The organism is Edaphobacter aggregans DSM 19364 (assembly GCF_000745965.1).
GTDB classification, from domain to species: Bacteria; Acidobacteriota; Terriglobia; order Terriglobales; family Acidobacteriaceae; genus Edaphobacter; species Edaphobacter aggregans.
On the sequence record NZ_JQKI01000036.1, the window covers coordinates 1 to 57,671 of the forward strand.

General features: G+C 56.6%; 52 protein-coding genes, 2 pseudogenes and 1 riboswitch (1 of these 55 running past the window's edge). Of the genes and pseudogenes, 15 read left to right on the top strand and 39 right to left on the bottom strand.

From position 1 onward, the window contains the following. Positions 1-128: 128 nt before the first annotated feature. On the bottom strand, positions 129-401 hold the full coding sequence (locus tag Q363_RS15500) for a tetratricopeptide repeat protein (protein WP_342667419.1): 273 nt from the start codon (positions 399-401) through the stop codon (positions 129-131). Positions 402-505: 104 nt separating this feature from the next. On the opposite strand from Q363_RS15500, the pseudogene Q363_RS37490 reads away from it, so the two are divergent. Beyond that, positions 506-1,541 (top strand): annotated as a pseudogene (locus Q363_RS37490) (IS110 family RNA-guided transposase). 400 nt (positions 1,542-1,941) lie between these two features. Here Q363_RS37490 and Q363_RS15515 read toward each other — a convergent pair. From Q363_RS15515 to Q363_RS15650, 27 genes are all read right to left on the bottom strand, one after another. Next, positions 1,942-2,541: a hypothetical protein gene (locus Q363_RS15515; protein WP_035351840.1), complete on the bottom strand. Its 600-nt coding sequence runs from the start codon at positions 2,539-2,541 to the stop codon at positions 1,942-1,944. 121 nt (positions 2,542-2,662) lie between these two features. Continuing rightward, entirely contained in the window at positions 2,663-3,241 is a 579-nt protein-coding gene (locus tag Q363_RS40560; protein WP_157466939.1) for a hypothetical protein, read from the bottom strand. 177 nt (positions 3,242-3,418) lie between these two features. Further along, on the bottom strand, positions 3,419-3,898 hold the full coding sequence (locus tag Q363_RS15525) for an FHA domain-containing protein (RefSeq protein WP_035351845.1): 480 nt from the start codon (positions 3,896-3,898) through the stop codon (positions 3,419-3,421). A 146-nt stretch (positions 3,899-4,044) separates the two neighbouring features. Beyond that, a complete protein-coding gene (locus tag Q363_RS15530; protein ID WP_035351848.1) occupies positions 4,045-4,452 on the bottom strand; it encodes a tetratricopeptide repeat protein in 408 nt (135 codons plus the stop codon). Between the two features lie 9 nt (positions 4,453-4,461). After that, the gene (locus Q363_RS15535) at positions 4,462-4,815 is read right to left on the bottom strand and encodes a hypothetical protein (RefSeq protein WP_157466941.1); all 354 of its coding nucleotides are present in this window, start codon (positions 4,813-4,815) and stop codon (positions 4,462-4,464) included. Between the two features lie 66 nt (positions 4,816-4,881). After that, positions 4,882-5,187, bottom strand: a complete 306-nt coding sequence (locus tag Q363_RS15540) for a hypothetical protein (protein WP_157466944.1) — start codon at positions 5,185-5,187, stop codon at positions 4,882-4,884. Between the two features lie 21 nt (positions 5,188-5,208). Further along, positions 5,209-7,335: a type III secretion system export apparatus subunit SctV gene (gene sctV / locus Q363_RS15545; protein WP_051978822.1), complete on the bottom strand. Its 2,127-nt coding sequence runs from the start codon at positions 7,333-7,335 to the stop codon at positions 5,209-5,211. Between the two features lie 175 nt (positions 7,336-7,510). Next, the gene (locus Q363_RS15550; protein WP_157466947.1) at positions 7,511-7,837 is read right to left on the bottom strand and encodes a hypothetical protein; all 327 of its coding nucleotides are present in this window, start codon (positions 7,835-7,837) and stop codon (positions 7,511-7,513) included. Between the two features lie 201 nt (positions 7,838-8,038). Beyond that, positions 8,039-8,461, bottom strand: a complete 423-nt coding sequence (locus tag Q363_RS15555; RefSeq protein WP_035351860.1) for a tetratricopeptide repeat protein — start codon at positions 8,459-8,461, stop codon at positions 8,039-8,041. Between the two features lie 405 nt (positions 8,462-8,866). Beyond that, positions 8,867-9,925, bottom strand: coding sequence for an EscU/YscU/HrcU family type III secretion system export apparatus switch protein (locus Q363_RS15560; RefSeq protein WP_035351862.1), 1,059 nt, complete (start codon positions 9,923-9,925; stop codon positions 8,867-8,869). A gap of 51 nt (positions 9,926-9,976) precedes the next feature. Then, positions 9,977-10,807, bottom strand: a complete 831-nt coding sequence (locus Q363_RS15565) for a flagellar biosynthetic protein FliR (RefSeq protein ID WP_035351864.1) — start codon at positions 10,805-10,807, stop codon at positions 9,977-9,979. Further along, on the bottom strand, positions 10,807-11,073 hold the full coding sequence (gene fliQ / locus Q363_RS15570; protein ID WP_035351866.1) for a flagellar biosynthesis protein FliQ: 267 nt from the start codon (positions 11,071-11,073) through the stop codon (positions 10,807-10,809). Before fliQ ends, Q363_RS15565 begins: the two co-directional genes overlap by 1 nt. A 22-nt stretch (positions 11,074-11,095) precedes the next feature. Next, complete coding sequence (locus Q363_RS15575; RefSeq protein ID WP_157466950.1) at positions 11,096-11,905, bottom strand: flagellar type III secretion system pore protein FliP; 810 nt, start codon at positions 11,903-11,905, stop codon at positions 11,096-11,098. Then, positions 11,902-12,309, bottom strand: coding sequence for a flagellar biosynthetic protein FliO (locus Q363_RS15580; protein ID WP_035351871.1), 408 nt, complete (start codon positions 12,307-12,309; stop codon positions 11,902-11,904). Before Q363_RS15580 ends, Q363_RS15575 begins: the two co-directional genes overlap by 4 nt. Next, positions 12,310-13,761 carry a type III secretion system cytoplasmic ring protein SctQ gene (sctQ, locus tag Q363_RS15585; protein WP_035351873.1) on the bottom strand — a complete coding sequence of 484 codons (1,452 nt, stop codon included), beginning with the start codon at positions 13,759-13,761 and terminating at the stop codon, positions 12,310-12,312. After that, the gene (locus Q363_RS15590; RefSeq protein WP_084080395.1) at positions 13,748-14,356 is read right to left on the bottom strand and encodes a flagellar hook-length control protein FliK; all 609 of its coding nucleotides are present in this window, start codon (positions 14,354-14,356) and stop codon (positions 13,748-13,750) included. Before Q363_RS15590 ends, sctQ begins: the two co-directional genes overlap by 14 nt. Beyond that, on the bottom strand, positions 14,353-14,841 hold the full coding sequence (locus Q363_RS15595) for a hypothetical protein (protein ID WP_035351876.1): 489 nt from the start codon (positions 14,839-14,841) through the stop codon (positions 14,353-14,355). The genes Q363_RS15590 and Q363_RS15595 overlap by 4 nt, the downstream gene beginning before the upstream one ends. Before the next feature lies 1 nt (position 14,842). Then, a complete protein-coding gene (fliI, locus tag Q363_RS15600; protein ID WP_051978824.1) occupies positions 14,843-16,174 on the bottom strand; it encodes a flagellar protein export ATPase FliI in 1,332 nt (443 codons plus the stop codon). Next, positions 16,161-16,790 (bottom strand): FliH/SctL family protein, encoded by a 630-nt coding sequence (locus Q363_RS15605; protein WP_084080396.1) that lies wholly within the window; start codon positions 16,788-16,790, stop codon positions 16,161-16,163. Before Q363_RS15605 ends, fliI begins: the two co-directional genes overlap by 14 nt. A gap of 286 nt (positions 16,791-17,076) precedes the next feature. Next, positions 17,077-17,877 (bottom strand): hypothetical protein, encoded by an 801-nt coding sequence (locus Q363_RS15615; protein WP_051978825.1) that lies wholly within the window; start codon positions 17,875-17,877, stop codon positions 17,077-17,079. Positions 17,878-17,889: 12 nt separating this feature from the next. Then, the gene (locus Q363_RS15620; RefSeq protein WP_035351883.1) at positions 17,890-18,102 is read right to left on the bottom strand and encodes a hypothetical protein; all 213 of its coding nucleotides are present in this window, start codon (positions 18,100-18,102) and stop codon (positions 17,890-17,892) included. A 397-nt stretch (positions 18,103-18,499) separates the two neighbouring features. Next, positions 18,500-19,144: a sigma-70 family RNA polymerase sigma factor gene (locus Q363_RS15625; protein ID WP_035351886.1), complete on the bottom strand. Its 645-nt coding sequence runs from the start codon at positions 19,142-19,144 to the stop codon at positions 18,500-18,502. A 142-nt stretch (positions 19,145-19,286) separates the two neighbouring features. Next, entirely contained in the window at positions 19,287-19,787 is a 501-nt protein-coding gene (locus tag Q363_RS40565; protein WP_157466953.1) for a hypothetical protein, read from the bottom strand. 475 nt (positions 19,788-20,262) lie between these two features. Then, positions 20,263-21,069, bottom strand: coding sequence for a PP2C family protein-serine/threonine phosphatase (locus Q363_RS15635; RefSeq protein ID WP_051978826.1), 807 nt, complete (start codon positions 21,067-21,069; stop codon positions 20,263-20,265). Beyond that, the gene (locus tag Q363_RS15640; protein ID WP_035351892.1) at positions 21,069-22,316 is read right to left on the bottom strand and encodes a hypothetical protein; all 1,248 of its coding nucleotides are present in this window, start codon (positions 22,314-22,316) and stop codon (positions 21,069-21,071) included. Before Q363_RS15640 ends, Q363_RS15635 begins: the two co-directional genes overlap by 1 nt. After that, positions 22,313-24,916 (bottom strand): serine/threonine-protein kinase, encoded by a 2,604-nt coding sequence (locus Q363_RS36145; protein WP_051978827.1) that lies wholly within the window; start codon positions 24,914-24,916, stop codon positions 22,313-22,315. Before Q363_RS36145 ends, Q363_RS15640 begins: the two co-directional genes overlap by 4 nt. A gap of 150 nt (positions 24,917-25,066) precedes the next feature. Further along, positions 25,067-26,476 carry a hypothetical protein gene (locus Q363_RS15650; protein ID WP_157466960.1) on the bottom strand — a complete coding sequence of 470 codons (1,410 nt, stop codon included), beginning with the start codon at positions 26,474-26,476 and terminating at the stop codon, positions 25,067-25,069. 335 nt (positions 26,477-26,811) lie between these two features. Here Q363_RS15650 and Q363_RS15655 point away from each other — a divergent pair, with 335 nt between their 5' ends. Further along, a complete protein-coding gene (locus Q363_RS15655; RefSeq protein WP_051978828.1) occupies positions 26,812-27,435 on the top strand; it encodes a DUF3455 domain-containing protein in 624 nt (207 codons plus the stop codon). 155 nt (positions 27,436-27,590) lie between these two features. Here the strand turns inward: Q363_RS15655 and Q363_RS15660 are convergent, their stop codons facing one another. Next, on the bottom strand, positions 27,591-28,481 hold the full coding sequence (locus Q363_RS15660) for an anti-sigma factor family protein (protein ID WP_035351898.1): 891 nt from the start codon (positions 28,479-28,481) through the stop codon (positions 27,591-27,593). Then, a complete protein-coding gene (locus Q363_RS15665; protein ID WP_035351901.1) occupies positions 28,478-29,044 on the bottom strand; it encodes a sigma-70 family RNA polymerase sigma factor in 567 nt (188 codons plus the stop codon). Before Q363_RS15665 ends, Q363_RS15660 begins: the two co-directional genes overlap by 4 nt. 799 nt (positions 29,045-29,843) lie before the next feature. On the opposite strand from Q363_RS15665, the gene Q363_RS38215 reads away from it, so the two are divergent. The 3 genes from Q363_RS38215 to Q363_RS15680 all read left to right on the top strand — a co-directional run bounded on the left by Q363_RS38215 (position 29,844) and on the right by Q363_RS15680 (position 32,649). After that, on the top strand, positions 29,844-30,455 hold the full coding sequence (locus Q363_RS38215) for a class I SAM-dependent methyltransferase (protein WP_084080397.1): 612 nt from the start codon (positions 29,844-29,846) through the stop codon (positions 30,453-30,455). Between the two features lie 450 nt (positions 30,456-30,905). After that, a complete protein-coding gene (locus tag Q363_RS15675) occupies positions 30,906-32,192 on the top strand; it encodes a phthiocerol/phthiodiolone dimycocerosyl transferase family protein (RefSeq protein ID WP_035351906.1) in 1,287 nt (428 codons plus the stop codon). Between the two features lie 220 nt (positions 32,193-32,412). Continuing rightward, entirely contained in the window at positions 32,413-32,649 is a 237-nt protein-coding gene (locus Q363_RS15680; RefSeq protein WP_035351908.1) for an IS66 family transposase, read from the top strand. A gap of 225 nt (positions 32,650-32,874) precedes the next feature. On the opposite strand, the gene Q363_RS15685 is transcribed toward Q363_RS15680, so the two are convergent. Then, the gene (locus tag Q363_RS15685; protein ID WP_425387685.1) at positions 32,875-36,483 is read right to left on the bottom strand and encodes a carboxypeptidase-like regulatory domain-containing protein; all 3,609 of its coding nucleotides are present in this window, start codon (positions 36,481-36,483) and stop codon (positions 32,875-32,877) included. Then, positions 36,476-36,675: riboswitch (cobalamin riboswitch) on the bottom strand. It overlaps the preceding gene by 8 nt. 263 nt (positions 36,676-36,938) lie before the next feature. On the opposite strand from Q363_RS15685, the gene Q363_RS45485 reads away from it, so the two are divergent. Then, positions 36,939-37,061 (top strand): hypothetical protein, encoded by a 123-nt coding sequence (locus Q363_RS45485; RefSeq protein WP_281176004.1) that lies wholly within the window; start codon positions 36,939-36,941, stop codon positions 37,059-37,061. Between the two features lie 388 nt (positions 37,062-37,449). Here Q363_RS45485 and Q363_RS15695 read toward each other — a convergent pair whose 3' ends face one another. The 3 genes and pseudogenes from Q363_RS15695 to Q363_RS46280 all read right to left on the bottom strand — a co-directional run. Continuing rightward, the gene (locus Q363_RS15695) at positions 37,450-37,809 is read right to left on the bottom strand and encodes a hypothetical protein (RefSeq protein WP_035351914.1); all 360 of its coding nucleotides are present in this window, start codon (positions 37,807-37,809) and stop codon (positions 37,450-37,452) included. 87 nt (positions 37,810-37,896) lie between these two features. Next, on the bottom strand, positions 37,897-40,443 hold the full coding sequence (locus Q363_RS15700; protein WP_035351916.1) for a YVTN family beta-propeller repeat protein: 2,547 nt from the start codon (positions 40,441-40,443) through the stop codon (positions 37,897-37,899). 973 nt (positions 40,444-41,416) lie between these two features. After that, positions 41,417-41,890 (bottom strand): annotated as a pseudogene (locus tag Q363_RS46280) (ATP-dependent DNA ligase); the annotation flags it as partial. Between the two features lie 219 nt (positions 41,891-42,109). Between Q363_RS46280 and Q363_RS15705 the strand changes: the two are divergent. Continuing rightward, positions 42,110-42,565 (top strand): cupin domain-containing protein, encoded by a 456-nt coding sequence (locus tag Q363_RS15705; RefSeq protein WP_035351965.1) that lies wholly within the window; start codon positions 42,110-42,112, stop codon positions 42,563-42,565. 369 nt (positions 42,566-42,934) lie between these two features. Here Q363_RS15705 and Q363_RS15710 read toward each other — a convergent pair whose 3' ends face one another. The 5 genes from Q363_RS15710 to Q363_RS15730 all read right to left on the bottom strand — a co-directional run bounded on the left by Q363_RS15710 (position 42,935) and on the right by Q363_RS15730 (position 51,292). Next, on the bottom strand, positions 42,935-43,945 hold the full coding sequence (locus Q363_RS15710) for a zinc-dependent alcohol dehydrogenase family protein (RefSeq protein ID WP_035351918.1): 1,011 nt from the start codon (positions 43,943-43,945) through the stop codon (positions 42,935-42,937). Positions 43,946-44,024: 79 nt separating this feature from the next. Beyond that, entirely contained in the window at positions 44,025-46,382 is a 2,358-nt protein-coding gene (metG, locus tag Q363_RS15715) for a methionine--tRNA ligase subunit beta (RefSeq protein WP_035351921.1), read from the bottom strand. A 264-nt stretch (positions 46,383-46,646) separates the two neighbouring features. Beyond that, positions 46,647-47,435: a FadR/GntR family transcriptional regulator gene (locus Q363_RS15720; protein WP_051978829.1), complete on the bottom strand. Its 789-nt coding sequence runs from the start codon at positions 47,433-47,435 to the stop codon at positions 46,647-46,649. A 151-nt stretch (positions 47,436-47,586) separates the two neighbouring features. Further along, on the bottom strand, positions 47,587-48,915 hold the full coding sequence (locus tag Q363_RS15725) for an MFS transporter (RefSeq protein WP_051978830.1): 1,329 nt from the start codon (positions 48,913-48,915) through the stop codon (positions 47,587-47,589). A 934-nt stretch (positions 48,916-49,849) separates the two neighbouring features. Then, on the bottom strand, positions 49,850-51,292 hold the full coding sequence (locus Q363_RS15730; protein ID WP_051978831.1) for an alpha-L-fucosidase: 1,443 nt from the start codon (positions 51,290-51,292) through the stop codon (positions 49,850-49,852). Positions 51,293-51,413: 121 nt separating this feature from the next. Here Q363_RS15730 and meaB point away from each other — a divergent pair, with 121 nt between their 5' ends. The 8 genes from meaB to mak all read left to right on the top strand — a co-directional run. After that, positions 51,414-52,616 (top strand): methylmalonyl Co-A mutase-associated GTPase MeaB, encoded by a 1,203-nt coding sequence (gene meaB / locus Q363_RS15735; protein WP_051978839.1) that lies wholly within the window; start codon positions 51,414-51,416, stop codon positions 52,614-52,616. Beyond that, positions 52,616-53,272 (top strand): tRNA (adenosine(37)-N6)-threonylcarbamoyltransferase complex dimerization subunit type 1 TsaB, encoded by a 657-nt coding sequence (gene tsaB / locus Q363_RS15740; protein WP_051978832.1) that lies wholly within the window; start codon positions 52,616-52,618, stop codon positions 53,270-53,272. Before meaB ends, tsaB begins: the two co-directional genes overlap by 1 nt. Then, entirely contained in the window at positions 53,269-53,751 is a 483-nt protein-coding gene (locus Q363_RS15745; protein WP_035351927.1) for a GNAT family N-acetyltransferase, read from the top strand. Before tsaB ends, Q363_RS15745 begins: the two co-directional genes overlap by 4 nt. Positions 53,752-53,955: 204 nt before the next feature. After that, the gene (locus Q363_RS15750; protein ID WP_035351929.1) at positions 53,956-54,186 is read left to right on the top strand and encodes a DUF465 domain-containing protein; all 231 of its coding nucleotides are present in this window, start codon (positions 53,956-53,958) and stop codon (positions 54,184-54,186) included. A gap of 84 nt (positions 54,187-54,270) precedes the next feature. After that, positions 54,271-54,930, top strand: a complete 660-nt coding sequence (locus Q363_RS15755) for a phosphatidylserine decarboxylase (RefSeq protein WP_051978833.1) — start codon at positions 54,271-54,273, stop codon at positions 54,928-54,930. Then, positions 54,927-55,793 carry a CDP-diacylglycerol--serine O-phosphatidyltransferase gene (gene pssA, locus Q363_RS15760; protein WP_051978834.1) on the top strand — a complete coding sequence of 289 codons (867 nt, stop codon included), beginning with the start codon at positions 54,927-54,929 and terminating at the stop codon, positions 55,791-55,793. Before Q363_RS15755 ends, pssA begins: the two co-directional genes overlap by 4 nt. A gap of 69 nt (positions 55,794-55,862) precedes the next feature. Beyond that, positions 55,863-56,915 carry an Asd/ArgC dimerization domain-containing protein gene (locus Q363_RS15765; RefSeq protein WP_035351983.1) on the top strand — a complete coding sequence of 351 codons (1,053 nt, stop codon included), beginning with the start codon at positions 55,863-55,865 and terminating at the stop codon, positions 56,913-56,915. 94 nt (positions 56,916-57,009) lie between these two features. After that, a protein-coding gene (mak, locus tag Q363_RS15770) for a fructokinase (protein ID WP_245632249.1) crosses the window boundary here: on the top strand, positions 57,010-57,671 show its 5' portion. 268 nt of this gene lie beyond the right edge of the window; only the first 662 of its 930 coding nucleotides appear in the window; its start codon is at positions 57,010-57,012; its stop codon lies beyond the right edge, outside the window.

Below are 57,671 nucleotides of genomic sequence, written 5' to 3' on the forward strand. Positions count from 1 at the left end.
GCCTGCAACTGCTCCCGCTGCTCCGCGCCGAGAGTGAATGGAACTAAGGGACGACCCGCTGCCATCGGACTTACTCCTCACTCTATCCGATGACAGACCCATCCTTAGTTATTCAAAGTATTTTAGACTCAGAACACTAGGGCCTTCTGGTAGGCCGCAGTCGCTTCGGTCAGACGCTGCATCTCATCGAGCACGTTGCAGAGGTCGAAGAATGCGAGCGCATACTCGGGGTCAGCAAGGGTCGCCCTCCGGTAGTGCTGTTCGGCCTGCTCGTAGCGGTGCCGGTTGTAAAGAATCGTCCCAAGTTTGATCAGAGCATCTGCGTGCTCCGGTCGCATCGCAAGGATCGCGTGGTAGATCGCACGCCTGCTGAGTTCGCAGCCGTATGCAGCGGTGGAAATGACGGCGGTAAGACCGCCTTGGAAAACGCTTCGCGTTTCCCACTATTGGATGGTCCGCCGCCTGGACATCCGGACGATTATCTTAGCTGGCAGGAGGTTTCACCATGGAGATTTCGACCATCGGCATCGACCTGAGCAAGACCACCTTTCACCTGATTGGCCTCAGCCCTCGTGGTGATATTGTGCTTCGCAAGAAGCTCTCACGGAAGCAGCTCCTGACTTACACAGCACCCGCAAGCCGATGCTGATCGGGATGGAAGCCTGCGCAGGTGCTCATTATCTCGCTCGCGCCCTTCGGGATCAGGGGCACGATGCCAGACTCGTGCCGGCGCAGTATGTGAAGCCCTACGTCAAGACGACAAGAACGACTACCTGGACGCGGAAGCGATTGCGGAAGCCGTGCAGCGGCCGACGATGCGTTTCGTGCCGATCAAGAACGACGAGCAGGCTGGATCTGCAAGCGCTACACCGCGTGCGCGATCGCTGGGTCGCGAGAAGAACGGCCGTGATGAATCAGATACGCGGATTTCTCCTGGAACGTGGGATGGCTATCCGAAAAGGGCCTTCTTACCTGGTGACGCAACTGCAGGTCATCCTCACCGAGGGCGATTCTTCCTTTTCCGGAAGGCTGCTGCACTTGATTCGTGAGTTGAAGCATGAAATGGGACGAGCTCGAAAGGAAGATCGAGGAAGCCAGAAGTCAGTGCTGAGCTCGCCCGCATCGCGAAGAAGGATGATGGCTGCCATCGCTTGATGGAGGTGCCGGGCTTCGGGCCAATTGTCTCGACAGCACTCGTTGCGGCGATTGGTAACGGCATCAGCTTCAGAAAAGGGCGGGACCTAGCCGCTTGGTTAGGGCTGGTTCCGCGGCAACACTCGACAGGCGGCAAGACCAGACTGCTCGGCATCAGTAAGCTGGGCAATGAATATCTGCGACGCATGATGCTTCACGGCGCCCGATCCGTGGTGATGCAGATGGAACGAAAGCCTTCCGCTCTCGGCGAATGGCTGACCAGCCTTTCGCCGCGACGTCATCGCAACGTAACGGTCGTCGCTTTGGCCAACAAGATGGCTCGAATTGCATGGGCCATCTTGAGCAAAGGCACACACTACTCTGCACCGGCCTTCGTGGCGGCCTGAACCGAGGCTTGGAAAAGACGCCCGCCGTACGGGCTTGGAAATCGCTTCGCGATTCCACACTTTTCCAACCCTCCGACGACGAAGTTTTCCTCTCAAGTTTGCGAGACAAATCGATGTGTGAGTGAACGGTCTCAACCGGCGTTGCTCAAGCCTGTGTGGGAATGAGAACCCTTAGGAGTTCGACCCACTTTGTAGACCAGCAACGCGCGGACTCCATTATGGGCAGGAGCTCAGCTCCGCAAACAGGCCGGATACATTAGCGCAGACCCAAACACTCGCTACAAAGATTTAGCTTGCAATCTGACGGCGGACCATACATATTCCCACCGCACGGCGGCTGCTGGCAGTGAATTGACCTACGCTCCGGTCTCAAGCCTCTTGCTGGAGACCATCACTTGAGCTACATTAACCGCAATCGTGCCCGCCAAACAGGCACAAACTGAGTTACGCAAGCCGAAATTTCCAACCTCGCGCGGCAGAGTTTTCCGGGGCAGGTCACTTCGGTCAAAGTTTTCGTTTGTTTTCTTAGGCTTTGCAACGAAAAACGCCTACCTGATTGGGTATATGCTTCTCGGCGGGTTTGTGCAGTTAATACATGGAAGGCAAAGCCGCCCGCCGCATTTGTATAAACAAATCCTAACTTACGAACCATATTGATGGTCGCTCTGTTCGCAGTGGGTATCGCTGCATATAGTTTGTCATAATTCGATAGAAAGATGTCGAGCGCAGCTTGTAATGATGTATGCGGCGCCCAGGACACTCGCCTGCAGCTATCTATATAGATATGCATGTAGCCGTTCGGCTCACGGGCGGCCGCACCGATGATGATCTTTTTTCCTTGGTCAAAGAACTCTACGATATCCCATGATGCGATAGCTGCGGCAAGGAATTCGGGTGTTAGGTGCTGGAGGGGGAGTTTAGGTTTGAGATCATCTACACAGATAGTAAATAAAAACTCAGCGAGAGCATTCCGATCTTCACAACGACGAACAACAACCATCTCTAATCATGCTCCTTCGAGGGGTGAGCAACATGATGTTGCAGCGCAAGTACCCGAGCAGAACTGCCGTCTTTGCAAAACGTTCTTGTCCTAATCTAGCCGCGACTACACTTTGTGCTTGTCAGATTCTCATATTTCCAGACCCATGTGTCGGACCAATATCGGCCATGTAGCCGGAATTTTCTTCAGGCCCTGCAATGGGGTTTTCTGCAGCGTTCGCGTGTTCCTGCTCGTGGTGCGGGAATGTTCCGAGAGAGTTCGCGCTCTCACTTTCGGGATTTAGGAACAAACTGTCGCTGGCACCCAGCGAGGAGACACCGTTCATGCTGTCGATAGCAGACGATAGGGGATTTATGCCGACGCTGCCTCTATTGTCACCGTCATTATTGTTGTTATTGCTATTGATGTCGTCATTGATGTCGTTGGCCTTCTTTGCCCCTTTGTAGATCTGCTTTGCCATATCGCCAACAGACCGAGCCTCCGAGGATCCTTCGCCACCGATTTCTGCGCCAACCTCTCCTACTTCGCTACCCACTTCGGCGCCTGTAGCGCCCACTTCGGCACCCGTAGCTCCTGCTTCGGCGCCCACTGCGGCGGCTTCTCCGCCGACTGACGCTGCTGTAGCACCAGCTTCAACTCCTGCTGCTACAGCCTCTCCTATACCTACTGCGGCTTCTACAAGAGCAGGAATGAATGGCATTTTGTGTCCTCAGTGATCGTTCGTTATAGCTTGACTGCAACAGGTTCGCTGATTAGCTGCCAAAACCTGTCTAGTTGAGTTATCGGCGAAGCCGTGCCTGAAGTTGCTGCGGTGGTAAACTAACTTTGCTTTGTGCAGGCGAGGTGACAGAGTCGCTTTCCAGAACCAACGTAGCTCTCATCGATATAGAAAAAACAGGATGAGTGCGAGGCTCGCAATTGCAAAGAGCAGAAGCGTAACTTCGCGGGGTTCAAGAATCTGCAGAGCTGTCAACGGTAGCTTCCCGGCGGGTCTTACCTCTTTCTCTGTTGAGGCTGGCGAAGCCTGCACTTGTGATTTCGGAGCTGCCCCCGCCTCTTGAACCATGACACGCATCTCGTAGCCAGGAACTTCGATGATATCTCCGGACTTCACAAGAGCCGACATCTTGGCACTGAGCATCGATCCGTTTAGCCATGTGCCGTTGCTGCTGAGATTCTCAATGGTCAGAACACCATCAACGACCATGAGTGAGAAATGGTGACGAGAAAGCCTGTCCCCCTGGAGAGCGATCGGGCTTCCTAAGTGTCGACCAATCGTGATCTTCTCTTCGACAACCAGATCGCGATTGCTCGACTCATTCAAGGCTTTGTTCGTGACGACAAATTGGAGTTGCATGTGTAAACCAACTTCTCCTGGCTGCTGCACAATGTCGTGCAGCTAATAGGCAATTAATTCGATTTCATCTTGCCTGCCTTCGGCAGGGAAATAAGAATAGAGCGATGGGGTTTATGCTCATTGAGCGCTGAAGAACAGCCGATGGTTTACGGCTTCGGTTCCATCATCGAGGCCAGTTTCAAGAGCGACTTCGCGAGATTGGCAGTTGGACCGTTCTGACTTATCTCCATGGATCTTTGAAGGCTACGGATAGCATTGGTTCTCTGGTTCTGAAGCAGTTGAATCTCGCCAAGCTGCGCGTACGCTGCCGCACTTGAACTGTTCAGTTCGAGCGCGCGGCGGCAGTGTGCCTCCGCCTCGTCCAACTTTCTCTCGTCTACGGAAACGCCCGCGAGAGCCAAATCGGCTACCTCTCGCGTCGGAAGGAGTGCCCGCACACCCTGAAAGATGTCTCGCGCTTCTCGAAACCGTCCGGCATAGCGATAGACACAACCGGCTTCCAGCATCAACATGACGTCTTTGACGGGCGCCTGCACTTCTTTGCCTCTAAGCATTGTTTCCGCCTATGTAATGTTTTGAATTACTGCCATGAAGGTTTCGTGCTTCGATTTCTCAAGGTTCGAAGCTAATTCCGTCATTTCTTCATCCTGATTTGCTTGTGTGGCCACCGCCTGAAGCGCATTGGCGGCGGCAAGGTTGGAGGCATTGGCGGCGAAACCGGAGGCGGCAAGATCGGCGGAGAAGGCGGAACCACCGCCAATCAAATTTCCTAACGCGCCTCCCAGCCCCGGAGCAAAGGCGTTCGCTGCCACTCCGGTTAGGCCGCCCAAAACCCGCCTGAACATACCTGGCTGGTGAGCCTGAAGCTGCTGAAACTGGGACTGCTCAAGCTGAGCTCGACGCTCAAGCAGATTCAACTCCTGGTTGGAAGCCCGGGAGTTGACACCACCATTGGGATTTAACGTTTCACTCATGATGACCTGTTATCGCTTCGCCGACGCTGTGGATTGTTTCTTGTTGAGTTCGATTTGAATCTCCAGTTCTTGCAGTAATGCGCAAGTGCGGAGGTAGCTTGCAGAAATCAACCGCGCACGCACTCGGTCAGCGGCGGTGCCTGTTACTTCCTGCGATTGATACTCTTTGTGTTTTGCCGTTAAGCGAGAGATTGTCTTTGACGGGGACTGATCGAAGACCTCCGCCAGCATAGGGAAACTCATCCAGTCCGGCAGAGCCGTCGATGATGTTTCTCGCGGAATTGCCGTCGTTTTTATGTAGGTCTCTTTGAGCATTTGATTCACCTGGTGCATCGTTTATGAGAGGGCTGGCATTGCGATCTCTGATTCCGCGGGACGGCTTAGGGATATCGTCCCAATAGGTTCCACCGCAATCTCAGCCGCCAGCTCGTTGTAGCTGAGGGCGTGAAGCTCGGGCAAGCTGCTGCCCACTGCGGTCTTGATGAAGCGCCGAACCGAGCCGTCTACCACCAGTACTGGATTCTGAGTACGCGTAGGCACTTCCCCAATCTGGCTTCGAATCGCTCCGATCAGTGCATCGTTCTGTTCCGGATCCATTGCAAGGAATGCTCCTGCAGGTCCCTGCCGAATCGAAGCGCGAATCATATCTTCAATCTCTGGATCAAGCTGATAGACGATCAGTCGCGGTTTACCGCCACTTAGGCCGAAACAAATCCGTCTTCTCAAGGCAAAGCGCGCATGCTCAGCGAGCGCAGCGGTATCGCCCGAATCGGTACGACTCCATTCTCCGATGGCTTGCAGAATTGCTCGAAGATCCTTGATGGGAACCTGCTCGCTGAGGAGCCTCTGCAGGACTTCCGTAAGCTGCTGCAGCGAGAGCACTTTGGGCACAACCTCATCGACGAGCGCCGGATAGAACTTACGCGCTTCGCCGATCATCCACTGAACTTCCTGAATCGTGATGAAGTCCATAGCGTGCGAGCGTAGAAATGCGGAGATCTGCAGTAGAAGGATCTCATCCGTGTCCCAGATCTTCATCTCCAATGCGGAGGCGCGTTCCAGATCTGTCCTGTTGATCCAGCAAGCCGGCTTGTGATCCGCGGGATTGACTGTAGCCTCCGCTTCTATCCCGTAGTCAGCCAATCGATCTGAGGCTGCGTTTACCAGGAGGCGATCAGAACGAATCCATCCGGTAGTGATCGGTGCTTCGTTAAGCCAGAAGCGGTAGTTGTTGCTTTCTTCAAATGCAAGCTGCACCTGGTCCACTCGCAATGGCGGGAAGATAACACCTAATTGCCTGTAAAGCGCATTTCTCAAATTGACTAGCTTGTCGAAGAATGCCTTGCCTTCTTTGCATTCCAGAGACACAAGAGGCGCTAAATCGCCGCCCACCTCGAGGATGAGAGGGAATGTTCTTACCAGCTCCGGATTGGCGGAGGGAGGCGGTACAACCTGTACAAGGTTCTTCGGCTTTTGGGTCTGCGACTGCGCTTTGAGTCGCTTCGCCTGGTAGAGGCTGTAGGATAGACCGCCGGTCACCACCGTGAGAAGGAGGAATGCGAACTTGGGCATTCCTGGTACTAATCCGAGCACCAGCAGGATGACGGAGGCAACGCCAATGGCCTTTGGCTGTGCAAGAATTTGGCCGGCGATATCGCTGCCGAGGTTCGTCTCCTCATCTTCGGAAGCTACACGCGTCACTATCATGCCGGCAGATATGGAGATGAGGAGCGCCGGAATCTGCGCAACCAATCCGTCGCCGATCGTGAGGATAGAGTAGGTCTGAACAGCTTCACCCGCAGGCATGCCGTTCATCGCAACACCGATAATCAAACCACCAACGATATTGATGACCGTGATGATGATGCCGGCGATGGCGTCGCCCTTCACGAACTTCATTGCGCCATCCATCGCGCCGTAGAATTGCGATTCCTTCGCCAACATCTGGCGTCGTTTGCGAGCTACTTTGAAGTCGATGCTGCCAGCCCGCAGATCCGCATCAATGCTCATCTGTTTGCCAGGCATCGCATCCAGAGTGAAGCGGGCTGCGACTTCAGCCACGCGCTCGGAACCCTTTGTGATGACTATGAACTGCACCAGGGTGATGATCAGAAAAATAACAGCGCCGACTACGAAGTTGCCACCGACCACGAACTGACCGAACGCCTTGATGACCTCTCCGGCGTCGGCCTGTAGCAGAATCAGTCTTGTCGACGATATCTCCAACGCGAGCCGATACAGTGTCGTTAGCAGCAAAATTGTGGGATAGGAGGCAATTTGCGCGCCGTTCGACACATAGACGGACACCATCAAGATCGTAATCGCGACGGTAATGTTGACCGTAAGAAAGATATCAAGCATGAACGTCGGCAATGGCACGATCATCAGACCGACGATAAACGTTATGCAAGCAACCAAGATCAGGTCGCTAAAGCGAGTCAGGACGGTGTTGAAATTACCCACTCGAATCTCTTGCTTGACACTTGACAACTGCACAAAAAACTTAGTTAGCATACACGCCCGGAGACAGCGATTCGGCGGATATCCGCCGAATGAAAGAATGTTCATCGACAGATGAAGCCCGCAGAGATGAAGGATCAGGTCCTGTCTATGCGGGCTTCAGCAGGTTCAAGCGCTTTTACGCCATCGAACCAATGGCAGCTTTGATTTCCTCGTCACGAGCCTTTTCCAGTGCGGCATTTAATTGAGCCTGCTCTTCGTCCTGGTTCGATTCGTCAGCAACGGCCTGCTGGGCATTAGCCGCTGCAGCGTTCTGTTCATTTGTTTGGTGGGCTCCCGCAGATCTATCTAAGGAACTCTCGTTCTGCTGAGCGCTCTGCGCCTGCGAGGTCTGCTGATTGGAAGCAACACCGCTATTTGCATCCTGCGTGATGCCGCCCGACTGATCTTGAATTGAGCCCGTCTCGCCGGAACCACTATTTCCAAAGCCAGATGGTTGTTCCAAGCCGGGGCCGCCTCTAAGGCTTCTGACTGCCCCAGCTGCCTCTTCACCAGCTCCAGCGACGTCTCCTGCGACTTCCGCGGCTTCCTTGAATCCATGACCCACCGACGATATTAAAGACATAACTTAACTCCTCCTGGTAACTAACAAACTTCGCTGACCGGTTATCGTCGGTCGCTCTTATCGAGTTGCGTGCAACATCATCTATTTTTCAATGTCGCGACTCGTACGTTCCATCTGCTTTGCTCTGACAGCCCTCAGTCGCAGCTTCATGCGCTGTGCTGCACCGTAGGCCTGAAGTTCCTCCATTCGCTCCAGATCCCGTATGGCGTCTTCAATCATTCCTAGCTGCAGAAATCCTTCACAGCGCCTTACAAAGGCATTGGTGTAAGTGGATTCAGAGGCAATGACACTCGAGGCATATCGAATGGCCTCTTCAGGGTTTCCTAAAGATAGGTGAAGCGCACTTACAGCGTCTCTGTAATAGAGATTGTCGGAATCCACCTCAAGCAGACCCTCGAAGAGGGCAAGAGATTCCCGAAAACGTCCTTCGGTATGCAGTAAGTAGGCCCGCTCACCTGCCAGGTAGGCTGAGTGTTCGTTCCAACTCGCCGAAAATACGCTCATTGTCCGCCTCCCTCAGATGCACGTGCGCGGATCCGGCGCGCCGCTTGGTAGTACGTAGCTAGAATTCCCAGCATTCGATCAAATTTCGGAGAAGCTGATGACACGCTCGCGCCGTTGCTGGAAGTGTTGCCTGGAAAGCGAAGTGAACCACCTGTCCCACCTGCAGTGGTCCCGTTACCGAGACAAGCCGGCCGGGGCGGGGGATCGATCTGGCTGGGACTTGGTGACATCTGATTCAGGCCCAGCAGATCCTGCCAGCCTGTCGGCGACGGCATGTCTCCCACAGGTGACGTTTGGCTATAAGGGGCTTCTGAGTAATCTTCCTCGAACCCTTCTGGATCCGTCGCGGCAGCAGGTCCCATTTCAAGGCCGGGAATGAGGTAGCACGTATTTAGTTCATCGATATTAGTTTTCATTTTCAAGTCTCGACGCGAGGTTCAGGATCTCTGCGACAGTCTCGTACAGTTCTTCAGGAATCTCTTCCTCAAGTTCAAGAGTGAAGAGGCTACGTGCCAGCTTTATATTTCTAATAACCGGCACATTATGGCTCTTGGCTATTTGAATAATCTTTTGAGCTAATAGCATTTCGCCTTTGGCAACTACCCGTGGTGCGTTCATGTGAGTGTCTTCATACTGCAACGCGACGGCGATGTGGGTCGGATTGACGACCACAGCCTTTGCCTTAGGCACTTGTTTGGTGGCGTTCTCCCGTAGAAGCGCCATATATAAGGCTTTGCGATGGCCCTTTACGTGTGGGTCGCCTTCCTCTTCCTTGTACTCCCGCTTGATCTCTTCCTTGGACATCATGAGACCCTTCATGAAGAGCTGCTTCTGCATCGCGAAATCAGCTGCTCCAAAGAGCAGAAATACCCCGCCCACTTTGAAGAGTAGATGAAACAGAAGCGGTGGGCCGATGCCGGCAATTTGTGCGATGCCCAGTCGACCGGAGACGATGAGGTCGCGAAGGAAAGATGAGAGGGTCGAGTATGCGAGCCAAAGGATGATGATGAACTTGAGGAGGTTCTTGACCAACTCGAGATAGGTCTTTGGCTTGAACAGAATATTCTGCAGCCCCGTCACGGGATTCAGCTTCGTAAAGTTGGGCGTCAGTGCTTCGGGTGCGAAGAGGAATCCCTGGAGTTGAAGAAAATTAACCGCGATGGCGGCAATAGCGAGTGCCGCAAGGAGTGGCATGGAAAGCAGCAGGAACTTGATCGAAGCGTTGCCGATACGAGTCATGAGCATACCTGGATCCAGGGATCCGGCCATCAGCTTTGGACTGAACGACTCAATCATGAACGCTTTTAGCTGTTCGACAAGAGCAGGTCCGGTAAAGGACAGCACCGTGGCCGCGGTCAGAAAGAGCACAGATTGAGTCAGATCTGAACTCTTGGAGACCTGCCCCTTCTTTCGTGCATCCCGAAGCCTTTTGGGTGTAGGTTTCTCTGTTTTGTCGTCGGCCATCTGCGAACTCGCATCAGTTATCGTCGCCACTCCAGATCGGTTGCTAGACGGTTACCGCATACTTGCGACGAAGTAGTTGATGGTTGGAATTACCGATGCGAGGAACTGCTGCAGTCGATCGAAGAAGAACCCGGCCGAGAGGAGAAAGACGGCAAGACCGATCCAGGATTTCGCGATGTTCGAATCACTGCTAATGCGAATTGAAGAGGCGACCTTTTGAATGCTCCCGAATGATATGTCGACCAGAAAGATCGTCAGGACAACGGGCGCGCAGAGTTGAGCGCCTACGAGTATGGCGGACGCGCTGATGCGCGTGAATCCATTGGCCAACGGTAACCAGCCGCTACCAAAGTGGGGCACTTGGAGCAGAGGGATAACCAAAAAGCTGTGCGCGATGCTGCGCAAAAATAGAAGATGCCCACCCAGAAGGAGGAATAGCACGATGGAAGCCTGAACCTGAAGGTTTCCAAGTGCTGAAACGTTACCCGGTAGTTGCGGGGCCAGATAGGTGATCTGGTTCAATCCTCGTTGCGTGTCGATCACAATTCCGGCAATCTGGACACCGAAAAAGATCATTTGAGAGATGAATCCGATCATCATACCGACCACGAATTCCTTAGCCAACAGAGCGAAATAAAACATGGACGATCCGGGTATCGGACCAGAGGCTTTGGCAAGACCCGGATACAAAAGCGCTGCGATTACGGCCGCTAAACCCATCTTGGCTTGACTGGGAAGGGCTTGGCCGCCCATGAAAGGCGCCAGGCTCAGAGCAGCAATCAAACGGGCGACGATGAGAAAAAACAGCAGTAGAAACGACTGTATATTGACGTGGATTCCGGCGCTCTGCAGCAGACTTTGCAGCATGGGCAGAAATGCCATCAACGCACCACCACGATCGAGTTAAGGATCATCTGCGTGAACTGAACTGCTTGCCTCAACATCCAGGGGCTTAGGACAGCAATCGTCAGAAAAACGCTGATCAACTTAGGGACGTAGCTCAGGGTCTGCTCCTGAATCTGGGTTGTCGCCTGAAGAATGCTGACGACGACTCCAACCAGGAGACTCACGAGCATGGGGCCTGCGGACAGCAGCAGAACCAGCATGAGCGCTTCGCGCAAAATTGTGATGATCGCTTCCGTATCCATAAGTGCCTTTCCTCGTCTCGACTCAAACGTAGCTCAGAACCAGACCACGGATGATAAGAAACCATCCATCGACGAGTACGAAAAGCAGGAGTTTGAAAGGTAATGAGATAACGCTCGGAGAGAGCATACTCATGCCCATCGCGAGCAGAATATTTGCGATTACCATGTCAATAACGACGAATGGAATGAAGATAAGAAATCCCGTCTCAAATGCCTCTTTCAACTGGCTTGTCACAAACGCAGGAACAATTACCTGGAAATCATCCTTTGAGAGAGAGGAAGATGCAGATGTGGGAGGCGGTGCGGCCGATGAGAGACTGGAGTAGTTCGCTGGGGTTGTGACAGTTGCCGTTGCGGAAATCGGTGCTATCGTTTCGGGCTGAGCCGGAGGATTTGCTATCCTGACTTTCGCATGAGGTTCGCTGGCCCCTTCCTCCAGGCGTTTCGCGAGCTGAATGAAGAGAATTCGATCCTCATTATGTGCGTGCTTGATCAGGAAGTGGCGAAGAGGCTCCCTTCCTCGCCCCGCTGCTTCAAAAAGATTTTTTACGCTTGCCTCGGAAAAGATATCACGAGTGTCGGAGACCGTACCAGCAGCGGCATACATCTGGTTAGCGACCGGTGTCATGATAAAGAAGCTCAGAACGAAAGCGAGTCCGGTGATCACTTGGTTTGGTGGTACAGACTGCGTGCCGAGAGCATTGCGCAAAATAGAAAGAACAACTGAAATTTTGACAAACGACGTCAACATCACTAGGACAAACGGGGCCAAGCTAAGCGCACCAAGGACAATGACCATCACAACCGGATTTGGTAGTGAATTTGGTGTCACAATGCCTTCTCCTGGCTACGATCCGCGACGGCCTGGGCAATGTGCCGAAAGACAGAGCCGCGCGTCATACCGGTGTGGGCAGGGACAGGCAGTTCTTCGAAGTCTCCTGGGTTGAGCGTTGTCATAAATTGAACTGTCTCTGCTGAACCCGCCAGAAGAACGACTGTCTTTCCGGCTTTTACCAGATAGAGCATTTTTCTAGGCTCAAGCGGGTATTTCGCGATCACCTGAATCTGGCTTGAAGCCGGCGTCGATAAGCCCGTAAGTTTCGGGAGTAGAACCTTTGCAGCGACGAGCGCGAGCAAACAAATACCGACGAGAACGAGCAGTGTCTTGGCATAGTCGAGCCAAAGGTTCGTCGATAAGGCAGGGGAGTCAGACACGGGGAGACTGAAGATAGACATTCAGGCCATCCCCCAGCGCGTGATCTGAACCCCGAGGCGCTCATCTATCTCGACCAGATCTCCAGTGCCCACAACTCTGCCGTTTGAGACCAGCTGAACCTCAGCGTGCTGCTCTTCATCAAGTTCGATAATGCTTCCGTCTGCCAGGCCTTCCAAGTCCTTGAGTGACAACTCGACCTGACTGAGTACGACATGGATTCGAACGGGAAGCGCCGCCAAGTCGATCTTTCCTGCTGTTTCCACTTGTTCCTGAGGATTCGTACTTTGCTCCATATCAGCATTCCTTTCAAAGAATTCTTTAACTTCGAAGCAACGGGGATTGTCTTCGTCTCGTACAGCACGCCAGCCGCGTTCCGATACATGCGTGCCAACAGCGGGCGGCAGGACCAGTTCCACCTTTGAGGTGTAGAGCAGTGTGTCAGCTGGTTCCAGATCCTCAAGCTCGCCGATGGCAGCATCGACGAAACCTATACGAACCATCACCTGCCAAGTAAGTTGTTCTTTCGCGCTATCGGGAAGTTTGGTCCATGGTTTGCCTTGCAGCTTCTGAAGGCATGTGTCTGGCAGAAACAGCAAAATGCTGCCATGCGCATGAGTCATGCGCACTGACGCTTCGAATGTGACACCCGGCTCATCCTGTAATGCGAACCGGCTACTGGGCACCAAGGCACATTGGAAAGGGAACTGAAGTTCCCGGTTCGCACGTTCGAGAATACTGACTACAACAAACTCAAACAAACCTGAATCAGCCTCAGCAAGCTCGGAGAGCGTATTACGCGTGAGCCGAGAAAGTATGGTCGTCAAAAAAGGCCGAGCGAGTGCAAGCACCCCATAGCCCATCTCCGGATGAATACGAAACTGGAACAGGCACAAGTCTGAGCCTAATGTGGAAACGAATTCAGATGCCGCCGTTGGGCTGAAGCGGCACGAGTAAGCCAGTTCAACTTCATTGTCGCGTGTCCATAGTTCCTGCGGGCTCATTCGAAGGATGTAAGGAAAAATGAGCACCTCGTCTCCGCTCAACAGTCTCCGCGCATTTCCTGGCTCGAGCCTTTGGCGATTGACGTAGGTGCCGCTGGAGCTCTCCAGATCCTCGATGTAAAAGCCTTCTTCGCGCTCCACAATGCGCGCATGCTTTCGGCTGATGGAGCGCTGCGGAAGGGCAATGTCGTTGTCGGTGGCTCTGCCGATGGATATATCCTTTTGTTCAAATACGTACCTCTGAGTCTGCTCACCGTGGAACTCACTAGACTGTGTAATCTCAAGCCTTCGGCCGGAAGGAACTTCGAGCAACTCCCGCAGTGCATCCTCTACCCAGGTCTTCCAGGAAAAGGCGTTCCCAAACAGACTTCTGGAAAAATTGATCGAAGCTACCTGGCTCGGTGTGTACTTCGGCAGATTCCGAAAGACTTTCAGTCCGGTGTATTGATGCTTCGGTTCAAGCACTGGCATCTCTGTTCCGCTGCATTCCCGATGAGGTGTGAGATTTGGAGATCGCGATGTTCCAAATCTTTACTCCTTTGCTGGTCAAGGTTTCCTGAAGCTCCCCAGTATGGCGGCTGAGCAGATTGGATACATTGTCGGACTGTGTTACGAAGCGGATTGCCAACTGCCCGTCTTGTTGTCGAATCTGCACCTGCAGCCCTTCGAGAGTCTTGGAGTCGAAGGTGATGTTGATTGCCTCCGTCTTTCCACCTTGCCGAAGGATTTCGATTTGGTAGCTGACCTCTGTGGCCAACTTATCAATCTGCGAGGGAGCGCTGGCATCCGGCTGGGCGACCTTCCCCGCATTCGCGGTTGTCGATGATTGAGAGAAACTCGTTCCAACGTCTGCCCCAAGAGGATTCGCAGACAGCGGGTCGAGCGTCGCGGGGCCCTTTTCCTTCAGAGCATCAACGCTGTCTTCCTTGGTGGCCGTCTGATTTGCCCGGCTCTCTTCCTTCTTGCTTTTCAGCAATTGTGAGAAGCGGTCAGAAGTCTTCTGCTCGTCGGTCCGATTCCGGGCGCTTCGAGCGGACTCATTCACAGATTCTGTAGTAATTCTCATGCCCTCGCCCGCCGACTTATGTGCATCACGTTGCCAATTTCGTCCTGCTCCAGCTCTTCGCGATAGGCGGCTTCTTGAAGAAATCGCTTCTCTGTTTTTTGCCGGTATTTCTCCAGGACATCTACTTCGCGCTGACGCTCTTTGAGAGCTAACTGCGCTTCTCTTATCAGGTCGGTTGCTTGATCGACGAAAACCTGCTGCGAAAGAACCCCCGCCTGCGCAGCTTGTACATCAAGTCTCAGTCCGTTCAGCAAGTCACTTCGCTTCGAAAACGTCGAACCCTCATGGACGCCTAGAGCGAAGCGCTCGGCGCGTTTCCTCTGATAACGTTCCTCTGCACGCTGTACTTCGCCTTCCAGTTCCTTCATCGTCCGTTGCTCAACTGCGAGCTCGCGCTCGCGTGCGGCCAGTAAATTTATGGCTTGTTGTTTGTCTTCCGTCCGCTGATCGAGAACAGCTTGAAGACGAAATTGAAAAACCGTCATGTTATTCCACAAACATGGCGCAGAGTTTCTCGATTGATTCCATCCGCGGCATCTTTTCGTCAGTGGGCTGTTTCAGAAAGCGATTGACATCATCGATTCTGCGGATCGCATCGTCCACTCGCGGATCGGAGCCTGCTTGGTAGGCGCCTAGTGTGATGAGGTCCTTTTGCTTGTTGTAGGTCGCGAGTACGCTGCGCATGGCGGTAGCGGCCGAACGATGCTCTTTCGTGCTGACTGCATTCATTACGCGACTTACACTTTCGAGAACATCAATGGCGGGAAAGTGGCCCGCTCCCGCCATCTCTCGCGACAAAATGATGTGGCCGTCCAGAATCGAACGAACCTCATCCGCTACGGGCTCGTTCATATCGTCACCGGCAACGAGGACGGTATAGAATGCGGTGATCGATCCCTTGTCAGAGTTCCCGGCGCGCTCCAACAACTTAGGCAGCTCCGCAAAGACCGATGGGGTATAACCAGCTCGAGCTGGCGGCTCACCGCAGGCAAGTCCCACCTCACGCTGTGCCCTTGCAAAGCGGGTCACTGAATCCATCATGAGCATGACCCTCTTGCCTTGATTGCGGAAATATTCGGCAATGGCGGTGCCGACATAGGCAGCCTTGAGTCGGACGAGTGAAGGCTCATTTGAGGTGGCGCAGACAATAACCGAACGCGTCAAGCCCTCTGGTCCAAGATCTTGCTCGAGAAAATCCCGAACTTCTCGTCCGCGCTCGCCTACAAGCGTAATCACGTTGACATCGGCTTCGGTGTTCCGAGCGATCATGCCCAGGAGCGTACTCTTGCCAACACCCGCCGCGGCGAACAGACCGATACGCTGTCCTTCGCCGCAGGCCAGCATTGAATCTATGGCACGCACTCCTACGGAGATAGGTTGGTTCACCCGTTTGCGGTGTAACGGGTCCGGCGCTTCTTGATAGACAGCGTACTCCTTAGTGGCGCCAAGAGGGCCCTTGAACTCAGTGTCCATAGGTTCACCCAAGCCGTTCAGTACGCGGCCCAGCAACTCATCACCGACCTTCACACTCAGATACTTGCCGGTTGGAACCACTTCGCTTTGCGGCCCAATATCCATCAGAGCCCCAAGCGGCATAAGGAGTACATCGCCATCTTCAAAACCTACGACCTCTGCCTTTATAGGATTCGTAGAGCGCGGGTTGTAGATCAGGCACAGCTCCCCAATCCAGACGTCGGGAACAGTGGCTCGAATGATTAGGCCTACCAACGCCTTTACGTGACCCTTGCTGATAAACGGAGAGCAGTCTTCTAGTTCCGACAAATATGTGCCGAGCTCGAAATTACTATTTGCTTGCATCAAACCTCCTCAGCAAGGCCTTTTCGATCGACGCAAGTTGCGTGCCGATCTGAGCATCGATAATGCCCAGATCGCTTTCAACGATGCACCCGCCGGGTTCGATCGAGGAACTTCCGACGACAAGGAGCTCGCCTACCTGAGTGTCAAGCATCTTCAGAGAGCCCGCTTGTTCATGAAGTGCCGCTTCATCCGAAGGGTTCACTTTTATGGTGACTCTCCTTCCGTTGCGGACAGATTGAAGCACCTCTTTCGCAGTCTGAAGGACCGTGTGTGGATTCACTTCTGCGCTTTGGCCAATTATCTTTCTGGCAACAGCCACGGCCAGCTTTACAAGCTCAGCCTCATGCCCAGCTAGATAGTCTTCGCGCTGCTTCCATGCATCGGCGAGAGTATCGGTCCATTGGTCAAGGCCTGCGGCATAGCCACGTTTGGTGCTTTCCGCCAGCACCTCGTCCTTCTCCTGCCTGGCGTCCTCAAGCAACTGCGTGGCCTCTTGCTGCGCCTTCGCGAGGATGTCCTTGGCTTCGAGCGATGCCGCATGGGTTTCTTTCGTTATTTTGACGACAGATGGGGACGCGTTGTTTGTACGAACCTTGATTACGTTAGCGCTCATCATGTGTTCCTCAAAAAGGCCGGGTCAACCAGGCGTATAGTTTGGGCGAGACATGATCGACCTGAAGACCGACTCGATGTTTCGCACTCTCACTTTGCCGGGCTAGCTGTTCGTCTCGAAGGTTCTTGAGTTGCCTGCGAATCTCATCCGGTGGCAGCTGTTGTGTTTGATCCAGAACGGCTTGTACGTCCGCGCGCCGGTCCCGTGGAAGCAGAGCCATGAGTTCGTTCCTCGATTCGGCTCCGCGCAGAAGGAGAATATAGGCAAACGCACTGGCGCTCATAATCGATTAAGCCTTCACCACGGCTGAAGAAGATGCTTTCGCATTCGCCAGTTGCTTCTCGAGAGCTTTGATCTTGAACTTCCTCTGTTGACTCAACGAGAGAACCAACAGGGAAGCAATACCCGCTACCCCAGCTAGTCCAAATGCGGCGACTTCGAGCCACACATTCACCGAGAATGGGCCCAGTGCTTGCTTCGGGATCGGATTGATCTCAACTTGTTTAAACACAACTGCAACGTTTTCAGGCGTAAGGCCTTCGATGCTTTTTGCCATGAGGCTCTTCACTTCCGCTTCCTTCAGCGGCGGCTGATCGCCACGGAATTGGATAAGCGCAGAGGCTGTGGGAGGAGGCTGTTCACTCTTATCCAAGAGGGGCGTATTGTCTGGAAGAACTACCTGCACCCTGGCATCGACAACTCCTGGAAGCGAATCCAGCGTGCGTGTCAACTCTCCGTTGAGACCGGAGAGTAACCGCGCCTTCTCTTCCCCGGCGGTTGGGATCATGCCGGCATTCGCGAATACGTCATCCAAGCCCTTTACTTTTTTGCGTGGCAGGCCGTTCTCGCTAAGAATCTTCCATGCTGTCACAACCGTATCGCTCTGACCGCGCACATTTACCAGCCAGGCCGCAGCGTCTTTCTTTTGAGTGGGGTCGAGTTCTGCTGTCGCATTGATTCCGTTCTCGCGGAGAACCACGACGATTTGTTGCGCAACATCCTCGGTTAAACCTGTCTCCAACTGCCGGGAGCAACCGGCGAGAGATAGCAGGCACATCATCAGCAAGGAACCAGCAAATACTTTTCTCATCCGTCCTTCCAGTTATACCTGGGTCTGCAGAACCGTCTTCACGCCATTTGCAGCTTGACCAACCAGCTTCGAAAGCACACCAATATTTTCATTCATGCTGTACGCCTGTTGTTGCAGCGCCAGCCATTGTTGAGCACTAGCGTTTGGCGGCAGGGAATTCACAGCTGAATTAAGTCGCATGTACTGCTGTTCAGCGCTAGTCAGCCTGCTTTGAAGGCCTTGCATCGAACTGGTCGCACGCTCTGACTCGATCCTCTCTCTCAAGCGAGCCAAGTGGTGTTGGCTCGCTGAGAGACTCTGCTGAACTCGATCTGATGGCGTTACAGCTCCGTGTTGCACCCTGTCGACGCTCGGGTCGGTGTTCGCTGCTGAAGGGTTCGCCGGTGAAGTCGACTCTGTAGGCAACGGGCCAGTGCCGACTTTGTCATGCAACTGGCTCCTTACGGTATCGAACTTCGATGCCCCGGTTTTTCCAGGTTGACCTCCGGCTTGCGAATTGGATGAGTCCGGGAGTGTCGTGGCTAGCTTGGTGGATACAGGGTCCATGTTGTTTAGTTATCGTTTGATCTTAGAAAAGGTTGCGTGAAGAGAATTGCGTTTCTCTCCGATGGAGTGAAGCTGGTCAGACAATAGATGGCCGTTGAGACTCCAACAGAATTTTTCGAAGCATTGCAAGAGCTTGCGCGTGAATTCGTGACACCCACGACTTCGACAGATTGAGCCGCTTCCCGATGCTGACCAGCGACAGGTCTTCGTAGTAATGGGCGTGCAGCACAAAGCGATATCGTTTGGGTAACCGCCGCATCGCTGCCTGGATCGTTTCGGACTCTTCTTTTCGCAGGACCGAACGTGCCGGCGACTCGGTCGAGGCTGCCACCTGCTCCGCGCAGGTACTGTCCAGGGAGATTAGATACGTACCACCTCCAGAGGTGGTGTGATTTTCAACCTCATCCCAGGACATGTCTGTCTCCCGGGACTGAGAGACTTCCGTGGATTCCCCGGTAACGGACCTGTCGGAGCCGTCTTTCAGATGAGAGGCCCGCCACGCCTTTCGAACTTCATCGAAGATGGCGCCACGCACCCGGTAGAATGCGAAGGTCGAGAAAGAGACGCATTTGGCTGGATCGTAGCTACGAGCGGCTTGTACGAGCCCGTACTCGGCGGCTCCTTCCAGATCAGCACGGGTGATATGAGGCGGATATTTGCCGACAAGATCTGCGGCAATTGCGTGAGCATATCCAAGATGATTTTCAATTAACTCGTTCATCGTTCGAGTTCGAATCCTTTCGTTATATCTGGGGAGGGTTAAGCTTTAGCGGAGCGGACTTTCCTGCTCCTCCTTGTCTGGAAACCTTTGTACGTCGTGCCGCTCGAAGGGGGTATTGACGCGTCTTGGTAAAGATGCGTCCTCACATCGGCTTTCGGAGACATCGGCGTGCTGCGCTCATAAGCCTGCGCCAAAAGGAATCCACCTTCTGCAGAAAGGACTGCCTTAGAGGGGCGTACGATTGATCGCCGTGCTGCAACGCCGAAAGATTGGTAATCAGCATGGTCGCCTGCGAGGCACCACCGATCGTGTCAGCGATCCGATCGAGATCCGTGATCCTGTCCAAAGCCTCTTTCGTCATCATTCCGTCAATCAAGCTGGAAAGTACGGAGGGAAATCCGCTTAACAATTCATAAAGCGGCTTTGCATGTCTGGTCTTATCTGCATGCCAGCTCAGCCAGCCAAAGTCTCCATGCCCGATTACATCTTGAAACTGTTGCCCGAACAGATTTGTGCCGAGAAATATCTCGTAGAACACAAATCCAAGCACGTAACTGTCCAGGCAGGCGTTTTCGAGTTCTCTTTCCGTTTCTTCCACCATCTCTGGTGCGGAGTACTTCGAAGAACTCAGAACGAAGGTCATCCCGGATTTGAGAGAGGTCAGGTGCGATAGCTCAATGGTGCCGTCGTTTCTGAAGAAGATCCTTCGTGGGTCCAGGTTGCAAGGACCTTTGCCTGCACTCTGTGCTTCTTGTACCGCTGCGATCACGCTGAGGAAACTCGGAATGACGAGACCCGTGGGCGCGGGCGCGGAAGACAGAAGCTGACTGAGATCGTGCCCGCTACGTTGCTTCTCCGGGTAGGCCGGGGTGGTGTGATTCGTTGAACTAAGTTGCGTCCGAAGATCATTGTATGTCATTCGTGTCCCTTGGCCTTGGAGCTTTGGAGTTCGGTCGCTGCGGCCCGCTCAGTGCACTCACTCCTAATAACCCAAGGAACACATTTCTATTCCAAACAACTTGTTGCATTTCTGAGAACGATAACAGCTACTAGGATTGTGGGCTCTTACAGAACCGAGCACGCATGGCAAACGTAGAGGCCGATGTGGATTGTGCGCATCAGCGCACGCGCAATAAAAGGCAGGTAACGTTGTCTTCTGCCCCGCCTTCGTACGCGACCCTGATCAACCTGCGGCATATTTCGTCCAGATCCGTGTGCGTGTCGATCTGCTTCGCGAGCTTCTCCGCGTCGGCATAACGAGTGAGACCATCAGTCGCCAGCAGCACGGTATCTCCGGGCTCCAGATCAATAAAGAAGAAATCCGGTTTTACTGCCGCGCCCACGCCCACTGCGCGCGTGATGAGCTGCTGCAGTCGCGTAGATACACCCCCACCCCCGGTGCCCCCTCGCCGTATCTGCTCTGCAGCAAGTGAATGATCTTCCGTGATCTGTATGCAATCGTCGTCTCTTAAGAGATACGCACGGCTATCGCCAACATTGCCGATGATGAGCCTGTTGCGGAGAATGCATGCTGCGACCAATGTGGTCCCCATGCCGTGCAACCTGCGGTCCTGTTGGGCCATGTTCCAGACGGCCCCGTTCGCGCTGTTAATGGCCGTGTAAAGCCTCTCCTCCAGGTCCATTTCGCCATTGCATAGATCTTTGTAGGTTCGGAGTGTGAGTTCGACTGCAGTACTGCTCGCGACCTCCCCGGCTGCGACGCCACCCATGCCATCGCACACGACGAAGATGTTCGAGTCCAGGTCATACCCGAAACTGTCTTCGTTGTTCTGGCGACAGGAGCCAATATCTGAAAGCACCGCTATGCCCATCCGCAACTCCGTTGTTCTGGTCTTCCGTCCGGTCGTCGTTGACTGGATACCATGGTGTTGCGGGTCGAAGTCTTCTTTCTGTCGATCCATCATTACTGCTCACCTACCTGCGTCCACTGCGTGAAGATCTTCGGTGACACAGCTGACACTATGGGTTTGTAGTGAAGTTGCTTTGCGAGAACAAACTCTTCTCGCGCCCGCCGGCGAAGTGCATCGACCCTGGGTTGATTTTTAGGCGAGGTCAGGATCGCCTGTGTAAGGAGCGAAGCTCCCAGGTAGAAGTGCGCGGCGCCAGCATATGGCTTTGCATTGCCCTGCAGGTACCTACCGAATGCATCGTCCGCATGCGAAAAGTGCGATGCATTGAAATCAGCAATCCCCTCTGTCAGGCTGTCTTCCATGGCCTTCGGATCTTCCTGTACGCCTTCCACTCCGGGTTTCTTTCCGGCAATATCCTGCCGAGCAGCCGGTTGCGATGTGGTGTCGGAGTTTTGTGGCGAATGTTTAGCCATCCCCTGTGTTTCCTCCCGATGCGGCGTGTCGAGAGTCTTCTTGCTCTTGGCAATGTTCACCTTGGTTGATGGCGGCGTTGCGTTAGCTTGTGGCGCTGTCTGAACAGGTGCGACAGGTTGTGGCTTAGCCGCCGCGGTTTGTGCCTCCGCTGCCCGTGTCTCCCGCAAGCGATCCTGCGGCCGGCCGGGTCCATTCTGCTGGATGCTTGCGGCGAACTGATATTGCCCTTCCGCTCCCTTCAGGTCTCCTTTGCGCGCCATGGCATCGGCCTGCTGCATAGTGTCGCGATAAACCTTGATGTTATTCAGCAACTGGTTCGTCGCAGTCTGAAGCAACGGTGACTGGACACGTCTTGCAAGCGATTCCGCGCCATCGAAGTCGCCGCGCAAATAGGCGTCGCGAGTTGCTTTGAAAGCCGCCACGCTTAGCGGATCCACAGCGATGCCACCGCTGATTCCGATGCGCGCCTGCCGCATCCACGCCTGTGCGGCTGCCTTGTCTGGACCGAACGTGATCTTTCCAAGATCCCTCAACGCGCCAGAATAATCTTTGTGCTGCATCTCTGTTAGCCCTGTCTCAAAATCCGCCTGAAATTGTGCGAGCGCTTTGGATGCGTCATTCTTCACTCGATCGCACTTCTTCTGGTACTTTTTCGCATCAACGGCAGCAGCCTGGCAAAGATAATTTGCTTCACTTTGCAGGTCGCCGGCATTTTTTGCGCGGTTTGCAAAGTCCTGCAGATCATGGGTGCTCCTACCGCCATCCGGAACCTGGGCAAGCATTGCAGTCGCCGCGAGAAACAACACCGCGCTCAGTTTGGCCTTCATCGCTGTTCCCCCATCAGGACGTGCCTGATCTCTGGCGACCCCATATCGGCTACGCATAGATGCTCTGCTGCGGACACATTGCACTCCACCGTCAGTTGCTTGCCGTCCGCACTGGCGACCGTGACTTTGTAGCTGCCGCTATTCAATCCATCGAGACGAAGTGGGGTTGTAAGATCTACGCTGGGCAAGGGAATTCTTTTACCCGATTGATCTTGAATAGTCACGACAGTTGCCCAGGGCGAAGCGTTTATTTCCATATCAGTAGGGGGGGCGGCTGGGGCTGGGGTTGATGCATTTACAACCACGTCGCTTTGAACAACAGGCGTTTGATGCTGACGATGTGAAAGTTCCATCACCGCAACTGCCACAACTACCGCCGCCACCACCGCCGAGCCTACGATGTACCACCGAGTTCCCGCGCGCTTCGCAGGCGTACTGCTCTTCGTCGCCGGCGGCTTCTCGGTAGCTTTGCGAATCTCTGCCACCTTGCGAGGCCCGTGTTTTGGTCTGAGTGTATCTTTCTTGGCACCGAATTGTTTTGGCGACTGTGCTTGTAGGTGTGGCATTGTGCCAGATTCGGGTTTGAGAAGTACCTCTGTGAGCTGTGCGGTCAGTCCTGCCTGTCTTTCTGCGTTTTCGTGCTCATGCCGCGGCTGCTGCAACAACGCCGTCAGTTCGGCGTCCCTGTTTGCAGGCGCGAGCAGCTCAGTCTGGTCGATGACACGCTGTTGTGGCTCCGTCAGCGCGGCGTCGTGTTCTCCGTTCTGCTCTCGCTTAGGCTTATCTGATGTCGCAGGTGAAAGTGTTCGCCGAAAGTCTTCGCCTAGGTCGTTCGCGGACACTGAAGCTTCTGGCACGTTCTGAACGTCACCGCGCTTCCCGGCTTTCTGCGTTGCAGGCTCTTCTGTCGAGGTATGGTTTCGATCCACACGTACAGTCTCGCTATCGTGACTCTTGTCTTTTATCTCCGATCTGAGCATAAATAGCGATTCGTCGCCGGACAAAGGTTCCAGGGGACGGGTCACACGGTCCTCAGCTGATGCTACGAACTCCTCACGATCAAGCGACTCCTGGACACCAGGGCCGGCTTTTTCCAGCACCTGCTGCCTGCCTGCTTCCTTCTGCCTGGCTGCCGTGGAAAGCAGAGGCCCCTGGACCTCTGCATGAACCGGATCGATCTCTGCCGCTTCGCGCAGTCGGGAGATGGGCTCTGTGTACCGCTGTCTGCTGCTCTCGTCTTGGGCGACTCGTAACAGACTCTCGACGCGCTGTTGCTGTTGCTTGCCCTTCATCTCGCGCAGCACATCAGCATATGCATTCCGTACTTCCGTGCTGCGATCATCGATTTGCAGGGCTTGGCCCAAGTAGTTCTGAGCCTTTTTAAGGTCTCCGAGGCTGCGTGCTTCGTCGGCCTGCATGGACAAGGCCAGCACTCTTTGCTGCTGCTCCTTTTCCTGTTGCGCATGTTGCAGACGGGTGCCCAAATTGAGTGCATCTTCTGTATCAAGCTTTCGTGCCTGCTGAAAAAGGATGACGGCATCATTCCAGCGTCGATTGGCAGCTGCATCCTGGGCCTGCTCGATAATCTGACGCAGTTGGCTCTCTCGTTGCACCTGGCTTATCCGGTCCTGAACGTCGCCCAGCAACGCCTTTGCATCGACGTTGGCTGGGTCAATTCGCTGCGCTTGTAGCAGCACCGTCCGCGCACTGGTGTATTGATTCTCTTCTGTGAGTCGTCGAGCTGTATCAAGGAGCGAGCCCACGCGGTCGTGCTTCAGGCCTTCGGCCAGCACTTGCAGATCAAACGACATCTCCTCGGCAGTTGCATATCGCGTTTCAACCTGTTTTGCCAGGGCCTTATCGAGCACCACATTAAGGCCGTCTGGTAAGTCTTGCAAATGCTCTGTTAGCGGAACATACGGCTCATGGATTACACGGTACAGTGAGGAGACATCACTGCCCTTGAACGGCAGCTCGCCCGTAAGCATCTCGTAGAGCATCACGCCTACAGACCAGACGTCGGCCCTTCCGTCGCTGGCTTCGCCCTTTAGGCGTTCCGGCGCAATGTAGTGGAAGGTGCCGAGCAGTGTATCCGTCCTGGTTAGCTGTCGCGTTTGATCAGCAAGCCGGGCGATCCCAAAATCTACGATCGTAACGCGTCCATCTGGACGCACGAGGATGTTGGCGGGCTTCACATCGCGGTGCACCACGCCGTGCCCATGTGCGTAGCCGAGTCCCGCACAAAGTTGCTCTACTATGGAGATCGCCTCAAGCAGTGGCAAACGCTTTCGCTCGCGCAATACCTTCTCAAGAGAGTCGCCTTCAATATACTCCATTGCGATGAACGGGCTTCCTTCATGCTCGCCCAGTTCATAGATGGTGACAATATTTTGGTGGCTCAGGATTCCGGACCTGGCCTCAACGTAGAAGCGCTCCCGCAATTCCGGTGTGACCTCAGTCAGGGTTTTGATGGCCACGCGACGGCCGATCAGCCGGTCTTCGCCGCGGTACACGATTCCCATGCCACCCCGTCCGAGCTCTCCAGTGATGCGGTATCGTCCGATCTTTTCTATCGTTTTCGTTGATCCTTCAGTGGTCATCAAGGTTCCGTTCTGCTGATCCTGGACACGAGCTAGAGAGTTCTGCCCAACTCACAACGACTCTCTAGCTTGAAACACAGTACGCGCCGATTTATTCCGCAGAAATGTCAGTATGCTTCAAATGCCAGACACCGGCTATGAGAGTGGCGACTAGGCTTTCGGTTTGCCGGGTGGCTTGATGTCGGGTCGAAACTGATAGTAGGCATTGCTGCCACTGACTTCTCCAAGTCGAGCAGGGCTGGTTGACGAGGAACGAGCACCTGTCTTCGTACTGGTCTTGAAGACGGGTCTTCCACGTCCAACGTCCCTTGCGACTGTCTTCTCTATGCTGCTCTTCGAGGACTGGCCGCCATAGTACTGTCCCGTGATGTAATACCCTTCTTTATCGTCTTTCATGCTGGGGCCCAAAGCTGAGTTGCAGCTCCCGCAACGAATTTTGGTTCCGGCGATCTCTGCAAGTCCACCCGTAGGAGCATCTGCATGCATTTGCTCTGCGATGTTCTGCTCCGCATGTCTTTGAACTTTCTTATCAGCTGCTTTGCCGACTTCCACAGGCGAGCCACTTTCCTGCCCCTTGCCAGCCTTCTTTTTGCTTTTTTTGCCCTCTTCCGTCTGTGTTGCTGCGGCGGTGTTCGTCACCACGTGGTGGGTACCCGTAAAGAACTCCTTGTGCAGTTCGTCACTCTGGTCCAATTCGCTAAGCTGTTTCTTCTTGTCTTCTTTTGACAAGTTCGGGTCGTTTTTTACATCGTTTCTTCTTGCCTGTTGATTCTCCTGGAAGTTGAGGAGCTTGAGCGCATGACGCTTGACATCAGGGTTCTCGTCTTGTGCCGCAGCCTCTTTCACGTTCTGCAGGAGCTTATCTACGCTGGAGTTCTCTTTCAGCCACTGCTGTCCTCTGTAGCTATTTGCACTGCTATATAATTTCAGATTGTTGTTTCCGTCGCGAAGATAGCCATATTGGACCTCTGTCGGGTTCGTCTTCGCCTTGTTCGCGTGATACAACATCACTGATGAGAAGTGGGAAAGAGTCTGTTCCGGGCGCCTCTGCTTGTAATCTGCATAGTCAGGATGGGTGGTCAGGCGTTTTTCATCAGTAGGAATGAAGCCCGGACTCCCCTCACGCACGTTACTTGGGGTTCCACTATCATGCGAATTCTTCGGATCATAGAGCTTTAGGCCAGTGTTGGCGATGTCGTGCTCCACCACGCTTGGTCTCTGACTCGGGTAAGGATCAGCCCCATCGATAAACTCTTGCAGCTGTTCTTTAGGTGGACCTTCAAAAGCCTGCGGCTTCGTAGCTTCAGAAGACGGGCGAATCGGATGATCGATGTTCGACGTCTGAACCTGTTCTCCCCCTGGATGGGGCGGGCGCTGCAAAGACCCGAGGCCTACGGCGCCCGAATTATTTGCTCGTCCGGACTCCGCTTGGTCAGCAGAAACGCCCTTAAGGAATTCAGCAGACGATTCGTTTGCTGAAGAAGCCTCTGCATGGGGAGCTCCATCTTCGTGACGAGCCGTCACGACGCCCTGAGATTGCGGGGAGGAAAGATCGGCCACTCCGGGGCTTTTCGTATCGTTAGGTGGAATAGATTGGTCGTGATATTGCGTGCTTGTGGAGGATACGGTCACTTTTCACCTTGTCATAATTTGATTTCCCGCACACTTGTGCCGAGTTGCGAAATCAAACCTTGCGATGGAGTTATCGCATCGCTAAAAGCGGTGTTGCTATCTAGTGCGAGATGGGCGCGCATGGAGGCTTCTCGTTATTTGTCAGGTAGCACCCGCAGTGATTTCCATACAGATTGTTGGTTGGGCAGGGAAACAAGTAGACACAGTCCGTGTTCTAACTCGTAAGCGGCAAAGCCATCCATTCTCTGAAGGTCAAATCTGCAATGAAGATCATTTTTATGTCGCGCCGAGGTCGGCCGATAAGAAGTATCGAAGAGGTAACGCGCGGCTTCGCCGACACTTCGCACGCCCCTTCCATGCTCAACACACCGCAAAATGAAACACGTGCACGAAAACAGCGAAAGCACTTTCTTCGCTCTATCTGTCTAGTTGCTATCTGCTTCCTGCCGCAAGCTTATGCTCAGACGCTCCCTGGTTCTATTGATGTACCTAAGGGTGATGGCGTGCTCATGCTCAAGGCCCAAGGCAAAGGCGACCAGATCTATGGATGCGTGGAGGGAAACTGGATGCTGATCGGTCCCGATGCCAGACTATTCAATGAGCAGGGGTATGTGATAGGCAGGCACTACGCGGGGCCCACATGGCAGTTGAAAGATGGGAGTCTGGTGACGGGAAAGGCAATCGCGAAGACTGCTCCTTCGGATGCGCAATCTGTGCCATGGCTACTTCTTAAGGCATCTTCCGGCACAGGCGAGTTCAAAGCCGTGATGTTTATTCAGCGCCGTGACACACACGGTGGCGCGGCACCATCCACGACGTGTAAGGGCAAAGCAGAACTACGAGTTTCGTATACCGCCAGCTATCTGTTCTATGTGGCGCACCAATAGCCACGTTGGTTCAAAACACGAAGTCGTTCACATATCAGTGAATCAGACAGCGAAAACTTCGCGAGGACATCGCTGAAAGTGCGAGGGCTTATCAAAGCGGGGACACACTAGCTAGACGCAGCTCCGTTCTGATCGGACAAACGCCCGTGCGGATATCAGTTTAAGAACCGATCGACTTGATTGGCGCTTATCTCTGGCATAGGCTGCGGATACAAGAACGTATCGTGCGGGCTCTTCATCGTGGTGGTCGCAGCAGGCGAATCCCTATGGCAAAAAGAACAAGAGCGGCTGCTTCCCATCGCAACCGCGGAGATGAGTGCATAAGTTAGGCCTTTATTGTTCCACGTCGCTACATGAAGTTCGCCCCGATCGCTGGCATGGAAGCGCAGCCCCCCAGAACTTGTAATCTTTCCTCCGGTGGCAGTGACTAGCTTGTCCGAGGTGACAAGCAGAGTGATGCGATTGTTTTGCATTCGAAATTCCACGAGAGCTGCGGGTTGGCCGCTAAATGTCACCAGGCGACCGCCGGCAAGAGTATACTTCGCCCGGTCATCTGCAGCGATGCCCTCATTGGGCATTCGAAACGGGAACGAGACTCGCTGCGCAAACCACGTGGCAACCACCTCTGGTGAACTAGATTCCACATCGAGCGATCTGTCGTTGCTGGAAATACGGTGTTCGGCGATTGCTGCCTCGACGAAGCTCATGGCGCGTGATTCCCGTCGGAGATAGGAAAGCGATAAAACCACGCCAACCGTGACCAAGAACATAGCGGCAGCAGCCAGCGGCCTCCAATAGGCTCGAACGGACCGATTGGTGGAATTGTTGATATTGCTCAGGATTTTCTCGCGTAGGGCTGCCGGCGCCTCCACTTGAGGACGCGCACTTCTCACTCTCGCCGAGAATGCTTGTGCCTCTTCCAGTTCTTCCTGACAACTGGCGCAATCGTTGATATGGGAGATCAGATCTTCCCGTTCGTGGCCCGTCAGTTCGTCATCAATCAGGAGCTGAATCATGACGCCGTAATCATCGTGATTCTTGATCATCGTGAGTCCTTTCCAGAATTCAGCGGCTGGCTCGACATTTCAGCTAACAACGTTCGCAATTTAGCACGCGCTCTCCCCAGCCGCGACATCACGGTGCCAGCTGGACAGTTAAGCACGTTTGCGATTTCCTGATATGACAACTCCTCAAACTCGCGCAACAGAATCACTTCACGAAATTCAGCTGAGAGTCGACCAATAGCACTCTGGACCTGTTCTGCATTTTCTTTGCTAATGAGAATCTCCTGCGAGTTGCGCGTGTGCCCTGGCAGAAGATCGGCGCCACACTCCTCGCCATCTACATCGACAAGCTGCGGTCCCAACTTGCGCTTCCGCATTTGGTTTAGCCAGATATTTCGAAGGATGGTGAAAAACCAGCCCTTGATGTTGCTATCATCACGGAGTCTATGCTGCGCCTCCAAAGCCCGGGCATAGGTCTCCTGCACCAGATCTTCCGCCTCAACTTTATTACGAGTGAGCATTAGGGCATAGCCATAAAGCGCGTTTATATATTCTATGCCGAAACCTTTTTGCTCACCGTTTCGGGCGAATTTGCGAGACATCATTCTTGCATTCTCTACGGAACGCGCTTTTTAAGCCAGTTCAACGTACGGGCGCGAGAGCGAGCAACGAACCTTGGCACAACGCGCAGCTGATGCGCCTATAGGCGTAACAGATAAAGTGCAAACCTAATCGCTCTGGCCATTGTTGATCGCGGAACGATCGTCCATAATTTGTTGAAACCGGAGGGCTTCGTCGCGACGCAACTAGCGACAACGGAGTTTGTTTCGTCCGAGATCTTGACGTACGGCGGCCGGAATGAGCTCGCTGGTGGGCTAGAGAATGTGCGCGAGTGGTGTCGAAGCACATCATTTATTTCGAAACCGATATAGGGAAGCATGCCTTTTCCTGCTTGTGCTCAAGGTGATATTGCAGTGCTGAAACACACTCTGCTCATCTGTTGGACAAAACACGAGGATGATTAATTTATTCCCGCCCCTTGACCTGCGCGATGTTTCCTGAAGTCATTCCGTTTGGGGCGTAACACATAACGCGTGAGGTCAAGTCGAATCGGAAAGGCGGGCGATTCCTTTGGGGGACTTAATATGTTCTTTCAAGAAGCCGATCAGGACGATCTGGTAGGCACAAGTCTTCCGGATTTTGCACGGTGAATTCTCTCTCCCTCCCGCTGGTGCAGAGAAGCCGGTCAAGTCATTAGTTAGGGCAACAAATGTCCTTTCTTATTTTGGAATAAACAGGTACTGCTTTTGTTGCATATGCAGGGGTACTGCCCGCATTCCCCACTGTGCAATTCGTGAAGATGAAATACCAAATCGTTGGATCCGAAAGGAATGCGAACACAGCATGAGCGAGACAACTTATGCACTTGGACATTCGCCGGCAGAGATTCAGCGTCTAAGGAATCAGGGGGCCATGTTACGATCGATCACCGAGCGTCTTCTGCGCAACGCGGGAATCGACGCGGGCATGCGGGTCTTGGACTTGGGCTGTGGTGCAGGCGATGTCTCCATGCTCGCTGCCGAACTGGTAGGCCCAGAAGGGCCCATTGTTGGTGTTGATCGCGGTCAGGAAGTTCTCAACCTGGCCAAGGAGCGGGCCCGAGAGGGAGGATTGCGGCAGATTAGCTTTGTACAATCTTCGATCGAAGCGTTCTCCGCCCGCGAACCCTTCGATCTCGTAATTGGTCGATACATTTTGATCCACCAGTCAGAGCCCGTCACGCTGTTGCGTAAGGCTGCGCGCCTAGTCCGGCCGGGAGGGGCATTAGCCTTCCATGAGGTTCGTGTGGGCGACGATACCGGATCCTTTCCGTACGTTCCGCTATGGGATCTGTCTGCAAACCTTATTCGAACCGCTTTCCAATCCTCGATGCTGAACTACTATGCCGCCGATCGCCTCGTAAGCATTTTTCCGAGGCCGGCCTGCCGTATCCCCATTTGTTCTGCGAGAAACTAGTCGGGGGTAGCGCGGATTCACCTCTTTATGTTTGGCTCGTTGAACTTCTACAAAGCCTGCAACCTCAACTAGAAAGAATGAAGATTATGCCGGCGAGGACAATCGAAATGGAAGGGCTTGAGAGCAGGCTCCGAGATGCAGTCGTCGAAGCGCGCAGCCAGATCTTTGGACCTGCGCAGGTTTGTGCCTGGCCGCGCCTCTGAATAGTGTTTGTTCTTGAATGGACGTGCAGAAGTGTCGACAAACTGACATCCGCTATCTCTGTCGAGGAGTTATGCCAGGGGCGCTCTCAACACTGGGGCCCCGTTTCGCGTTCATCCTCGATCTGGCATTCAGATAACCACAAGGCCTTGTTCCAAGCGGGGGTGGCACCCTCGCGCTGGGCGGAATTGTGATGACGCACTTTGGCGCGTGACGCGACATTTCCGTTTATTACCTCAGAGGAAAATCATGAGAGCAACCGTCAACGAACAAAAAATTCTCCCATCGGCAGGTAGCTTTGTGCGCTACTTGGGAGGATTTGAACATCTGCATTGGCTGTTCAGCCAGAGCGGACCTCGCGCCTTCGCACATGCCATGGAGGTGACGGGCACAACGACGGTGAAGCAATGGCGTGCCGCACTCGATGCATTGCAGCTAAGCCAGCCATTTTTCTCCGTCCTAATCGACGTAGACGATGACAATAGGCCCTACTTTCGTCGAGTTAATGGCTCACCCATCCCAATGCGAGTGCTTGACGGTAATTTTGCTGCGAGTTGGGAAGACGAGATGGGCAAGGAAGTGTCCATGATGATCTCGGCGGATCACGCCCCCCTTCTTCGGACAGTTCTCATCCACGAAGCGGAGCGTTCGATCTTCATCATCACAGCTCATCACTCGATCAGTGACGGAGTTTCCATGGCGGCAGCTCTTTGCGAGCTAGTGCGGGCTTTGTCTGGTGAACGATTAGGGCGGCGTCCTATGCTGCCGAGTCCGGAGCACCTACTCGGCGCCGTATCCAAAACCTCTACAGTCCAAGACCAAACTGAGCGCGCTGTAGCTAAAGGAAACGACCGGACCAGCTTTGCGCGAAGCTACATAAAACCGTTTACGGTCGAGAGCTTACGCCTCGACGAAGCACTGACCAGCAGCATTCGGAGGCGTGCCCGTGCGGAGGAGACTACCCTACATGGTGCTCTTTGCGCGGCCGTGATTCGTGCTTCCAGAACGACATCGTCTGCCTGGAGGCAAGAGACGATTCGACTTCTCTCTCCCATTAGCGGCCGGAATCAGTGCGAGATAGATGACACATCTTCGATGTGTATTGGTGCCGCGATCATCCCGGTCACTCCCGGGCAGGAGCTCGATCTTTGGAGCTTGGCGCGACGTATCAAGTCAGAACACGCGGGGCCCCGTTCCCGGTCAGGTCTCACCCTTGCGCTCCAGATGATCAGTGATGCCGTATCGGAGGTATCAGACGTCAATGGCGCTTTAGATTTTATCGAACCTGTATTTGCATACCAGGTTGCCGTTTCGAATGTAGGAGAGTTCCTGCCTCCCGGCAAGGCGTCTGCAGTTCGCATTACTTCCATGTGGGGACCATCGAACTTGCTCGGGTTCGAAGGGGAACAGCTAGTAGGCGCAATCACTATCAATGAGTGCCTCCACTTGTTGCACACAGCATACTCACCCCTCCCACACCTCCTGGAGGGAGTAAGGACTACACTTATCGCCATGTGTGATGAGCAGCCGACGTAAAGAGGTGTGAACTCTAGGCTGGCCAGCAGCCTGATGTAAGTTGCCGGCGTGCCCCACATCCGGGCAAAGACTGTCACCAACGCCGCATTGCTTATTGATCACGTGACCTGCGATGACTCGCCACCGCGGACTCCCATTATTGGCGTTTCGCGAACTGCCACCAAAAGTGACGGGATGGAGTTGCCGATCAAAATGAATTGCCGAGGCTTGGAAGGAGCAGTTGCTGCCCAAGCATCCCATGGCCGAGGCGCTGAACTATGCCCTCGCCCAGTGGGCGGAGTTGAACGTCTTCTATTCCGATGGAACGGTGCCGATCGACAACAACGTAAGGGAACGCGAGATGAAACGCGTAGTGCTGAACCGAAAGAACTGGTTGTGCGTCGGCAATGCGCGCGGTGGCCTGCAGCTGCCGTCCGTCATGACGTGGACCCGTAGCTCTACCTCACCCAGTTGTTGATCAACGTGCCCGAGGCGCGCATGAACGAACTTTCGGCTTGGCTGCCGGATCAATGGAAGGAACTTCAGGCCACAAGGATCGCTAACCTCCAATGCTCCGCCCCGCCTGCTGCCTAGGCATATGGTTCACGTGGCGCTCACCGTCTCTCCTCACATTCTGGACGAGTTAGAAGATGCTATTGCGGCATTTGGGCGTCAACCGGCCCCCAAGAAATTACAGTCTCCTCTAAAACGAAAATTTTGCTGCGAGTTGCACGCGACGAGGAGCAGCGGCGCTTTCGATCTGTCCAAAACTGGGATCTTCTCTCTGTCCGTCTACTGCTGCGGGGCCATAAAACTGAGCATGATTAAAGACGTTGAATGCTTCCATACGGAACTCCAGCGATTTTGTATCGGCCAGGCGTAATCCCTTCTGAAGGGTCATGTCGAAGTTCTCGATCCCTGGACCATAGAAGATTCGGCGTTTGGCGTTGCCAAGCTGTCCAAGGTTTTCTTCCGGAAACAGCGCTGTATTGAAAGCCGGAAGACCTTTGCGGGCGTGGGTATTGATTTTGAGCGAACCCGGAAGATATTGCGGCGTATCGAGCAGGTAGTTATTGGCTCCATTGCCCAGAGTGCCTAGTAGCGAGTTGTCGGTGTTGTCGAACAGCGTTACAGGAAAGCCGGTGGTGAAGCGGGCTGTGCCGGAGAGACTCCATTGCGCTGTAAGGCGATTGCTTTTAGGCAATAGCTCGGCAACCGGAAGCGCCACGGTATAGCTCCCGACGAAGGCGTGTTTCATATCCCATGCAGAGATGGCCCGGCTCTGGCGGGGGTCGATTGGGTTCAGTTGTTCTCCGAGATTTGATCCCTGATCGATCGACTTCGCATACGTGTAGCTCAACAGGAACTGCGATCCATGATGCTGATAACGAAGAGTGGTTTCCAGGGCGTTATAGTTCGAGTTGGCGATGGAGCTATCGGAGGTATTCTCTCCGTAGTTCGGCCCTTGACCGACGCGGGTTCCCTGGATCGTTTGCCCGGCGCTATTCGTATAAGGCGAGTCCTCGCCGAAGGGGCCACAGCCGGGGAGACTAAGGCAGAGGACCGGGTCGCCTGGATTAGCCGAAACGAGGGCAAGGATGCGATGCCCCTGATTTCCGACGTAGCTTACGGTCAACAAGGTATCTCTCGTAATTTGCCGTTGGATCGAAAGCATATAGTTGCCGGTGTAGGCGGCACGATTGTTGTGGTTGAAGAACGGGTCTGCCGCAAGGGGAAGAAAGTTGGCCCAGTTGACCGTTGTATCCGGGTTGGAGGAGGAGACGCTGTGTGACGGAAAGGGAAATGGAAACCGCTGCCCGTTGTTGACTCCCGTTGCGGCCGTAATGAACGGTTGTGCCAGTAATGGGGGACCAGGGCTGAGATAATTGAAACCAAACGGAGGAACCGCATACATGATGCCTGCCGACAGGCCCTGAAAGGCTGTGTAGAAGAGGCCATAGCTGGCTCGAATGCTGCTTTGTCCGTTGCTTCCAAAGATTTTGCTCCAGAGTCCTTGTTCGAAGCGTGGCGAATAAGCAAGTCCGATTCTCGGGGCAAAGTTCTTATAGTCGATGGGGGCTTGTGTCTTTGGGACGCCGGGATCACCAGCAACTACGAGTCCTGGGGGCGCTCCGGGGTAGAGCGTGGACTGTGCTCCGGGTATAGAGGTTTGAATTTGATTGAATTTTTCCCACCATGGCGCAATGACATCCCAACGTAGACCAACATTGATTGTCAGGTCAGTTCGCGCCCGCCAGCTGTCCTGCGCATACAGGCCGAAATATCGATTCCGAAGATAGAACGGTTGGCCGGAGGACTGTGTGTAATTGCTAGGAGTTCCCAACAGAAAGTCAGCATATGGATTACCTGTTTCAGTGCCGTTGATGTTGAATGTTCCGTTGAAGGTGGCGTTCGGATGAATATTCACCTGATCTGCATGGAACTGGCCGCCAACCTTCAGCATGTGGAGCCCCATCGCTTTGGAGATTCCATCACTGACGTACCAGGTGTTATTTATCTGTGTCAGATTAGTGATTGGCACTCCCATGACAAAAGTCGGGAAGGTGATGTTCTCAACACCCCCGAACTGCGGCGCTTGCACGAAGATGCCACCGTCGGCGGCTGGCGCAAAGCCTTGCGAGGCCACGGTGACTCCGAGACCGCCCTTCGGCTGACCGATGATATTTGCATTGCGGAGATAGCCGACATGAAATTCATTGACCGTATTTGCGCCAAGGACCTTCGTATCTCCAAGACAGAAGAGTTGCGCTCGCCCGATCGTCAGTGCGTCGAAGCCGGGAATGCTCGCCCCGGCCACAGATCCAGGATAGGGATTGTCCAGCCGGTAGTCGTCTAAGAAGTAATAGGCGGACAATTGGCCGAACCGGCTATTTAGATCGATGCGTACTGATCCCTTATCATCTCGAACCGTCTGCGAGAATGCTGACGTCGAAAACTGACTCGAACCGGTATTGGGAGAGGGGATGTATTGCAGCAGTTTTTTTGCGGGTGCGGACCATGCGCTTTGCGGGATAACCCCATTCGGAAAGACAGCGGAGTATGCTTCTCCCGCAGTGACTGTATAGCCAAGTTCCTGCGTCAGCAGAGACGCCAGATAGGGACCGCTTACGTTCCCTGTGAGCATGCTCGACTGCGTGATGGGATCGAGAAAATTGCCGTTGCGCTGCGCGACACTGGGGACAGAGATGTTCCCCGTCGAAACACCTTGAGTCGTGCGCGTCCCCTGATAGTCGGTGAAGAAGAATAGCTTATCCTGCTTGATCGGCCCGCCAATGGCTCCGCCGAACTGATTCTGATTAAAGGCCGAGCGGGTAGGATCGAAATATCCTCTCGCATCCAAATGCGTGTTGCGAAAGAACTCGAACGCTCTGCCGTGAAATTGACCGGTTCCCGACTTGCTGATCACCGTGACGATTCCGCCGTTGTAGTTGCCATACTCGGGATCGAAATTCGTCGTTAGGACGCGGAACTGCTCGATCGAATCCAGGTCCGGAATAATCGAAGTGCCGCCGTTCATGTGCTCCTGCACATCGATTCCATTCACCAGAAACCCGTTGGCTGACTCGCGTTGACCGTTGATGGAGAGATTGCCAGGATTCAGGTCTCCTGATGGATCAATGCTGCCGGTCACACCCGCCATGATGACGGAGCTGGGCATAAGGGTCGAGATTGGAGCCACTCCCGGTTGAATCGCCAGCAGGTCGGTATAGCTGCGCCCATTCAGTGGAAGCGCCGTCATCTGCCTGCCCGAGACAACTTCTCCGAGGTTCGTCGCAGCAGTTTCGACCTGTACTCCATTCTCGCTCGTGACCGTCACGGTATCCGATTGTGAGCCGATGACGAGCCTGAAATCCACTCGAATGGACGAAGCCGTGTCCACTGTCAAGTTTGTCGTCCGCTGTGGAGCAAAGCCGTTGGCTTCAATGATGAGATCGTAGCGGCCAACCGGAAGATTTGGGAAGGAGTAGAGTCCTTGCTTGTCGGAGACCGTTTGATACGTCCTCTGCTGAGCAGTATTGACAAGCTTCAGCATGGCTCCTGGAACTACAGCAGCACTTTGGTCCGTAGCCATGCCAGAGATGCTGCCCCCTGTCGCCGCCCAGGAGGATACTGAAGCCAGCAGGAGAAATACGATTGCCAGAAGAGAGAGGTTCGATCTAGTGACAGTATCTGGAGAAATCGAAGTCGGTCGGAACAAATGCGCCTCACAATCCTGAAATAACGGGAAAGAGGCACAAAAGCTCAAGGACTGAGCAATCGCTTCCCGTTTCCACGCGGAGAAGTGTCTCAACTCATCCTGGGTAGGTCTCCTGATTTACAGGCGGAGCTTCTATTTGCAAGCGCCTGACTTTCCGCCTTCCCCGGTCTAAGACCGAGTGGCTAGTGGAAAGTCCTTTTTCCTGATCACAGTGGCGGGACCATGCCGGACTCTCACCGGCTTCCCTTTTACGCCCTCGCGGGCACCCAAGATGGTATTACTCTACCGCAAGTTATCAGATTGCCGAAATGGAGATGTCAGGATGGCGTCATTTTCGTTCGTATATCCGTCGTTCAGGCTTGCTCAGTTTTTTCTTCGAAATTCCTTAATGGACAAGCACTCAAACGCATTGCCCAAGGCCCTGCCGTTGAACCGTAGATCTCTCAAAGACAGAGGCGCGATATCTATGCGCCAGGATGACTGGGCCGGAGCGTCCAAGGCGTGAACGATAGTACTTCGGATCGCGGCTGGAGTGTCACGGCCATTATATGGCCGTCATCGCGGCGTTCATCCATCGAACGCCCTACACGGTCGAGCAGGTCCAGAATAGACTCGCCGCCATGTGGCGCGGCGACCGGATCGGTCAGACTTCACGCCTGCTGAACCTGTAACCCTGCGGTTCACAGACCGCTCACGAATTATGCATACAGGCACTTCGGTGACCTTCTCGCCTCCAGGAAGAAGATTCTCGACTCCAATTTGTCTATGCAATTTACGGTCTTTCCTTGATTACAGATATGCCACGAATCTACCAAGTCCTTTCGAGAATTGACCGTGTCGCTTCGATCTTGTGATCAACGATAACGATCAACCCTCGAAAGGTCCGATCCAGAACTCTCTATTGCCGGAAATGCGGCGCGAAGTTCGCATTGCGATGTCGGTCGCATGAACGCAGAGCGGGCTTGGGCTAAGGGCGGTCCGCCGGAGGAGGTTTGTAATAGGATGCGCCGGTCGCCAGTTTCGAGGAAAACCGCGGTCGAGCTATCCACGACATAGAAATTAAGATTGAGCGCAGAGATAAACGAGTTTCCGTTTGTCTGCAGACCAGGGGAATGACATAGTGCCACGGCCATTGGAATTTAATGAATAGTTGCCGGTACCGAGATTAAGGTCTGAGGCTATGAAGCCGAAATTATTCGCGTCGTAGAGTCCAGTCATATTGTTACTGGTAGCGGTAAACTCGGAGATCCAATCCGACTCGCCGTTATTATTCACACCGGAAAGATTCAATCCATAGCCTTGCGACGAGGTTAACGACGTGGCGCTCTGCACATCGATGTTCGCTCCGGAGATTCCTGTGCTGTTGCCCGCGCCGTTGTCGATCTCGAGCTCGAAAGTAGATGACAGCAAAGAGAGCAACAGCAACCTCGTTTGGTCACTGTTGCTCTATGAATCGTGAGGCTTACGACGAAGGTTCTGACACACCTGCTGCTGGTGATTCTACTGTTACGGCGTGGCCATCGCCATGGGTCCACATAAGTTCCCAGGCGGAGTTCCCGCCGGGAATGGTTCAGTATCGCGATCGATTGACTTTAGAAAGCGAACCACTTCCTTCCGGTCGCTCGCGTTGGTCAGCGTGTCCACGCCGCCGCTACCGGCACTTCGATGGGCTACGTTCTCAAGTACCGCGTCGAGGGTCGGGGCCGCCCCGCTGTGAAGATAAGGTGCGCTGGCGAACACCGAGAGAAGTGACGGCACGTTAATGCCGAGCGCCCCACGGGCCTGGACGTTCGCCACATTGTTTGCCCGGATCTCATTGCTCACGCCATCCGTGAACAGTGCCGGGTCGAAGGTACCCACTCGGCAGAGGAATCTGACGAGTTGAGCGTCAACGATCTCTGTTGCCGCCGGTGGCGGAGTGAAATCGACGATGCTGGTCGTCCAGTCAGGACCGCCGTGGCAGTTCTGGCAACCCGCATTTCCGAAGAGATGACGACCCTCCCTAACGCCGTTGCTGCCTCGAGGAGAGATCGGGGCCCGTACTCCCAACGCTAAATATGTCGCGATGGCGTCCAGGTCCGCGTTCAGGCCTGCATTGGCTGTCGGACGAAGATCGGGAAGTTGAGCTAGTCCAGCCGCGCCCTCGGGAACGGCCATACCATTGGCGTCAACGCGGATTAAACCTCCACCACCGGAAACCGCCCTTATGTTACGTGTGAAGTCCTGCACCTCGTCACGAACAGCCGACCAGTTTAGCACCCGTTGATGCGATTCCGGGAGCTTGGGCTTACCATTTTCGATGACCACGTCTGCGAGCGTAAATGTACTTTGCATGGAGATCGATTGCCGCGGTCCATCCGGGAACATCCATGTAACGCTGTCGACCAGGCCGTTTACATGACAGCTATAGCAAGTGCCCCAGCCTGTGTCCGACAGGCGTCCGGCCGGTCGCACTGAGTTGGGCTGCTCTCCCACTGGCCCAATGGCGCTGTTAAAGAGCTGCTTTCCCCGCTGAACAATCGCGTCCGTAGTGCCAGTCGCCGGCAGGTCTGCCGACTGGATGCGCGCAATCGTCCTGTACAGAGTCGGATCGTCGCCCGAGATGTCAACCACAGCAACGTCTCGCGAGACGAAGTCCATTACATAAGCGCGGGTATCTTTGGAATCGATGACCAGACCCCGCGGGTTCATGCCGCCGATCACGTCCGCTGGGTCGGGCTGCTGAATTTCGTTCGGATCTTTCAGTTGAATCCGAACGATGTTCCCGGGGTCGCCCACACCGGACGGCGGGTTGATGGTCGGCTTGCCGTCACTACCGAGTGTGACGCGAAGGAGCCGATCGGTCGCACCCAGAGCAACGAATCCTTCAGCGACCGAGTGCTTGAAGTCCACAGCGAACGGGTTGGTGTTGAAGAGTTTCACGCCAACTGGCTCGAAGTTGACACCAACGTTCATGTTGAGCGTCGTCCCCGCCCCAAAAGCCTCAACATCTCGAGTAGTGTCGATTATCGAGAGACAGCTCTGGACGTTCACGTTGAAACGGAACGGACCGTTTGGCGACGAACACGTACCGGAGACGTACGCAAGGTTGCCTCGCACAATAATGGACTCCAGCAAATTGGGAAATGCCCCTGTTACGTTATCGAACACCGGTGGTGTGCTGAGCGGCTCGCGAGCCAGCGTATTTCCGTCTGACTTGAATGCGTCCCCCACATTCGGGAGCGGATTCAAAATCACGGTGTTGATCACATCGTTTGTATGCCCGTCGATCACGGTGACACGTCCGACGCGGCCATTATCTGCCCCCTCAGTCTGGGTCAGAGGGCGAGTCTCACCGGGCGCGGGCCGCTCGGAGAGCAACTGGGTTACGTAGATTTTCTTTCCATCAGCCGTAATTGCGATGCCGTGGGGCTTGGTTCCGACGCGCCTGATGGTCTTGATCACATAATCCCGTTCAGCGTCGATGATGGATACGCTGTCGGAGGACTGGTTGGCCACATAGAGTTTTTTCCCATCCGGAGTCAGCGCGCAGCCGAAAGGCTCAGCTCCGACCGGGATGGTGTCAACCACCTTTTTCTTCTTGGAATCGATGACCGAGACCGTGCCGCTTACCATGTTTGTTACGAAGACCTTGACATCATCGTCATCGTCATCGTTTTTCTTTGACTCATCGTTTTTCTTTGACTCATCGTCCCGCCCATTCTCTTTGATAGCCACGCACCAAGGTTCTTTCCCAACCGGGATCTCTGCAATTTTCTGATTCGCGTCTTTAGCTACGGAAAATACGGATACTGAGTTGTTGTCCGGGTTCACGCTCCAGACAAACTTGTTGTCAGCGGTGATCGCGATGGGGCTCGACCGCGTTGAAGACATCTGACCATGCTTTTGGTCATCTCGCGTGTCGTCACGTTCATCATGGTTGCTACTTTGCTGTTCCTGACTTTTGGCTAACACTGAGGCGTCGCCTGTCCGCGTGTAGGACACAACCAACAAGATGGCTGTGGCAGCGGAGGCGAGAAGTAGGACGTACGTCCATAGTCTGTGCCTGCTCATATAAAACTCCTTTATCGCGTGGGTCGAATTGTAGAAGGAGATTACTTTTGAGAGGGGCCCGCTTGACAATTGTGAAGCGCTCAAATTATATACGCATATCCAAATTATCCACGGTCCTTGCACTAGCCACGTTGGGCAGACGACTCATTTCCAGAATCTATGAACTCGGCTGCATCAAGCTGTTTTTGGTGGTTGGTGGCTACAATTCGTTTTATGGGGTGCATCAGAGAATAGAGGCTCCCAAGAAAACAGTTCCAAATGGCCGTAAAACCGGCTTCTCGTCTGGATTGTCGGTAAACCTTCTAGAACCGCCGAGCGGCTTAGCGGCTCGGTCCGATACCGATGCGATCATTGACTGCTGCACGAATCCGCTGCTTGCAGCCGAGGTAGCGCTCGGTCGTTTGCACCGATACGTGTCCCAAAATAAACTGAGTGAGCCCCGGTGCTCCCAGAGTGCGCCCGGGCTCGGTACCCCGAACGCTTAGTGTCGGAAGCGAGCCGCCTGGCTTCCGAATCACCGGCAAACCAGAAGTTGCCCATGAAAAGGGTCTCCAGTGCATTGGGCAAACGGGATTTGGCAATCGAGACCGCCTTGAATTAAATGGAAAGATTGGATTGCATCGGGGCGGTAGGATAATTGTTCATCGGGGAATGCCGCCAGTGGCAGCATAATGTTGTACTCAGTGGCAGCATTCCATTTCAACCAGCACTGCTGAGAGAGACGGCCGGAAGGTAAGCATCATTATCGAGTACATTGCGGTTCTCAAGAGGCCTCTTAGTTTTCCCGGACGACTTTCCTGAGCTCTTTGTCGTCTCGAAGCGCAACAAACTTCGTGTGACGAAGATGGTTTGCGTCTGTCCGTTCCAAAAAGTCTATGCGGGCTACGGGCCTCTGGTTTAAGTCACACGCATTCCTTCATCTTCTCCGCCGTTAGCCCCTATCCCCATCGCCCTGCGGCGATCTCGGGAAGATTCACGAAGGGGGAGCGTGAGGTCTGCAGGTGTTTGATTCTCTCGAACACCTCCCGCCTGGTTTCAGGGTGAAGCCTGCTCGAACGCGGGAGGCGTATATGAGATCCGTTCCGCGATAAAAACCCGCCACCAAGGAATCAAGACCAAGATTGCTTGAAAACGTAGCCCCCACAACGAACTCCTGGCCGAGGCTGATTCGGTGCTTGACCCATAGTCCTGATCGCTTCCCCGGCTGATACACGCTATCGGCGCGCTTCGCGACAATCCCTTCTAGGCCATGCTCGCGAACGAAGGCAAGCATCTCCGCTGCAGTTTTATCTGCGACGGCTGAAAGATCGACGTGTTCCGTGGGTTGAATGATGGAGCGCAGAATGTCTCTTCGTTCTGCGAGCGGAATTTGGGTAAGGTCGTGCCCCTTGTGAACAAGAACGTCGAATGCGTAATAGATGATGTGCGACTCGGCCGCGGATCCTTCGACTTCGCGGCTTTGCCGCTACGGTCAGGGATGACACCCTCGAAGAGAGTTCCCCCAGTTGGCGTTAGTGGCGCTTCGGGCGAACTGCTGAGATTCTTCGCTTCGCTCAGAATGACGGTTGAGTGAGAAGGGCTACCGCCTGGTGGAACGGAAACACGATCGTCGCATGGCAGCTTTTTGTGAAGCGAGAGGTCGGACCGGTGGAGTAGGATGGCGGGCATGAAAGATCTGAACCGTCGTGAACTTTGTGTAGCCCTTTCGGCGCTGGCGGCCGTTGGGGCTGGTGGGCCTCTGGCTGGGGCGCAGGCTAGGACGAACGATGTGCTGTCGGAGTCGAAGACGTGGACGTTCGATTCGCTTCCGGTGAAGAACAATGCCAACGGAGGGGCTTCGCGGGCAGTGGTGCAGGGCGTTCTGACTACGGGCGAGCCGGTGGAGGTGCATGAGACAACGCTGCCTCCGGGACAGATGCCGCATCCGCCGCACAAGCATCGGCACTCGGAGTTTCTGTTTATCCGGGAAGGCGATCTTGAGGTGGACAGCAATGGGACGAAGAGCCGCGTGGGCCCGGGTGGAGTGATCTTTAATGCTTCGAACGTGATGCATGGGCTGAAGAATGTCGGGACGACTCCGGCGAATTATTTTGTGATTGCGATCAGCCGCGCGGAGGGGTGAGGAGCGGCTTTCTGTTGGGAGAGGGCAGTGGTAGAGAAGCGGGTTTCTCCACTCCGCGGCTCAAGCCACTCCGGTCGAAAAATGACAACGTTTGTGGCGAGCGGTTCGCGTCTTTGCGCGGATGACCATCTTCGGTGATGAAGCCGCGCCGAAGATGGGTCGCCAGCTTTACGAAGTGGGTGGTGGCGCGAAAGACAAATACAGGGTCTCTCCACTTCGCAGCGGACGATAAGGCCGTCCGCTGCTTCGGTCGAGATGACTGTTTTCCCGTGATTAGTCGAGATGATGGTTCGGCCGATCGGTCGAGATTCATGTTTCGGCGATGCGTCGAGATTGAGGTGTTGGCGTGACGGTGAGGTGGCGGAGTCACTAGTCGCGGACGCGGATGACGATCTTGCCGAAGGCTCCGCGTTCGAGGTGGTCGAAGGCGGCGCGGGCGTCGTTGAAGGCGTAGACCGTGTCGATGACGGGGTGGAGTTTGAGCTCGTTGAACTTTTTGAGCATGCGTTCGAGGGCGCGGAGGGGGCCGACGGAGATTCCGCGGATGATGGCCTGTTTCTGGATGATGCCGAAGAGGGGGATGGTGGCGTCGAAGCCTTCGATGATGCCAATGATGGAGATCTGGCCCTGGGGGCGGATGGCCTTGATGGAGCGGGCGAGGTTGGGGCCGCCGACGACCTCGAGGATGTGATCGACGCCCTGTTTGTTGGTGAGGGCGAGGGCTTCGTCCTGCCATTCGGGGTGGGTCTTGTAGTTGATAGTGTCGGTGGCGCCGAGGAATTTTGCGCGCTGGAGCTTTTTGTCGCTGGATGAGGTGGCGATGACGGTAGCGCCGAGGGCGTGGGCGATCTGGAGGCCGAAGAGGGAGACTCCGCCGGTGCCCTGGACGAGGACGGTCTGGCCCGTGGTAAGGCCGCCCTTTTCGACGAGGGAGTACCAGGCGGTGAGGCCGGCGCAGGGAAGGGCGGCGGCTTCGTCGTTGGTGAGGTAGGAGGGGGCGAGGGCGATGGCGTTTTCGCTGAGGACGAGGTACTCGGCGAGGGCGCCGGGGATGATGTTGCCGAGGCTGTAGAGGGACTCCTTGGTGGTGGGAGGGCCGTCGATCCAGCGTGTGCAGTAGTTGGTGACGACGCGGTCGCCGACCTTGACGCGCGTGGTGTTGGGACCGAGGGCGACGACCTCGCCGACGGCGTCGGCGACCTGGGTGATGGGGAACTCGAGGTGCGGGTTGTAGTTGCCCTCGTAGAGGAGCTTGTCGCGGTAGTTGAGCGAGACGGAGGAGATGCGGACGAGGGCCTCGCCGGGGCCAGGGGTGGGGTCGGGGACTTCGTTGAGGGAGAGGTTTTCGCGGCCGAAGGCCCGGAGCTGCCATGCTTTCATCGCTTCCTCCTGTGGGGTGCCGGTTGCAGGTCGTCCATGAGAGTTTCGTCCGAACAACCTCTAAGCTGCAACTGCCGCCTTACCTGAGGCGGGAGCCGGGGGCGATGTCGTCCCCTTCGGCGAAGGTGGCGAGGATGGGCTTGCCGTTTTCGCCGTGGGAGGCGGCGAGGAGCATGCCGTGGGACTCGAGGCCGCGCATCTTGCGGGGGGCGAGATTGGCGATGACGATGATGCGGCGGCCGATGAGCTCTTCGGGGGTGTACCACTCGGCGATGCCGGAGAGGATCTGGCGGCGCTCGGTGCCGAGGTCGACCTCGAGGCGGAGGAGCTTGTCGGCTTTGGGGATGCGCTCGGCGACGAGGACCCTGGCGACTCGGAGGTCGACCTTGGCGAAGTCGTCGATGGCGATCTGCGGGGTGGCCGCGGCGGCATCTGCCGAGAAGACCCCGGAGGCGTGAGCTTCAGTGTGGGGCGCAGGCGGCTTGGAGAGCTCAGGGACGACGGCGGATGAGGCGCCGACCTGTGTGCCGGGGTTGTCGGACGGAAGGGCGCTGGTGCGCGGGGCTGCGCCGGGGTGGGTGGATTCATCCGGGGCAGCGGTGGTGTGATTGGCCTTCTCGTCGACTAGCCTTGAGGGCGTGGGAGTAGTGGTAGTGTTTTCGGCGTCGGTCATGACCTGGATGAGTTCCTTGGGGGCGCGGGGGAAGATGGGGCCGAGGGGGCCGAGCTTTGTGCCGGGGGTGAGGCCTCCCCATGTGAGGTTGTTGAACTCGCCGTTGCGCGCGGCGGCTTCGATGTCTCCGAGGCCTAGTTGCTCCCAGACCTGAGCGGTTGAGCAGGGGAGGATTGGGTAGAGCAGGACGGTGATGACGCGGATCGCTTCGGCTGTGGTGGAGAGGATAGCGCGGAGATCCTGTTTCGCTGCGGGGTCGTCGGACTTGGCGAGCTTCCACGGTGTGCCGAAGGAGAAGAAGCCGTCGACCTCGGTGATGTAGGCAGAGATGTTGGTGAGGATGCGAGTGAAGCGCAGAGCGGCGAAGTCGTCGGCGACGGCATCGATGAGAGCGATGGCGGAGCCTGCGAGCTTGTTTGCCATTTCGGCGAGAGCATCGCTGGCTGGTGTCGTGAGGCCAGGGTGTGCGCCTTCGTGGTTCTTCTCGATCATCGTCAGTGTACGGCTGACTAAGTTTCCGTAGCCGTTGGCTAGGTCGGAGTTGTAGCGCTGGACGAGGGCGTCGAAGGAGAAGGAGCCGTCCTGGCCGAAGGGTATCTCGCGAAGCAGGAAGTAGCGGAGGACGTCGGAGGCGAAGAGGTCCTGCTCGTGCTTCCAGCATTCGTCGCTGAGGGGCGCGCCGGGCCAGCCGATGGGCTTGGGCTTGAGTGAGCCGAAGGCGTCGAGGATGGTCTCGGTGCGGACGATGTTGCCGCGCGATTTGGACATCTTCGACTCTTCGAAGAGGAGCCAGCCGTGGGCTTGCACTTTCTTTGGCAGTGGAAGCCCGGCGGCGAGGAGGAAGGCGGGCCAGTAGACGCAGTGGAAGCGGATGATCTCCTTGCCGACGAGGTGGAGGTCGGCTGGCCAGAATTTTTTGAATTGCGCTTGTTGAGCGGGGTCTTCGCTGCCGTAGCCAACGGCGGTCATGTAGTTGGCGAGGGCGTCGAGCCAGACGTAGATGACGTGCTTCTTCTGCGTAGTCGAGGCGGCTGGCTCGGGGACGGGGATGCCCCAGTCGAAAGAACTGCGGGAGATGGAGAGATCTTTGAGGGCGCCGGGGACGTAGGGGGTACCTTTGGCGGAGAGCTTGGTCTCCGCGCCGTTGTTGAGATCGCCGCGGAGAAAGCTCAGGACTTCGTTGCGGCGGGCTTCGGGTTCGATGCGGAAGGCCTTGGGGTCGTCTTCGTCGGCTTCGATTCTATCGATGAGCTCGGCCTGGAAGGCGGAGAGGCGGAAGTAGAAGTTCTCTTCGGTGACGGTCTCGGTGGGTTTGCCGTCGGGGCCGATGGTGCCTGGGGGACCCTCGACGAACATCTCTTCGCCTACGGAGTACTGGCCGGTGTAGGTGTCGAGGTAGATGTGGCCGCGCTGGTAGAGCTCATTGAAGAGCTTCTGGACGCCGTGCACGTGGCGGGGTTCGGTGGTGCGGATGTAGTCGTTGTTGGTGATTCCCATGCGCTGCCAGAGATCGCGGAACTGCTGGGAGACCTCGTCGGTGAACTGCTGCGGGGTGATTCCGGCGGCCTGGGCGGAGCGCTGGACCTTCTGGCCGTGCTCGTCGGTTCCGGTGAGGAACCAGACGTTTTCGTTGCCGAGGAGCGTGCGCTGGCGGCGGGCGATGACGTCGGCCGCGATGGTGGTGTAGGCGTGGCCGATGTGGGGGCGCGCGTTGACATAGTAGATCGGGGTGGTGAGGTAGAACTTCTTCGCTGTGTCAGACATGGGGCGGTAAAGGCCAGTTTAGCAGGGTGGGGGGATCGCCTGTGGTAGAGAAGCGGGTTTCTCCGCTGCGCGGCTCAAGTCGCTCCGGTCGAAATGACAATTTGGGGAGATGTTGGGAGAGGACGGGTCGCGCTTCGCGCGGTTGCCCCGCTCATGCGATGCAGCTGCATGAATGCGGCACCCGGGCACTCGGCGCGAGAAAGGCAAAATGCGGGGGTTCTTCGCCTTCGGCTCAGTATGACGGATTGGTGGAGGGGCGCGGACTTACGAGGCCGCGGAGGTTTTGGATTCGGTGGCGAGGTCGGCGGCGTCATCTTCGACGACGGGGGCGGGGGTGTTGGTCTCGGCGGCCTGGGCGGTGCGGGCGAGGTTGAGGTGCTGCTCCATGGTCTGGCGGGCGAGGGTGGGGTTGTGGGAGCGGATGGCGCGGTAGATCTCGCGGTGCATCTCGGCGGACTCCTTGAGGTCCTGTGCGTTCTGGACGGTCTTGGAGCGGTAGTCGTAGAGGTTGGCCGTGATGGTCTCCATTAGGGCGCCGAGGATGGGATTGCCAGCGGCGCGGGCGATGGTGCGGTGGAAACGCACATCGTGGATGAGGTACTCCTGGGGATCGGTGAGGGAGGCGTACATCTCGGCGACCTCTTCGGCGAGCTCGGCGATGTGCTCGTCGGTGGCGCGCTCGGCGGCGAGGGCGGCGACGGAGGACTCGAGGACGAGGCGGGCCTCGAACATCTGCCAGGGGAGGAAGCCGTGGAGGGCGCCGAGGACGGTGAGGGAGTTGGAGTCGAGCGCGGGAGGCCCGGAGGAGACGAAGGTTCCGGCGCCGTGGCGGCTCTTGAGGACGCCCATGGCGGAGAGGAAGCCGATGCCGGCGCGTAGGCTGGAGCGGCTGATCTTGAGCTTGCGGGCTAGCTCGCGCTCGGGGGGCAGGCGGTCGCCTGGTTTGACCTCACCGGAGGCGATGAGCGAGCGGACATGCTCGACGACCTGCATGGTGAGTTGGCTATGAGGGGTGGGGTCGTCCTGGAGTTTGTCGTGGACCACTTTTTTCACGCCGTTAAAGGCTCCTGCCCGAATTGCGAAACAGGGTAACACGGACCGTGCGGCGCTTGCCGGTTTGCTGCCGCGGGTTGCTGTTGATTGAAGCGTCGTCCTGCACGCCGCGTGGAGTGCAGGACGACGCTCTGCGCGTTGAGGTGGAACGTCATGCGGTTCGGGGCTGGCCGAGACGCGGGACGAGGAGTTGGAAGATGGCGAGCGCGACGACGTAGGCACCTGCGGCCATGGAGAAGACGAGGAGCTGATGCAGGGAGAGGTTGTGCTTGACGATCCAGGTGAAGGCGGCTCCGCCGAGTGCTCCGGCTGCACCGCCGATGCCGACGACGGTGGAGACGGCGGTGGAGGGGAACATGTCGGCGGGAGTGGAGAAGAGATTGGCGCTCCAGCCCTGATGCGCGGCGGCGGCGAGCGCGATGAGCAGCGTCGCGGGCCAGGCGTTCGAGGGGAACAGTGCGCTCATGTGCGGCACGAGGATGACGGGGAGAACGCAAAGCGCGGTGATGAGCATGGCGGTCTTGCGTCCGTTGTTGACCGACATGCCGCGATTCATGAGCCAGCCGGAGAGGGCTCCTCCGAAGATGGAGCCGACGGAGGAGACGAGGTACACGGTGACGATGTACCAGTAGGCGTCCGCGAGCGAGAGGCCATAGTTGCGATTGAGGAACTGGGGGAGATAGAAGAGATAGAACCACCAGACGCCGTCGGTGAGTCCCTTGGCGAGGGCGAAGGCGTAGAGGCCGCGGTGGCTGAAGAGGGTGCTATAGAGAGGCTTTCCTGCGGTGACGGGCTCGAGGTTCTGTTGGGTGAGGGTGGCTCCGCGGCGGAGCTTGTTGTATGGGAAGGCGAGCCAGATGACGAGCCAGATCATGCCGAGCGAGCCGGTGGTGAGGAAGGCCGCCTGCCAGCCGAAGCGGGAGGTGACCCAGGCGACGAGAGCGGGAGCGATGAGGGCGGAGGCGTTGGCTCCGGAGTTGAAGAGGCCGACGGCCTTGGCGCGCTCTTCGGTGGGGAACCACTCGGCGACGGCCTTGATGGCGGCGGGGAAGTTGCCGGATTCTCCTAATCCGAGAAAGACACGGGCGATGCAGAAGCCGGCGACGGAGGTGACGAGCGAGTGGCTCATGGAGGAGAGCGCCCAGACGCCGATGGCGAGGGCGTAGCCGGTCTTGGTGCCGAGCTTGTCGATGATGCGGCCGGCGAAGAGGAAGCCGAAGCCGTAGGCGATCTGGAAGTAGATGAGGACGTCGCCGAAGTTGTTATCGAAGACGGGCTGATGGAACTTGTCGGCGTTGTGATCCCAGCCCATGAAGGCAGCGTTGTGGAGGAGCGGCTCGACGTAGCCGAAGACGTTGCGGTCCATGTAGTTGATGGTGGTCGCGAGGAAGAGAAGGAGGCAGACGAACCATCGGATGTTGGACTTTTCGGGGGCCGAGGTGAAGGAGCCTGATTCGGGTAAGCGGGCAGCAGTGTTCATGAAATAAGGTGCTCCGGCGGCAATGCTGGTCTGACCATTGCGGAATTGGGGCCGGCGTCGGCCGTTGGATTGGAAGAGAACGCGTCGTCGATGAGGATAGTCGCTGGCAGGTAAGGTGTGTCAAGGGTAATGCGCAGAGGGTCGCGGATAAGTGGTCGGTCCACTTCTTGCGTTCAGTGCGAAGGCCCGTTAGGCTGCTCTCGACGGTGGCCGGGAGGGTTTGGATATTTATCTGCGGGGAAGTGATGGGTGGGATCCGACGAAGGTGAAGTAGGAGGCCTCCCCGTGTGGAAAAGGAGTAGTAGATGCTTGTTTATTCAGGACTTAGCTTCTTCCGCTGCTAGGCGGGGAAAAATCACTAACGGTGGAAGTCTCGAAGGTTATATTTTTCCTGCTGATGAAAGTCACTCATACACGTTATTCCCGGGCCAACATCACTTTGCTTTGCGTTGGTATTCCGCTTTCTCTGTTTGCCACTTTTCTTGCCGTGATGACGTCGGGCTTTGGAATTGGTCCCGTCCCTGGCTTCAGAGGTTCTTGTGCATTTGCCGCCGTTATCTCTCAGTGCTCATGATCCCATTTTTCTTCTGACTTTGAGGTGGAGCAGCGTGGCGGCGGCCGCAATGTGGAGTCTCACAGGCTGTTGCGCAGTTCTGATCGTGCTCAGCGGGATCGAGTATTTATTCGCTATCGTCTTTTTTCTGGCGATTCTGTCCGCAATCGCGAGCGGGATTAATTCGAAGAGTCAAGAGGACTATTCGCTACGGCTGTCGAAATAGCGAGCGACTGCTTGCGACCAGTGTGTTTGGGGGCTAGCCTTCGAGACTTATGAAAAAGCAGGTCCCCTTCGGGGATGACAACAAGAAGAGCAAAAGCAAAACCCCACTCATAGCGCTTTGGCATGAGTGGGGCACCCTGCGTTGATTCTTTAGAGTCAGCTTGCGGTGTTGAGGACGAGAACGGTGGCGATGGGGTCGAGGGCTTTTTCGGGGAGCTGGACGTCGAGGGCGGTGCCGTTCTGGGTGAACTTGAGCGGCTTGTGCGCGGGGTCGGCGAGGAGGTAGGTGCTGGTGACCTTGCGGGGCATCTTGTCTACGTGGAAGGTGTTCTTCCAGTCGAAGATCTCGACGTAGACTTTGTTGCCCTTGGTGGTGGAGCGCCAGTTCCAGGTGGGGATGAACTTGGGCTGGCCGTTGCGTCCCTTTTCGGTGGTGGAGAAGGTTCCGGTGGGTGTGTCGAAGATGGTTGCGGAGGTTCCGTAGATGGCCTCGCCGTTGACCTTGAGCCACTGGCCCATCTGCTGGAGGCGTTCTACCTCCGGTTGCGGAACGATGCCCTTGGAGTCAGGACCGATGTTGAGGAGGTAGTTGCCGCCCTTGGAGGCGATGTCGATGAGGTTGCGGAGGAGGGTCTCGGTTGACTTGAAGTTGGTGTCGTAGTACTTGAAGCCCCAGGTGTCGTTCATGGTCATGCAGGACTCCCAGTCGCGGCCGGGGTAGCCCTGGGCGGGGATGTACTGCTCGGGAGTTTCGGTGTCGCCCTTGTAGGTTCCGCCGAGACGGTTGTTCCAGATGAGGTTGGGGTATTTGTTGAGGAGCTTGACGACCTCGGCGGCGCGCTCGGGTGTCATGGCTTTGGTGGGGGTATCGAACCAGACGACGACGGGGTAGCCCTTGTAGTTCTCAAGCAGCTCTTTGATCTGGGGGATGGACTTCTTGTGGAGGTACTCGTCGAAGGAGCCATCCTGTGCTTTGTCCCAGTGGCCGGTCTCTTTGTTGTGATCGCCACGTACGGCGGCGGCACCGCCGGGAGCGGTCCAGTCCTGGGCTTGCGAGTAGTAGAAGCCAAGCTTGACGCCCTGCTTGCGGCACTCTTCGGCGAGCTCCTTGAGGGGGTCGCGCTTGAAGGGTGTGGCGACGACGATGTTGAAGGGGTCGGCCTTGGAGTCGAACATGGCGAAGCCGTCGTGGTGCTTGGCGGTGATGACGATGTACTTCATGCCGGCGGATTTGGCGAGGGCGACGATGTCGTGTGCGGAGAAGCCGGTGGGGTTGAACTGGGTGGCGAAGGCCTTGTAGTCGGCGACGGGGATGGAGAGGTCGTTCATGATCCACTCGCCGATGTGGGTCGTGCGCTGGCCGTGCCACTCGCCGGCGGGGATGGAGTAGAGGCCCCAGTGGATGAACATGCCGAAGCGGGCCTCGCGCCACCAGGCCATGCGGGCGTCGCGCTGGGCGGGGGTCTCGGTGTCCTGGATTGCGGGGACGGGATGGTTCACGGGAGTTTCGTCGGGCTTGGAGCCTTGGAGCTGGGCGTGGGCGAGAGAGGCGGAGGCGAGCAGGAGTCCTGTGGCGATGGAGCGGTGCAGTAGATTCACGCTGAGTCCTTGGGGTGATATGACGGCACGGGAATTATAGGTGAAAGAGTGCATTCATGGCTGGAAGTAGTTCGGCGTATGTCGAAAGGCAGCGCGGCTGCGGGAGGTATGATCGCACTTGGTGAGCGCAGAGGTAAAGACGGAGGGCAGAGAGGCGCGGCAGATGCTGGAGCGGCTGAGGGCGGGAGATGTGCGGGCGCTGGCTAGAGCCGTGTCTCTGGTAGAGGATGGCGGTGCGGGTGCGGCGCAGCTTCTGGCAGCGGTGCGAGTGCACGAGAGCCACGCGGTGAGGATTGGGGTGACGGGGCCTCCGGGGGCGGGGAAGAGCACACTGGTGGAGCAGATGGTGCGGTGGCTTCGCGGGCGTGGGGAGAGGGTGGGGGTGGTGGCGGTCGATCCCACGAGTCCTTATACGGGTGGGGCTCTGCTGGGAGATCGGATACGGATGCAGGGGATCGCGGACGATGAGGGAGTGTATGTGAGGAGTATGGCTTCTCGGGGAGCGATGGGTGGGCTCTCGCGCGCCGTCGGAGATGTGTGCGATGTGCTGGCGGCGTCGGGGCGTGGAGCGATTGTGATCGAGACGGTGGGGGTGGGGCAGGACGAGGTGGATGTGGCTCGGCTGGCCGATGTGACGGTGCTGGTGCTGGTGCCGGGGATGGGCGATGACGTTCAGAGCATGAAGGCGGGAGTGATGGAGATGGCCGACGTCTTTGTGGTGAACAAGAGCGATCGCGAGGGCGCGGATCGCGTGGCCGCGGAGATTGTGTCGATGCAGGGGCTCGGTGCGGCGAGTGACAGGTGGGTTGCTCCGGTGGTGAAGACGGTGGCCACGACGGGCGAGGGCGTGGCGGAGTTGATGGAGGCGGTGCTGCGATGCGCGGATGCGAAGCGCGGGGCGCAGAGGAAGGGGAGTGGGGAAGCTCGCGGGCTGCGGCTGGATCATCTGGGAGTGGCGGTGAAGAGTATCGCCGCGGCGAAGGGTTTTTATGAGGCGCTGGGGATGGAGGTGGCGCATGAGGAGACGGTGGAGTTTGAGCAGGTGAAGACGGCGATGCTTCCGCTGGGGGAGAGCAGGATTGAGCTGCTGGAGCCGACGGTGGAGGACTCGGTGATCGGGAAGTTTCTTGCGAAGCGGGGAGAGGGGCTGCATCACATTGCGGTGCAGGTGGAGGAGATCGACGCGATGTTTGCGAAGTTGAAGGCGGATGGGGTGCGGCTGGCGAGCGATGCGGTGCGGGTGGGCGCGGGAGGGCACCGCTACTTCTTTGTGCATCCGGCGAGCACGGGAGGTGTGCTGCTGGAGATTGTGGGCGAGGCGTGATGAAGCTGCTGCTGATGGATACATGCGGGATGGAGGGCAGTGTTGCGCTGGCTGAGGGTGGAGCTGTTGTGTCGAGCGAGTCGCTGCCGGGGCGGAGTGCTTCGGAGCGGCTGGTGCCGGTGGTGCGCGAGATGATGAAGGCCGCGGGGTGGAGGCTGAGGGAGCTGGCTGGGATCGTGGTGGTGCATGGGCCGGGGTCATTTACGGGTGTGCGTGTGGGGGTGAGCGCGGCTAAGGGGTTGAGCGAGGCGGGCGGCGTGGGCGTGATTGCGGTGTCGCGGCTGGCTGTGTTGGCTGCGGCTGCGGGCGAGGCTGCGGGGCAGGTGTGCGCGGTGATGGATGCGGGGCGGGGAGAGTTTTACTGCGGGGTGTATGTGGGGAGAAGGTGTGTACGGGAGGCTCTGTTGAGCGGCGAAGCGGTTGCTGCTGCTGTGGCGGATGCGAGCGCGGTAGTGGTGTGCGAGGCGCGCGTCGCGGAGGCGCTGAGTGCGCTGAAGCCGCGGCTGGTGGCGGAGCCTGTTGCGGGAGATGCGCTGCAGTTCGCTGTGGAGAGGATTGCAGCCAAACAGTTTGATGATGTAGCGACGCTGGATGCGAACTATCTGCGGCGGACGGATGCGGAGATCTTTGCGAAGCCTGCGGTGAGCGGCAAGTGAGTGCGGTGGGAGTGACGATTCGGCCCGCGCGGCTGGAGGATGTGGGCGCAGTGGTTGCGCTGGAGCGGGGGGTGGCGGAGGCTCCGCACTGGGCTGAGCGAGAGTATGGGGCGATGGTCGAGAGTTCGGCGGGCGAGGGAGTGCGGCGGTGCCTGCTGGTGGCGGAGAGCGGTGGGGAACTGGCTGGGTTTGCGGTGGGCCGGGCGATCGGAAGGGAAGAGGTCTCCGGGGAGTTGGAGAGCGTGGCGGTGGCGACCGGGGCGCGGCGTGCGGGGACTGGCAGAGCACTGTGCGAGGCGGTGATTGCGTGGAGCAGGGGGCAGGGAGCTGATGCGGTGGAGCTTGAAGTGCGGTCGGCGAATCATGGTGCGATTGCGCTTTACGAGAGGCTGGGTTTTGTTCGCGTGGGGATGCGGAAGGGGTACTATCGCGAGCCTGCGGACGATGCGGTGCTGATGCGGATCGACGTGCGCGGCTGAGCGGTCAAGAGGCGGGTTTTTCCGTTGCGCGGCTCGGCCGCTCCAGTCGAAATGATGAGCGATTTTGGGGGACGCGAGGGTAACTTCTTTAGAAGTGGAGGGATCTCAGGCGGTGGATAACTGGCTTTGCCTCGCTTTGTCAGCGTGTGGTAGTTTCATGAGCTAAGCATTGGGAAAGTTGTCTGAGCGGGAGGTATCTGTCTCATGCAGACTGCCAGATTTACGGAGCTTCCAAAGGCCGCCCTTCACCCCACCATCCAGCAGCTGGCACAGGAGCACAGCCTGTATGATCGCAGGCTCGACACGCTGCGTTCGAAGCTGTTTCTGACTGAGCCGGAGAAGCTGGAAGAGGTGCGATTGAAGAAGCTGAAGCTGAGCCTGAAAGACGAGATAGAGCGGCTCAGACGGATGGAAGCCTCCGCATCGGAGGGCTGAGCGCACGCTGACGGCGGGCCGTGGAGTCAGGGCCAGCGACGCAGAGGAGTGGTGTGTGCGTTGGGCCGTATAATCGAGTCACTTATGGTTCGAGACGGATTCTTCTACGCGCTTGGTCTGGGAGCGGTGGCGGTTCTGGTGTGGCTGCTGACGCACTCCCATGTTCTGCTTGCGCTTCCGCTGGTGCTGGCGGCGTTTTTTCTGTGGTTCTTCCGCGATCCGGAGCGCGTGATTCCTTCAGGTCCTGGACAGATTGTTTCACCTGCGGATGGGTTGGTGACCGATGCGGAGTGGATTGAGACGACCAGTGGCAGCCGGCTGCGGCTGAGCATCTTTCTGAATGTGTTTGATGTGCATGTGAACCGTTCGCCGGTGGCGGGCACGGTGAAGCTGGTGGAGTTTCGCAGGGGCAAGTTTCTGAATGCGATGAAGGCAGAGTCGGTGTTGAGCAACGAACAGACGCTGATTGTGATCGACGCCGGGGACTATGAGGTGAGCTTCAAGCAGATTGCCGGACTGCTGGCGCGGCGGATTGTGTGCGACCTTAAGGCTGGGGATCGCGTGGAACGCGGGCAGCGCGTAGGCCTGATCAAGTTCGGCTCGAGGGTGGACGTTCTGCTTCCTGCGGAGGCGAACCTGAAGGTGAAGACGGGCGCGCGGGTGCGCGGAGGCTCGTCGGTGCTGGCTGAGATTGCAGAGCCCGTGGGGCGTTCGACCGTCTCCGCGGCGGCAGTGGTGGCATGATGGCAGCCGGGGTGCCCGAGGTGGCGCAGGTGGACGCAAGCGGGAGGCCGCGACGCCGTCCAAGCCGGGGCATGTATGTGCTGCCGTCGCTGTTCACTGCGGGCAATATTGCAGCGGGGTATTACGCGATTACGCAGAGCATCCAGGGTTCGGCGAGCGAGCCTGCGTTCTTCGACCGGGCTGCGCTGGCGATCGGCTTTGCGGTGCTCTTCGATGGCGTGGACGGAATGATCGCGAGACTGACGAACACGGCGAGCGACTTTGGCAGGGAACTGGACTCGCTGGCCGATGTGATTACGTTTGGAGTGGCGCCGAGTTTGCTGGCGTACATCTGGGGCTTTCGAATGCTGCCGGCGACGGATTATCCGCTACTGCGGGATCGCATTGTGCATCTGGGCGTCTTCATCTGCTTTCTGTTTCTGATCTGCGGAGCGAGCCGGCTGGCGCGGTTCAACATCAGCGTGAATCCGCAGCCGCGGAATCCGGGGCGTCCGGGGAAGAAGTACTTTGTTGGGATGCCGATTCCGGCAGGTGCGGGGGTGATCGCGTCAGTGGTTCACTATGAGAGCGGCTCGCCGATCTCGGACCCTCGGCTGGCGATTGTGTGGCTCTGCCTGATTTTGTTTACTGGCTTTCTGATGGTGAGCACGTGGCGTTTCTGGAGCGGCAAGGAGGCGGCACTGGGGCAGCGGCATCCATTCCAACTGGTGGCGGTGATCGTGGCGGTGGGCGCTCTGATTGCTCTTTACTCAGAGTATGTGCTGATCATTATTGCGTTGGGATACCTGGTGTCGGGAGTGCTGGCGCGGCTGGCCTACTCGTGGGGCCAGAAAAGACGGCGGGCGGGCGTAATCAGCCAGTAGTTCTGCAAATTAGCACGATCGTGAGACGCGGTGCGGGTTCCAGACGAAGACAAGGGATTGCAGGTGAACATGGCGAACAAACTGTATCGAATCGGGATCGTCGGTGCTTCGTCGCTGGCGGGGAAAGAGTTGAGCGATGAGTTGGCGGAGTCGCTTCTGGCAACCTCGAATGTCGTTCTGCTGGATGACGAAGAGGACGCAGCCGGGCAGGTGACGACGGCAGGAGAAGAGCCTGCGTTTATTCAGCGAATCGAATCGGAGTCGTTTGAGCGGATGGATTTTGTCTTCTTCACCGGTGATGCGGAGATCACCCGGCGGCATTGGCAGGAGGCGCGACGGGCAGGGGCGAGCATCGTCGACCTGACCTATGCGCTGGAGCGGGAGAAGGATGTGCTGGTGCTGTCTCCGTGGGTGAACGAGGCCTTGGGAGAGAGAGCGCGGGGGCGGGAACCCGATCTGCGAACGCCGGCGGTGGTGGCGGCGCATCCGGCAGCGGTCATGCTTGCGATGATTGCGGCGAGGCTGAGTGCGCGGATGGAGATTGCAAGCGTGGCTGCGACGGTGCTCGAGCCTGCATCGGAGCACGGCCGGGCGGCGATGGACGAGATGCACCAGCAGACGGTGAGCCTGCTCTCGTTTCAGAGCCTGCCTCGCGAGCAGTATGACGCGCAGGTATCGTTCAATCTGCTGCCCACGCTGGGAGAGGGAGCGAGGGTGAGGCTGGGGCCGACGGAGCGGCGGATCCGCAGCGAGTATGCAGGGTTTTCCGATGGTGCGCTGCCTCCGCTGGCTCTGCAGATGGTGCAGGCGCCGGTGTTTCATGGCTATGTCGTCTCGGTGCTGGTGGAGTTGAGGAAACCGGCGACAGTCAAGGAGGTAGAGGGAGCGTTGGAGGGAGATCACATCGACCTGGTGACTGGAGCGTCGGAGCCGCCGAGCAACCTGAGCGCCGCCGGTCAGGAGGACATCATGGTGCGGGTGATGGGGGACTTTGAGGAGGCGGAGCGTGGGACGAGGTTCTGGCTCTGGATGGCGTCGGACAACCTGAAACTGGCGGCGCTGAATGCGATTGCCTGCGCGGCCGAGCTACGGCGGCTGCGGCCATCCGGAAAAGTGCAATAGACGAGCAGCGCATATGCGATGCTGATATGGTTGTGCGGCGACGACGCGGTTGAAACAGGTTCACTGCGCGAGATCGAGGAATGGAGAACGGGAATTGCCAGCAAGCGATGGAAAGCCGGAGATGCGAATCGGGATCGATCTGGGTGGGACGAAGATTGAAGCGTTGGCGATCGACAAGGATGGTAGAGAGCTGGTGCGGCACCGGGTGGATACGCCTCGGGACGACTATCGAGGTACGATCGATGCCATGGTGGGGTTGGTGCACAGGCTGGAGGCGGAGACGGGTACGACCGGCAGCGTTGGCGCGGGGATTCCAGGGAGCATCTCGGCGAAGACGGGATTGGTGAAGAATGCGAACTCGACGTGGCTGAACGGACGCCCGCTGGATAAGGATCTGACTGCGGCGCTTGGTAGAGATGTGCGGATTTCGAACGATGCGAACTGCTTTGCGGTCTCGGAGGCGACCGATGGCGCCGCGGTGGGCAGCCATGTCGTCTTCGGCGTGATTCTGGGGACGGGATGCGGCGGAGGCGTGGCGATCGATGGCAGGGTGCATGCGGGACAGAACGGTGTGGGCGGAGAGTGGGGGCACAATCCGCTTCCGTGGCCGACGGAAGAGGAGTATCCGGGTCCGGTGTGCTACTGTGGCAAGCGCGGGTGCATGGAGATGTGGGTCTCGGGAACGGGCCTCGCGCGCGACTACAAGCAGATGACGGGCAGGAGCCGCACGGCGCGCGAGATCATTACGGACTTCGA

What these genes read in the sequence shown, in the direction of transcription:
- Q363_RS15660 (WP_035351898.1), bottom strand. Translation starts at nt 28,481, where the DNA reads ATGATCAAGAATCACGATGATTACGGCGTCATGATTCAGCTCCTGATT.
- Q363_RS36145 (WP_051978827.1), bottom strand. Translation starts at nt 24,916, where the DNA reads ATGACCACTGAAGGATCAACGAAAACGATAGAAAAGATCGGACGATAC.
- Q363_RS15515 (WP_035351840.1), bottom strand. Translation starts at nt 2,541, where the DNA reads ATGGTTGTTGTTCGTCGTTGTGAAGATCGGAATGCTCTCGCTGAGTTT.
- Q363_RS40560 (WP_157466939.1), bottom strand. Translation starts at nt 3,241, where the DNA reads ATGCCATTCATTCCTGCTCTTGTAGAAGCCGCAGTAGGTATAGGAGAG.
- Q363_RS15635 (WP_051978826.1), bottom strand. Translation starts at nt 21,069, where the DNA reads ATGATGGATCGACAGAAAGAAGACTTCGACCCGCAACACCATGGTATC.
- Q363_RS15710 (WP_035351918.1), bottom strand. Translation starts at nt 43,945, where the DNA reads ATGAAAGCATGGCAGCTCCGGGCCTTCGGCCGCGAAAACCTCTCCCTC.
- Q363_RS15525 (WP_035351845.1), bottom strand. Translation starts at nt 3,898, where the DNA reads ATGCAACTCCAATTTGTCGTCACGAACAAAGCCTTGAATGAGTCGAGC.
- Q363_RS15560 (WP_035351862.1), bottom strand. Translation starts at nt 9,925, where the DNA reads ATGGCCGACGACAAAACAGAGAAACCTACACCCAAAAGGCTTCGGGAT.
- Q363_RS15580 (WP_035351871.1), bottom strand. Translation starts at nt 12,309, where the DNA reads ATGTCTATCTTCAGTCTCCCCGTGTCTGACTCCCCTGCCTTATCGACG.
- Q363_RS15590 (WP_084080395.1), bottom strand. Translation starts at nt 14,356, where the DNA reads ATGAGAATTACTACAGAATCTGTGAATGAGTCCGCTCGAAGCGCCCGG.
- Q363_RS15565 (WP_035351864.1), bottom strand. Translation starts at nt 10,807, where the DNA reads ATGGCATTTCTGCCCATGCTGCAAAGTCTGCTGCAGAGCGCCGGAATC.
- pssA (WP_051978834.1), top strand. Translation starts at nt 54,927, where the DNA reads ATGATGGCAGCCGGGGTGCCCGAGGTGGCGCAGGTGGACGCAAGCGGG.
- Q363_RS15700 (WP_035351916.1), bottom strand. Translation starts at nt 40,443, where the DNA reads ATGAGCAGGCACAGACTATGGACGTACGTCCTACTTCTCGCCTCCGCT.
- Q363_RS15540 (WP_157466944.1), bottom strand. Translation starts at nt 5,187, where the DNA reads ATGCTCAAAGAGACCTACATAAAAACGACGGCAATTCCGCGAGAAACA.
- fliQ (WP_035351866.1), bottom strand. Translation starts at nt 11,073, where the DNA reads ATGGATACGGAAGCGATCATCACAATTTTGCGCGAAGCGCTCATGCTG.
- metG (WP_035351921.1), bottom strand. Translation starts at nt 46,382, where the DNA reads ATGTCTGACACAGCGAAGAAGTTCTACCTCACCACCCCGATCTACTAT.
- Q363_RS15640 (WP_035351892.1), bottom strand. Translation starts at nt 22,316, where the DNA reads ATGAAGGCCAAACTGAGCGCGGTGTTGTTTCTCGCGGCGACTGCAATG.
- Q363_RS15615 (WP_051978825.1), bottom strand. Translation starts at nt 17,877, where the DNA reads ATGAGAAAAGTATTTGCTGGTTCCTTGCTGATGATGTGCCTGCTATCT.
- Q363_RS15705 (WP_035351965.1), top strand. Translation starts at nt 42,110, where the DNA reads ATGAAAGATCTGAACCGTCGTGAACTTTGTGTAGCCCTTTCGGCGCTG.
- Q363_RS15625 (WP_035351886.1), bottom strand. Translation starts at nt 19,144, where the DNA reads ATGAACGAGTTAATTGAAAATCATCTTGGATATGCTCACGCAATTGCC.
- Q363_RS15605 (WP_084080396.1), bottom strand. Translation starts at nt 16,790, where the DNA reads ATGATGAGCGCTAACGTAATCAAGGTTCGTACAAACAACGCGTCCCCA.
- Q363_RS15620 (WP_035351883.1), bottom strand. Translation starts at nt 18,102, where the DNA reads ATGCAAGGCCTTCAAAGCAGGCTGACTAGCGCTGAACAGCAGTACATG.
- Q363_RS15655 (WP_051978828.1), top strand. Translation starts at nt 26,812, where the DNA reads ATGAAGATCATTTTTATGTCGCGCCGAGGTCGGCCGATAAGAAGTATC.
- fliI (WP_051978824.1), bottom strand. Translation starts at nt 16,174, where the DNA reads ATGCAAGCAAATAGTAATTTCGAGCTCGGCACATATTTGTCGGAACTA.
- Q363_RS45485 (WP_281176004.1), top strand. Translation starts at nt 36,939, where the DNA reads ATGGCCGTCATCGCGGCGTTCATCCATCGAACGCCCTACACGGTCGAG.
- Q363_RS15555 (WP_035351860.1), bottom strand. Translation starts at nt 8,461, where the DNA reads ATGAGCGTATTTTCGGCGAGTTGGAACGAACACTCAGCCTACCTGGCA.
- tsaB (WP_051978832.1), top strand. Translation starts at nt 52,616, where the DNA reads ATGAAGCTGCTGCTGATGGATACATGCGGGATGGAGGGCAGTGTTGCG.
- sctQ (WP_035351873.1), bottom strand. Translation starts at nt 13,761, where the DNA reads ATGCCAGTGCTTGAACCGAAGCATCAATACACCGGACTGAAAGTCTTT.
- Q363_RS15530 (WP_035351848.1), bottom strand. Translation starts at nt 4,452, where the DNA reads ATGCTTAGAGGCAAAGAAGTGCAGGCGCCCGTCAAAGACGTCATGTTG.
- Q363_RS15595 (WP_035351876.1), bottom strand. Translation starts at nt 14,841, where the DNA reads ATGACGGTTTTTCAATTTCGTCTTCAAGCTGTTCTCGATCAGCGGACG.
- Q363_RS15675 (WP_035351906.1), top strand. Translation starts at nt 30,906, where the DNA reads ATGAGAGCAACCGTCAACGAACAAAAAATTCTCCCATCGGCAGGTAGC.
- Q363_RS15765 (WP_035351983.1), top strand. Translation starts at nt 55,863, where the DNA reads ATGGCGAACAAACTGTATCGAATCGGGATCGTCGGTGCTTCGTCGCTG.
- Q363_RS15665 (WP_035351901.1), bottom strand. Translation starts at nt 29,044, where the DNA reads ATGATGTCTCGCAAATTCGCCCGAAACGGTGAGCAAAAAGGTTTCGGC.
- Q363_RS40565 (WP_157466953.1), bottom strand. Translation starts at nt 19,787, where the DNA reads ATGACCTTCGTTCTGAGTTCTTCGAAGTACTCCGCACCAGAGATGGTG.
- Q363_RS15755 (WP_051978833.1), top strand. Translation starts at nt 54,271, where the DNA reads ATGGTTCGAGACGGATTCTTCTACGCGCTTGGTCTGGGAGCGGTGGCG.
- Q363_RS15750 (WP_035351929.1), top strand. Translation starts at nt 53,956, where the DNA reads ATGCAGACTGCCAGATTTACGGAGCTTCCAAAGGCCGCCCTTCACCCC.
- Q363_RS38215 (WP_084080397.1), top strand. Translation starts at nt 29,844, where the DNA reads ATGAGCGAGACAACTTATGCACTTGGACATTCGCCGGCAGAGATTCAG.
- Q363_RS15725 (WP_051978830.1), bottom strand. Translation starts at nt 48,915, where the DNA reads ATGAACACTGCTGCCCGCTTACCCGAATCAGGCTCCTTCACCTCGGCC.